At 70.6% G+C, this 57,545-nt stretch carries 46 protein-coding genes, 2 tRNA genes, 3 pseudogenes and 1 riboswitch (1 of these 52 running past the window's edge); of the genes and pseudogenes, 19 read left to right on the forward strand and 32 right to left on the reverse strand.

All coding sequences use genetic code 11. The features are described 5' to 3' along the window. Window positions 1–4: 4 nt before the first annotated feature. Window positions 5–87, reverse strand: a tRNA-Leu gene (locus ABTY98_RS09255). A 423-nt stretch (window positions 88–510) separates the two neighbouring features. Between ABTY98_RS09255 and ABTY98_RS09260 the strand changes: the two genes are divergently transcribed. Both ABTY98_RS09260 and ABTY98_RS09265 read left to right on the forward strand, forming a co-directional pair. Next, the gene (locus ABTY98_RS09260) at window positions 511–1,284 is read left to right on the forward strand and encodes an ABC transporter ATP-binding protein (RefSeq protein ID WP_352220258.1); all 774 of its coding nucleotides are present in this window, start codon (window positions 511–513) and stop codon (window positions 1,282–1,284) included. Continuing rightward, a complete protein-coding gene (locus tag ABTY98_RS09265) occupies window positions 1,284–3,812 on the forward strand; it encodes an ABC transporter permease (RefSeq protein ID WP_352220259.1) in 2,529 nt (842 codons plus the stop codon). Before ABTY98_RS09260 ends, ABTY98_RS09265 begins: the two co-directional genes overlap by 1 nt. A gap of 54 nt (window positions 3,813–3,866) precedes the next feature. Here the strand turns inward: ABTY98_RS09265 and ABTY98_RS09270 are convergent, their stop codons facing one another. The 17 genes and pseudogenes from ABTY98_RS09270 to ABTY98_RS42260 all read right to left on the reverse strand — a co-directional run. After that, complete coding sequence (locus ABTY98_RS09270) at window positions 3,867–5,156, reverse strand: class I SAM-dependent methyltransferase (RefSeq protein WP_352220260.1); 1,290 nt, start codon at window positions 5,154–5,156, stop codon at window positions 3,867–3,869. 293 nt (window positions 5,157–5,449) lie between these two features. After that, window positions 5,450–6,829: an NAD(P)/FAD-dependent oxidoreductase gene (locus ABTY98_RS09275; RefSeq protein ID WP_352220261.1), complete on the reverse strand. Its 1,380-nt coding sequence runs from the start codon at window positions 6,827–6,829 to the stop codon at window positions 5,450–5,452. Window positions 6,830–7,259: 430 nt separating this feature from the next. Next, complete coding sequence (locus ABTY98_RS09280; protein ID WP_352220262.1) at window positions 7,260–8,201, reverse strand: Ppx/GppA phosphatase family protein; 942 nt, start codon at window positions 8,199–8,201, stop codon at window positions 7,260–7,262. Next, window positions 8,198–8,752: a DUF501 domain-containing protein gene (locus ABTY98_RS09285; RefSeq protein WP_352220263.1), complete on the reverse strand. Its 555-nt coding sequence runs from the start codon at window positions 8,750–8,752 to the stop codon at window positions 8,198–8,200. The genes ABTY98_RS09280 and ABTY98_RS09285 overlap by 4 nt, the downstream gene beginning before the upstream one ends. Before the next feature lie 29 nt (window positions 8,753–8,781). After that, a complete protein-coding gene (locus tag ABTY98_RS09290; protein WP_352220264.1) occupies window positions 8,782–9,258 on the reverse strand; it encodes an FtsB family cell division protein in 477 nt (158 codons plus the stop codon). A 124-nt stretch (window positions 9,259–9,382) separates the two neighbouring features. Next, entirely contained in the window at window positions 9,383–10,678 is a 1,296-nt protein-coding gene (eno, locus tag ABTY98_RS09295) for a phosphopyruvate hydratase (protein WP_352220265.1), read from the reverse strand. 366 nt (window positions 10,679–11,044) lie between these two features. Further along, window positions 11,045–11,728 (reverse strand): transglycosylase family protein, encoded by a 684-nt coding sequence (locus ABTY98_RS09300; RefSeq protein WP_352220266.1) that lies wholly within the window; start codon window positions 11,726–11,728, stop codon window positions 11,045–11,047. A gap of 3 nt (window positions 11,729–11,731) precedes the next feature. Beyond that, window positions 11,732–11,903: riboswitch (cyclic di-AMP (ydaO/yuaA leader) on the reverse strand. Between the two features lie 194 nt (window positions 11,904–12,097). Next, window positions 12,098–13,111: a transglycosylase family protein gene (locus ABTY98_RS09305; protein ID WP_352220267.1), complete on the reverse strand. Its 1,014-nt coding sequence runs from the start codon at window positions 13,109–13,111 to the stop codon at window positions 12,098–12,100. 215 nt (window positions 13,112–13,326) lie between these two features. Then, complete coding sequence (locus ABTY98_RS09310; RefSeq protein ID WP_352220268.1) at window positions 13,327–14,616, reverse strand: cytochrome P450 family protein; 1,290 nt, start codon at window positions 14,614–14,616, stop codon at window positions 13,327–13,329. A 33-nt stretch (window positions 14,617–14,649) separates the two neighbouring features. After that, window positions 14,650–15,639, reverse strand: coding sequence for a nucleoside triphosphate pyrophosphohydrolase (locus tag ABTY98_RS09315; protein ID WP_352220269.1), 990 nt, complete (start codon window positions 15,637–15,639; stop codon window positions 14,650–14,652). Between the two features lie 95 nt (window positions 15,640–15,734). Continuing rightward, the gene (locus tag ABTY98_RS09320) at window positions 15,735–16,382 is read right to left on the reverse strand and encodes a SurA N-terminal domain-containing protein (RefSeq protein ID WP_352220270.1); all 648 of its coding nucleotides are present in this window, start codon (window positions 16,380–16,382) and stop codon (window positions 15,735–15,737) included. 158 nt (window positions 16,383–16,540) lie between these two features. Beyond that, window positions 16,541–17,368, reverse strand: coding sequence for a glycoside hydrolase domain-containing protein (locus ABTY98_RS09325; protein WP_352220271.1), 828 nt, complete (start codon window positions 17,366–17,368; stop codon window positions 16,541–16,543). Window positions 17,369–17,478: 110 nt separating this feature from the next. Next, on the reverse strand, window positions 17,479–18,966 hold the full coding sequence (locus tag ABTY98_RS09330) for a protein kinase domain-containing protein (RefSeq protein ID WP_352220488.1): 1,488 nt from the start codon (window positions 18,964–18,966) through the stop codon (window positions 17,479–17,481). Window positions 18,967–19,004: 38 nt separating this feature from the next. Then, a complete protein-coding gene (locus ABTY98_RS09335) occupies window positions 19,005–19,580 on the reverse strand; it encodes a hypothetical protein (protein WP_352220272.1) in 576 nt (191 codons plus the stop codon). Between the two features lie 201 nt (window positions 19,581–19,781). After that, on the reverse strand, window positions 19,782–20,501 hold the full coding sequence (locus ABTY98_RS09340) for an HNH endonuclease family protein (protein ID WP_352220273.1): 720 nt from the start codon (window positions 20,499–20,501) through the stop codon (window positions 19,782–19,784). 519 nt (window positions 20,502–21,020) lie between these two features. Then, window positions 21,021–24,554, reverse strand: coding sequence for a transcription-repair coupling factor (mfd, locus tag ABTY98_RS09345; protein ID WP_352220274.1), 3,534 nt, complete (start codon window positions 24,552–24,554; stop codon window positions 21,021–21,023). 134 nt (window positions 24,555–24,688) lie between these two features. Further along, a pseudogene (locus ABTY98_RS42260) lies at window positions 24,689–24,835 on the reverse strand (winged helix-turn-helix transcriptional regulator); the annotation flags it as partial. Between ABTY98_RS42260 and ABTY98_RS09350 the strand changes: the two are divergent. Beyond that, a pseudogene (locus ABTY98_RS09350) lies at window positions 24,833–25,096 on the forward strand (RidA family protein); the annotation flags it as partial. The pseudogenes ABTY98_RS42260 and ABTY98_RS09350 overlap by 3 nt on opposite strands. A gap of 103 nt (window positions 25,097–25,199) precedes the next feature. Here ABTY98_RS09350 and ABTY98_RS09355 read toward each other — a convergent pair. After that, complete coding sequence (locus tag ABTY98_RS09355) at window positions 25,200–27,779, reverse strand: ABC transporter permease (protein WP_352220275.1); 2,580 nt, start codon at window positions 27,777–27,779, stop codon at window positions 25,200–25,202. Beyond that, a complete protein-coding gene (locus tag ABTY98_RS09360; RefSeq protein ID WP_352220276.1) occupies window positions 27,776–28,564 on the reverse strand; it encodes an ABC transporter ATP-binding protein in 789 nt (262 codons plus the stop codon). Before ABTY98_RS09360 ends, ABTY98_RS09355 begins: the two co-directional genes overlap by 4 nt. A gap of 635 nt (window positions 28,565–29,199) precedes the next feature. Between ABTY98_RS09360 and ABTY98_RS09365 the strand changes: the two genes are divergently transcribed. Together ABTY98_RS09365 and ABTY98_RS09370 are read left to right on the forward strand one after the other, a co-directional pair. After that, window positions 29,200–29,610, forward strand: a complete 411-nt coding sequence (locus tag ABTY98_RS09365; RefSeq protein WP_352220277.1) for a DUF485 domain-containing protein — start codon at window positions 29,200–29,202, stop codon at window positions 29,608–29,610. After that, complete coding sequence (locus ABTY98_RS09370) at window positions 29,607–31,217, forward strand: sodium/solute symporter (protein ID WP_352220278.1); 1,611 nt, start codon at window positions 29,607–29,609, stop codon at window positions 31,215–31,217. Before ABTY98_RS09365 ends, ABTY98_RS09370 begins: the two co-directional genes overlap by 4 nt. Before the next feature lie 46 nt (window positions 31,218–31,263). Here the strand turns inward: ABTY98_RS09370 and ABTY98_RS09375 are convergent, their stop codons facing one another. The 3 genes from ABTY98_RS09375 to ABTY98_RS09385 form a co-directional block, all read right to left on the reverse strand. Next, window positions 31,264–32,136 carry a cellulose-binding protein gene (locus ABTY98_RS09375; RefSeq protein ID WP_352220489.1) on the reverse strand — a complete coding sequence of 291 codons (873 nt, stop codon included), beginning with the start codon at window positions 32,134–32,136 and terminating at the stop codon, window positions 31,264–31,266. Between the two features lie 317 nt (window positions 32,137–32,453). Next, window positions 32,454–35,393 carry an SUKH-4 family immunity protein gene (locus tag ABTY98_RS09380; RefSeq protein ID WP_352220279.1) on the reverse strand — a complete coding sequence of 980 codons (2,940 nt, stop codon included), beginning with the start codon at window positions 35,391–35,393 and terminating at the stop codon, window positions 32,454–32,456. A gap of 8 nt (window positions 35,394–35,401) precedes the next feature. Next, window positions 35,402–36,388 (reverse strand): SMI1/KNR4 family protein, encoded by a 987-nt coding sequence (locus tag ABTY98_RS09385; RefSeq protein WP_352220280.1) that lies wholly within the window; start codon window positions 36,386–36,388, stop codon window positions 35,402–35,404. Between the two features lie 297 nt (window positions 36,389–36,685). Here ABTY98_RS09385 and ABTY98_RS09390 point away from each other — a divergent pair, with 297 nt between their 5' ends. Both ABTY98_RS09390 and ABTY98_RS09395 read left to right on the forward strand, forming a co-directional pair. Beyond that, window positions 36,686–37,213: a YwqJ-related putative deaminase gene (locus ABTY98_RS09390; protein WP_352220281.1), complete on the forward strand. Its 528-nt coding sequence runs from the start codon at window positions 36,686–36,688 to the stop codon at window positions 37,211–37,213. A 119-nt stretch (window positions 37,214–37,332) separates the two neighbouring features. Then, the gene (locus ABTY98_RS09395) at window positions 37,333–37,830 is read left to right on the forward strand and encodes an SUKH-3 domain-containing protein (protein WP_352220282.1); all 498 of its coding nucleotides are present in this window, start codon (window positions 37,333–37,335) and stop codon (window positions 37,828–37,830) included. A gap of 19 nt (window positions 37,831–37,849) precedes the next feature. On the opposite strand, the gene ABTY98_RS09400 is transcribed toward ABTY98_RS09395, so the two are convergent. Beyond that, window positions 37,850–39,169, reverse strand: a complete 1,320-nt coding sequence (locus tag ABTY98_RS09400) for a sensor histidine kinase (RefSeq protein WP_352220283.1) — start codon at window positions 39,167–39,169, stop codon at window positions 37,850–37,852. Window positions 39,170–39,335: 166 nt separating this feature from the next. Between ABTY98_RS09400 and ABTY98_RS09405 the strand changes: the two are divergent. From ABTY98_RS09405 to ABTY98_RS09435, 7 genes and pseudogenes are all read left to right on the forward strand, one after another. Beyond that, window positions 39,336–40,118: pseudogene (locus ABTY98_RS09405) on the forward strand (hypothetical protein). Between the two features lie 23 nt (window positions 40,119–40,141). After that, window positions 40,142–40,216: transfer RNA gene (locus ABTY98_RS09410), tRNA-Gln, on the forward strand. Window positions 40,217–40,333: 117 nt separating this feature from the next. Next, entirely contained in the window at window positions 40,334–41,782 is a 1,449-nt protein-coding gene (glmU, locus tag ABTY98_RS09415) for a bifunctional UDP-N-acetylglucosamine diphosphorylase/glucosamine-1-phosphate N-acetyltransferase GlmU (protein ID WP_352220284.1), read from the forward strand. A 142-nt stretch (window positions 41,783–41,924) separates the two neighbouring features. Next, on the forward strand, window positions 41,925–42,905 hold the full coding sequence (locus ABTY98_RS09420) for a ribose-phosphate diphosphokinase (protein WP_352220285.1): 981 nt from the start codon (window positions 41,925–41,927) through the stop codon (window positions 42,903–42,905). 221 nt (window positions 42,906–43,126) lie between these two features. After that, on the forward strand, window positions 43,127–43,726 hold the full coding sequence (locus tag ABTY98_RS09425) for a 50S ribosomal protein L25/general stress protein Ctc (protein ID WP_352220286.1): 600 nt from the start codon (window positions 43,127–43,129) through the stop codon (window positions 43,724–43,726). Window positions 43,727–43,800: 74 nt separating this feature from the next. Then, a complete protein-coding gene (pth, locus tag ABTY98_RS09430; protein ID WP_352220287.1) occupies window positions 43,801–44,418 on the forward strand; it encodes an aminoacyl-tRNA hydrolase in 618 nt (205 codons plus the stop codon). Window positions 44,419–44,460: 42 nt separating this feature from the next. Next, on the forward strand, window positions 44,461–44,970 hold the full coding sequence (locus ABTY98_RS09435; protein WP_352220288.1) for a hypothetical protein: 510 nt from the start codon (window positions 44,461–44,463) through the stop codon (window positions 44,968–44,970). Window positions 44,971–45,033: 63 nt separating this feature from the next. Here the strand turns inward: ABTY98_RS09435 and ppc are convergent, their stop codons facing one another. After that, a complete protein-coding gene (gene ppc, locus ABTY98_RS09440; RefSeq protein WP_352220289.1) occupies window positions 45,034–47,766 on the reverse strand; it encodes a phosphoenolpyruvate carboxylase in 2,733 nt (910 codons plus the stop codon). Window positions 47,767–48,074: 308 nt separating this feature from the next. Between ppc and ABTY98_RS09445 the strand changes: the two genes are divergently transcribed. Further along, a complete protein-coding gene (locus tag ABTY98_RS09445; RefSeq protein ID WP_352220290.1) occupies window positions 48,075–49,085 on the forward strand; it encodes an acyl-CoA desaturase in 1,011 nt (336 codons plus the stop codon). After that, entirely contained in the window at window positions 49,082–49,756 is a 675-nt protein-coding gene (locus tag ABTY98_RS09450; protein ID WP_352220291.1) for a TetR family transcriptional regulator, read from the forward strand. Before ABTY98_RS09445 ends, ABTY98_RS09450 begins: the two co-directional genes overlap by 4 nt. A gap of 57 nt (window positions 49,757–49,813) precedes the next feature. On the opposite strand, the gene ABTY98_RS09455 is transcribed toward ABTY98_RS09450, so the two are convergent. From ABTY98_RS09455 to ABTY98_RS09465, 3 genes are all read right to left on the reverse strand, one after another. After that, a complete protein-coding gene (locus ABTY98_RS09455; protein WP_352220292.1) occupies window positions 49,814–49,987 on the reverse strand; it encodes a CsbD family protein in 174 nt (57 codons plus the stop codon). A gap of 78 nt (window positions 49,988–50,065) precedes the next feature. Then, window positions 50,066–50,428, reverse strand: a complete 363-nt coding sequence (locus ABTY98_RS09460; protein ID WP_352220293.1) for a VOC family protein — start codon at window positions 50,426–50,428, stop codon at window positions 50,066–50,068. Beyond that, window positions 50,428–51,243, reverse strand: a complete 816-nt coding sequence (locus ABTY98_RS09465) for a trans-aconitate 2-methyltransferase (RefSeq protein WP_352220294.1) — start codon at window positions 51,241–51,243, stop codon at window positions 50,428–50,430. The genes ABTY98_RS09460 and ABTY98_RS09465 overlap by 1 nt, the downstream gene beginning before the upstream one ends. An 89-nt stretch (window positions 51,244–51,332) precedes the next feature. On the opposite strand from ABTY98_RS09465, the gene ABTY98_RS09470 reads away from it, so the two are divergent. Continuing rightward, complete coding sequence (locus tag ABTY98_RS09470; RefSeq protein WP_352220296.1) at window positions 51,333–51,830, forward strand: MarR family winged helix-turn-helix transcriptional regulator; 498 nt, start codon at window positions 51,333–51,335, stop codon at window positions 51,828–51,830. 188 nt (window positions 51,831–52,018) lie between these two features. On the opposite strand, the gene ABTY98_RS09475 is transcribed toward ABTY98_RS09470, so the two are convergent. Beyond that, a complete protein-coding gene (locus tag ABTY98_RS09475) occupies window positions 52,019–52,792 on the reverse strand; it encodes a LuxR C-terminal-related transcriptional regulator (protein WP_352220297.1) in 774 nt (257 codons plus the stop codon). A 260-nt stretch (window positions 52,793–53,052) separates the two neighbouring features. On the opposite strand from ABTY98_RS09475, the gene ABTY98_RS09480 reads away from it, so the two are divergent. Beyond that, entirely contained in the window at window positions 53,053–53,511 is a 459-nt protein-coding gene (locus ABTY98_RS09480) for a GNAT family N-acetyltransferase (RefSeq protein ID WP_352220490.1), read from the forward strand. A gap of 3 nt (window positions 53,512–53,514) precedes the next feature. Here the strand turns inward: ABTY98_RS09480 and galK are convergent, their stop codons facing one another. The 3 genes from galK to galT are packed head-to-tail and all read right to left on the reverse strand — an operon-like array spanning window position 53,515 to window position 56,693. After that, window positions 53,515–54,672 carry a galactokinase gene (gene galK, locus ABTY98_RS09485; RefSeq protein WP_352220298.1) on the reverse strand — a complete coding sequence of 386 codons (1,158 nt, stop codon included), beginning with the start codon at window positions 54,670–54,672 and terminating at the stop codon, window positions 53,515–53,517. Further along, window positions 54,673–55,635 (reverse strand): UDP-glucose 4-epimerase GalE, encoded by a 963-nt coding sequence (galE, locus tag ABTY98_RS09490; protein ID WP_352220299.1) that lies wholly within the window; start codon window positions 55,633–55,635, stop codon window positions 54,673–54,675. Then, window positions 55,635–56,693 carry a galactose-1-phosphate uridylyltransferase gene (gene galT / locus ABTY98_RS09495; protein WP_352220300.1) on the reverse strand — a complete coding sequence of 353 codons (1,059 nt, stop codon included), beginning with the start codon at window positions 56,691–56,693 and terminating at the stop codon, window positions 55,635–55,637. The genes galE and galT overlap by 1 nt, the downstream gene beginning before the upstream one ends. 124 nt (window positions 56,694–56,817) lie before the next feature. On the opposite strand from galT, the gene ABTY98_RS09500 reads away from it, so the two are divergent. Next, on the forward strand, window positions 56,818–57,545 hold the 5' end (the start) of the coding sequence (locus ABTY98_RS09500) for a sodium:solute symporter family protein (protein ID WP_352220491.1). Its footprint extends 985 nt past the window's final position; 728 of the gene's 1,713 nt are visible here — the first part of the coding sequence; the start codon lies at window positions 56,818–56,820; the stop codon falls past the right edge of the window.

Here is a 57,545-nt window from a genome sequence, read left to right on the forward strand (position 1 = left end):
GAAGTGCCCGGAACCGGACTTGAACCGGTACGCCCGCGAGGGGCAGCGAGGTTTAAGCTCGCCGTGTCTGCATTCCACCATCCGGGCAGGCCATGGGCTCCGCTACGAGATTCCGAGCCTATCGGGAGGCGTCCCCCGAACAGCGGACGGCCGACCCGATGTTGTCTTATTTTATTGACGTCTGAGGGTGCATCAGCCTCCGGAACGGCCCATCCGCACTTGCCAATAGCGTTACGCGCGGTGGGTGCACGCGTACGCGGAATGACGGAATTTCACCGTCCGAACAAGGGGGCTCCACCTGTTCTCGACGAGTGGGAACGACCGGTTCCGGGTCACCGGACCGGACCGGGCCCAAGGGTCCGCCGTCATCCCCAGGTATGACACGGCGCGCTCCCGGTCCCCCCTTGGTCGCCCCCGGAACCGGAACTGCGGCTGACTACACGGGCCCGTACGGCCGAGACGATGGTGAGGTCCCCATGAAAGCCGTCGTCCCGACAGGAGCGCCCTTCCGTGTCCACCACACCCATCGCCGACCGGCGGACCACCTCCGTGGCCGCTCGCGCCACGGAGCTCTCCAAGATCTATGGCCAGGGCGAGACCCAGGTGGTCGCCCTGGACCGCGTCACCGTCGAGTTCCGGCAGGCCGAGTTCACCGCGATCATGGGGCCGTCCGGCTCCGGCAAGTCCACGCTGATGCACTGCGTGGCCGGCCTCGACACCTTCTCCTCCGGTTCCGTGCGGATCGGCGACACCGAACTGGGCTCCCTGAAGGACAAGCAGCTCACCAAGTTGCGCCGGGACAAGATCGGGTTCATCTTCCAGGCGTTCAACCTGCTGCCGACGCTGACCGCCCTGGAGAACATCACCCTCCCGATGGACATCGCGGGGCGGAAACCGGACAAGCAGTGGCTCGACAGCGTCATCCAGATGGTGGGTCTGAAGGACCGGCTGAGCCACCGGCCCTCGCAGCTCTCCGGCGGCCAGCAGCAGCGCGTCGCCGTCGCCCGCGCGCTCGCCTCCAGGCCGGACATCATCTTCGGTGACGAGCCGACCGGAAACCTGGACTCCCGCTCCGGCGCCGAGGTGCTGGGCTTCCTGCGCAACTCGGTGCGCGAACTGGGCCAGACGGTGGTCATGGTGACCCACGACCCGGTCGCCGCGGCGTACGCCGACCGGGTGGTGTTCCTCGCCGACGGCCGGATCGTCGACGAGATGTACCGGCCGACGGCCGAGACGGTCCTGGACTTCATGAAGCAGTTCGACGCGAAGGGCCGTACCAGCTGATGTTCCGCACCGCCCTGCGCAACGTCCTCGCGCACAAGGCCCGGCTGCTGATGACCGTGCTCGCCGTGATGCTCGGCGTGGCCTTCGTCTCCGGCACCCTGGTCTTCACCAACACCATCTCGGACGCCTACCAGAACAGCTCCGCCAAGGGCTTCAAGGGCGTCGACGTCGCCGTCACCGCCGAGTACCAGGACTCCAAGGGCGACCAGGTCGGCAGGACGCCCGACCTCACCCAGGCCATGCTCGGCAAGGCCGCGAAGGTCCCCGGGGCGGCCTCCGCCACCGGGGTCGTCTCCGGCTTCACCGCGATCGCGGACAAGCACGGCAAGCTGATCGGCGTCGGCTGGCAGTCCGAGGGCGGCAACTACTGGGGCACCAAGGACGCCCGCTACCCGCTGGTCAGCGGGCACGCGCCGAGCGGCGCGAACGAGGTGCTGATCGACTCGAAGACCGCGGAGCGGGCCAGCTACCAGGTCGGCGACACCGTGCGCGTCTCGGTGAACGGCCCGGTCCTCACACCCACCGTCGCCGGCATCTTCACCACCGACGACGGCAATGTCGCGGCCGGTGGCAGCCTCGCCCTGTTCGACACGGCGACCGCGCAGCAGCTGTTCGGCAAGAAGGGCGCGTACGACGAGATCGACGTGACCGCGAAGTCCGGCACCGGCCAGGCCACCCTCAAGTCCCAGCTGGACCGGGCGCTGCCGAAGAAGCTCGTGAAGACCACGACCGGCCAGAAGCTCGCCGACGACCAGGCGAAGTCCATCGCCGACGGCATGAGCGGCCTGCGCCAGGGCCTGCTGGTCTTCGCCGGTATCGCCCTGTTCGTCGGCACGTTCATCATCGCCAACACCTTCACCATGCTGGTCGCCCAGCGCACCAAGGAGCTGGCACTGCTGCGGGCGGTGGGCGCCTCCCGCCGCCAGGTCACCCGCTCGGTGCTGATCGAGGCGTTCGTGGTCGGCGCGGTGGCCGGGGTGGCCGGTCTGGTCGCCGGTATCGGCATCGGCGCCGGACTGCGCGCGCTGCTGGGCTCGTTCGGCGCGACCGTCCCGGACGGCCCGCTGGTCGTCAGCCCCGGCACGGTGGCCGCCGCCCTCGCCGTCGGCGTCGTCATCACCATGCTGGCCGCCTGGCTGCCCGGCCGCCGGGCCGCGAAGATCCCGCCCGTCGCCGCGATGAGCGCGCTCCACTCGGCCCCGACCACCAAGTCGCTGGTGCTGCGCAACACGATCGGCGCCCTGTTCTCCGCGGCGGGCGTCGCGGTGATCCTGGCGGCGACGACGATGGAGGGCTCCGACGGCCAGGCGCCGATGGGCCTGGGCGCCGTACTCCTCATCATCGGCGTGTTCGTCCTGACCCCGCTGCTGTCCCGTCCGCTGATCGCGGCCGCCGCCCCGCTGCTGCGCGGGTTCGGTGTCGCCGGGAAGCTCGCCCGGCAGAACTCGGTGCGCAACCCGCGCCGTACCGCCGCGACCGCCTCGGCGCTGATGATCGGCCTGACCCTGATCACGGGTATGACGGTGATGGCGGGCAGTCTGCAGAAGTCGATCGACAAGATGGCGAGCTCGGCGATCCGCGCGGACTACGTCGTCTCGATGGCCAACGGCAACGCGCTCTCCCCCGACGTGGCGAAGAAGCTCGCGACCGCCGACGGGGTGAGCGCCAGCAGCCCGCTGCGCAACGCGGCCTCCCGGATCGACGGCGACACCGAGTCGCTCACCGGCGTCAACGGCTCGGCGATCGGCAAGCTGACCGACCTCACGGTCGACAGCGGCTCCTTCAGGGTCGGCGGCTCGGACGTGGTCGTGGACGACGACACGGCCAAGTCACACGGCTGGAAGGCGGGTTCCGGCTTCACCGTCCACTACGAGGACGGCAAGGCGCAGAAGCTGACGGTCGCCGGGGTCTACGAGGGCAACGAGATGATCCGCGGGATCATGGTCGACAACGCCACCCTCACCCCGCACGAGACCGACCCCGCCGACATGCAGGTCATGGTCAAGACGGCGGACGGCGCGTCGGGCGCGGCCAAGGACAAGCTGGAGAAGGTCCTCGGCTCCAACCCGGCGATCAAGGTCCAGGACAAGCAGGACCTGTCCGACTCCATCGCACAGGCGTTCACGCTGATCCTGAACATGGTCTACGGCCTGCTCGCGATGGCGGTGATCGTCGCGGTCCTCGGTGTCATCAACACCCTGGCCATGTCGGTCTTCGAACGCCAGCAGGAGATCGGCATGCTCCGCGCGATCGGCCTGGACCGCAAGGCGGTCAAGCGGATGGTCCGTCTGGAGTCACTGGTCATCTCACTCTTCGGCGGGGTGCTCGGCCTCGGCCTGGGCGTGTTCTTCGGCTGGGCGGCCGGGCAGCTGGTCGGCGCGAAGATGCCGACCTACGAACTGGTCCTGCCCTGGTCCAGGATGGCGCTCTTCCTGCTGCTGGCCGGCGTGGTCGGCGTCCTGGCGGCCCTGTGGCCGGCCCGGCGCGCGGCGAGGCTGAACATGCTGGCGGCGATCAAGTCCGAGTAGCCGTACACACGGCGAAGGGGCCCCACACCGTGCGGGTGGGGCCCCTTCGCCGTCCTACCGGGTCCAGGTACGGGTACGCAGCGGCAGCCCCGACGCACCCGGCTCCGGGGTCTTGACGGCCAGCACCTGGTTGACGCCGATGCGGTTGCGTTCGAAGGCGAGGGCGGAGGCGGCCATGTACAGCCGCCAGACGCGGGCCCGGCCGGGGCTGGTGAGCCGTACCGCCCGCGCCCAGTCGGCCTCCAGGTTGGCCACCCACCGGCGCAGGGTCAGGGCGTAGTGCTCGCGCAGGGACTCCACGTCCCGCACCTCGAACCCGGCCCGCTCCAGCTGGGTGACGGTGGTGCCGATCGGGGCGAGTTCCCCGTCCGGGAAGACATACGCGTCGATGAAGTGGTCGACGTGGTAGGCCGCCTCGTCGCGCTGCGGCCGCCGCGCGATCTGGTGGTTGAGCAGCCGGCCGCCCGGCTTCAGCAGCGCGTACAGATCACTCGCGTACTTCAGGTACTTCTCCGCGCCCACGTGCTCGGCCATCCCGATCGACGAGATCGCGTCGTACGGCCCGTCCCTGACGTCCCGGTAGTCCTGGACCCTGATCTCGACCCGGTCCGTCAGACCCTCGTCGGCGACCCGTTTACGGGCGTACGCGGCCTGCTCCTGGGAGAGGGTGACCCCGACGACGCTCACGCCGTGCTCGCGGGCCGCGTGGATCGCCATCGAGCCCCAGCCGCAGCCGACGTCGAGCAGCCGCTGACCGGGTTTCAGATCGAGCTTGCGGCAGACGAGTTCGAGCTTGTCGCGCTGGGCGGTCTCCAGGGTGCCGTCGTCCTCCCAGTACGCGCACGAGTAGACCATCGACGGCCCGAGGACGATCTCGTAGAAGTCGTTCCCCACGTCGTAGTGATGGCTGATGGCCTGTTTGTCGCTGCGGCGGGTGTGCAGCTGGCGGCGTCTGCGGACCTCCTCGCGGGGCGGGGTGGGCGGGAGGGGCGGTCCGGCGAGCTTCAGCAGCTCCCGGGCGGCTGCCCGCACCTCGGGGTCGCGCAGGGCCTGGCCGAGGGTACGGCCGTCCTCCCCGCGCTCCCAGATCAGTCCGGACATCACCGCCAGGGCGCTGTACAGGTCGCCCTCGATGTCCAGATCTCCGGCGACCCAGGCCCGGGCCAGGCCCAGTTCACCGGGCTTGAACAGCAGGTAACGCAGGGCACGGCGGTTACGGATCACGAGTGCCGGAGCGTCCGGCGGTCCGGCCTGTGATCCGTCCCAGGCCCGCAGCCGTACCGGGAGCGGAACTCCCAGCACCTGCTCGGCAACACTCCTCAGCCGCGACGCGGCGTCGGCCATGGCGCACACCTCCAAGACGACGATCCCGGATGCCGGTTACCACGTAAACACCGTGAGGGCAGCAGCGCAGTCCCGCAAAGGAGTTACGGCTGGGCAAAACAGCTGTAGCGGCCACGCAGTTGCGGCTGCTCCCGGGAACGCCGAAGGACCTCCCGCACCACGGATGGCGGGAGGTCCTTCGGGTGGTTCGTCGACCGTTGGCCGAGGCCCGGCCATGGCCGGCAGGCCCTGGCCCAGGGGGCTTTGGCCTAGGAGGTTTCGACTCAGGAGACCCTGGCCCAGCAGTCCCCGACCTAGGAGGCCTTGGCCTTCTCCTCGGTCTTCGGGGCGGCGACCGGAGCCGGCTTGGCGGCCTCGTAGAACTCCTCGCGGGGGTTCTCCATGGCGCCGAGGGACACGACCTCGCGCTTGAGGAACATGCCCAGCGTCCAGTCGGCGAAGATACGGACCTTGCGGTTCCAGGTCGGCATCGCCAGACCGTGGTAGCCACGGTGCATGTACCAGGCGAGACGGCCCTTGAGCTTGATCTTCGTCTTGCCCAGGACGATCATCGCGACGCCCTTGTGCAGACCCAGACCGGCGACCGCGCCCTTGTTGGCGTGGCTGTACTCCTTCTGCGGGAAGCCCCGCATACCGGAGACCACGTTGTCGCCGAGGACCTTGGCCTGACGCAGCGCGTGCTGCGCGTTCGGCGGGCACCAGGCGTTCTCGACGCCGGCCTTGCGGGCGGCGACGTCCGGCACCTGGGCGTTGTCGCCCGCGGCCCAGATGTAGTCGGTGCCCTGCACCTGGAGGGTGGGGGCGGTGTCCACGTGGCCGCGCGGGCCGAGCGGCAGACCGAAGCGGGAGAGCGCCGGGTTCGGCTTGACGCCCGCGGTCCACACGATCGTGTTGGAGTCGACCTCAAGGCCGTTCTTCAGCACGACGTGGCCGTCGACGCAGGAGTCCATCGAGGTGGAGAGGTAGATCTCCACACCGCGGCTCTCCAGGTGCTCCTTGCCGTACAGGCCGAGCTTCGGGCCGACCTCGGGAAGGATCTTGTCGGCAGCGTCGACGAGAACGAAGCGCATGTCCTCGCGGGACACGTTCTTGTAGTACTTCGCCGCGTCGCGGGCCATGTCCTCGACCTCGCCGATGGTCTCCGCGCCCGCGAAGCCACCGCCGATGAAGACGAAGGTGAGCGCCTTGCGGCGGATCTCCTCGTCGGTCGTGGAGTCGGCCTTGTCCAGCTGCTCCAGGACGTGGTTGCGCAGGCCGATGGACTCCTCGATGCCCTTCATGCCGATGCCCTGCTCGGCGAGGCCGGGGATCGGGAAGGTACGGGAGACCGCGCCGAGCGCGATGACCAGGTAGTCGAACGGCAGCTCGTACGCCTCGCCCACGAGGGGGGCGATCGTGGCGACCTTGCGGTCCTGGTCGATGGTGGTGACCCGGCCGGTGAGGACCTCCGCCTTCGGCAGCACGCGTCGCAGCGGGACGACGACGTGCCGAGGGGAGATGCTGCCGGCGGCGGCTTCGGGGAGGAAGGGCTGGTAGGTCATGTACGACCGGGGGTCGACGACCGTGACGGTCGCCTCGCCGTAGCGCATCTTCTTGAGAATGCGCCGAGCTGCGTACAGGCCTACGTACCCACCGCCTACTACGAGGATCCTGGGACGCTCCGTGGTGCTCATGGCATCGAGTATCCACCCGCCCCCGGGGGGTCGCTCGTGCGCCCCTTCACAAGGTTCGGCGGGGGTCGTGCTACACTCCGCCGCCCACGTGACACAGGTCATGGTCAACAGCGGGAACCCACTTCCGATACGACCCGTTGTCAATGCCGCGTGAGCTGCCTCTCCAGGCTTCCGGGGCACCCTCGGGACACCGGATGTCACCCTCACGAGACCCTCCCGGAACACCTTCCGAACGCTCTCCTGAGCGCGCTCCCGGGCCTGTTGAGACCCCGTACGGCCCAACCGGGGCGGATCGACCCCCCACCTGCACGGAATTCCTTGTGAAGAACTTCACGAACTTTTCCGGCGGTGTGTCGTGGCACGGCGTGTCAGGGGCCGTCCGGGGTGCTCACCCGTCGTTCCGCATGCTCATCGGAGGTGGTCGGGAAGGTCAGGCGATGGACCAGGCGATCCCGTCGAGGATGTCGTGCTCGCTCACCACGACCTCCGCCGCGCCCACCCGATCCATGATCGACAACAGCACGAGGGCACCGGCACCGATGACGTCGACGCGCCCAGGGTGCATGGAGGGGATCGCGGCGCGCTCGGCGTGGGTGGAGTGCAGCAGGCCCTCGGTGATCTCCCGGACCCGGTCGTAGGGGATACGGGAGTGGTGGATGGCGGCGGAGTCGTACTCCGGCAGGTCCTGGTGGATCGCGGAGAGGGTGGTGACCGATCCGGCGAGACCGACCAGGGTGCGCGCCTCGCGCAGCGGCACGGTCTGCTCCGCGAGGTCGAGGGCGCGCTCGATGTCGGCCCGCATGGCGGCGATCTCGGCTTCGGTCGGCGGGTCGCTGACGTGCCCCTCGTGCACCAGGTGCCGCTCGGTCATCCGCACACAGCCGACGTCCACGGACCGGGCGGCCCGCACGTGCTCGTCCCCGACCACGAACTCGGTGGAGCCGCCGCCGATGTCCACGACGAGGAAGGGCCTGGCGAGGTCGTCGCGGCCCGTCAGCTCCTTCGTCGCACCCGTGAAGGAGAACTCGGCCTCCTGGTCGCCGCTGATGACCTCCGGCTCGACACCGAGGATGTCCAGCACCCCGCGCACGAACTCGTCCCGGTTCTCGGCGTCCCTGGAGGCGGAGGTGGCGACGAACCGCAGCCGCTGCGCCCCGTGCTCCTTGATGACCGCCGCGTACTCCCGGCAGGCGGCGAAGGTCCGCTCCAGCGCCTCGGGTGCGAGCCGCCCGGTCCGGTCGACCCCCTGCCCGAGCCGCACGATCACCATCCGCCGGTCCAGATCGACCAGCTCCCCGGTCCCGGGGTCGGCGTCGGCGACGAGCAGCCGGATGGAGTTGGTGCCACAGTCGATGGCGGCGACGCGGGTCATGACTGGTGTTCCTTCTCTGTTCGTGACGTCTCGGCCGGCCCTGTCACCACGCAGGCGCCCTTGAGCCACCACTGGGGCAGCATGGCGATCGCCTCGTCCCCCAGCGGGTTCACGCCGGGCCCCGCCGCCAGCGAGTGCGCGACCAGCACATGGAGGCACTTCACCCGGTCCGGCATCCCGCCGGCGCTCGGGAACCCCGTGAGCTCCTCGATCTCGTCCCGGCGCCGGATGTAGTCCTCGTGCGCGGCCCGGTAGGCCGCCGCCAGCTCCGGATCGCTCTCCAGCCGCGCCGTCATCTCCTTCATCACCCCGTCGGCCTCCAGGGTGCCGATGGCGGACGCGGCCTTGGGGCACGTCAGGTAGTACAGCGTCGGGAACGGCGTGCCGTCCGGCAGCCGCGGCGCGGTCTCCACGACGTCCGGCTGCCCGCAGGGGCACCGGTGCGCGATCGCCCGCAGCCCGCGCGGCGGCCGCCCGAGCTGCTGCTTGAAGGCCTCGACGTCCGCGTCGGTCGGCTCGGTGCGCGGAGTGGAGGGCGGAGGCGTTTGCATGACTGTGTTCTGTGTGGCTTTCTGTCGGTTCACTGGTCGGACGCGTCGGACTTGTCGACGCCGTCCCAGACGTTCGCGTACCAGGGCCGGTCGGCCGCCCCAAGGTTGGCGTGCGCCTGCTTGGCGACGGCGGGGTCGATCACGATGTACCCCGTCTCCCCCGGCATCACATAGTGCAGCCGCTCCCGGATCTGCTGCTCGGCGTACGCGTCGTCCTGCCATCGGGCCTTGACGTCCCGCAGCTGCTCGACCCGCTGCCGGGCCTGCTCCTGCTGCCGTTCCAGGTCGGCGATCTCGGCGCGCTGGGAGACGTACTGCCGCATCGGATAGGCGAGCGCGACGATCATCGTGCAGAGCACGATCGCGAGCAGCGCGGCGCGGCCGGTGAGCCGGGAGCGGCGGGCCTGGCGCCTGGTCTGGGAGCGGTAGACCCGGGCCGCCGTCTGCTCGCCGAGCAACTTCAGCCTGGTCGCGGTGGAGAACCGGTCCCGGTCCTTCGCGGCCATGTCCCCGCCTCCCGTTCACACGCGCGTACGTCCCCGCACACGGTACGGGACCGGTACGGGGACGTACGTACGACTGGCTAAGGCTTGACCCCGTAAGGGTCAGCCCGGTCAGCCCTTGCTGTGCCTACTGGTCCGCAGAGCGGAACCGCGGGAAGGCGCTGCGGCCGGCGTACACCGCGGCGTCGTCGAGGATCTCCTCGATGCGCAGCAGCTGGTTGTACTTGGCGACGCGCTCCGAGCGGGCCGGGGCACCGGTCTTGATCTGGCCGCAGTTGGTGGCGACGGCGAGGTCGGCGATGGTGACGTCCTCGGTCTCGCCGGAGCGGTGGGACATCATGCACTTGAAGCCGTTGCGCTGGGCAAGCTCGACGGCGTCCAGGGTCTCGGTGAGCGAGCCGATCTGGTTCACCTTGACGAGCAGCGCGTTGGCGGCGCCGTCCTCGATGCCGCGGGCCAGGCGCTCCGGGTTGGTGACGAAGAGGTCGTCGCCGACGATCTGGACCTTGTCGCCGAGCTTGTCGGTGAGGACCTTCCAGCCGGCCCAGTCGTCCTCGAACAGCGGGTCCTCGATGGAGACCAGCGGGTACGCGGAGACGAGCTCCTCGTAGTACTCGGTCATCTCGGCGGCCGAGCGGGACTTGCCCTCGAACTCGTACTTGCCGTCCTTGTAGAACTCGGACGCGGCGACGTCGAGCGCCAGCGCGATCTGCTCGCCCGGGACGTATCCGGCCTGCTTGATCGCCTCGAGGATGAGGTCGAGGGCCGCGCGGTTGGACTCCAGGTTCGGGGCGAAGCCGCCCTCGTCGCCGAGGCCGGTGGACAGGCCCTTGTTCTTCAGGACCTTCTTCAGGGTGTGGTAGACCTCGGCACCCCAGCGCAGCGCCTCGGAGAACGACTCCGCGCCGATCGGGGCGATCATGAACTCCTGGATGTCCACGTTGGAGTCCGCGTGCGAGCCGCCGTTGAGGATGTTCATCATCGGCACCGGCAGCAGGTGCGCGTTGGGGCCGCCCAGGTAGCGGAACAGCGGCAGGTCGCTGGCCTCGGAGGCGGCGTGGGCGACGGCGAGGGAGACGCCGAGGATGGCGTTGGCGCCGAGCGAGCCCTTGTTGTCGGTGGCGTCCAGGTCGAACATGGCCTGGTCGATCAGGCGCTGCTCGGTGGCGTCGTAGCCGACCAGCTCCGGGCCGATCTGCTCGATCACGGCGAGGACGGCCTTCTCGACGCCCTTGCCCAGGTAGCGGTTGGGGTCACCGTCGCGGAGCTCGATGGCCTCGAAGGCGCCCGTGGAGGCGCCGGACGGGACGGCGGCACGACCCGTGCTGCCGTCGTCGAGGCCGACCTCGACCTCGACCGTGGGGTTGCCTCGGGAGTCCAGGATTTCCCGGGCTACGACGACGTCGATGGACGGCACGAGCATCTCCTTCTTGGGATGTGACGCTGGTTGTGCGGGCGCACGCGGGCCTTGTCGGCCCTTGCTCAGCCTTGCGACTAGAGCCTAACCGTCCCGGGGCCGTCAGCCGGCCGACCGACCGGCCCGTGGACACACAGACGGTACTCATTGTTCACGCGCGGAACAAAGGGGGGCCCGATGAAGAACGGAAGAAGAGCGGGTCAAGAAGAGGACGGCAAAGAGAAACCCCGCCCCGGTGCGTACGGGGGAAAACGCACCGGAGCGGGGGCTCGTGGGGGGACGGGGGTGGCCCTCACGTGCTCCTCACTGTGAGGAGCACGGCTGTGCGGGCGCTGTGGTTCAGCTGGCGCCCGCCTATTACTTCGCGGGCGCTTACTTCAGGTGCAGCTGCTGACCCGGGTAGATGAAGTCGGCGTCGTCGACGATGTCCTTGTTCAGCTTGAACAGCGCCTGCCAGCCGCCCTTGACCTTGTGCTTCTCGGCGATCGAGCTGAGCGTGTCGCCCTTGACGACCTTGTACTCGCCGTCGCCCTTCTTGACCTTCTTGCCGGTCGGGGTGGTGACGGTCTTCTTGGCGGCCGGACGCTCGGCGGAGCGGGAGGCGGCCTGGGTGTCGGTCGTACGGCTGCTGGCGCCGCTGTTCGACGAGCTGGAGCTGGAGGACGAGCTGCTGCCGGTGTAGGCGGCGCTGGACAGGCCCGTGCCGCAGACCGGCCAGGCGCCCTTGCCCTGCGCGGCGAGGACCTTCTCGGCGATCTCGATCTGCTGCGCCTTGCCGGCCTGGTTGGCCTGCGCGGCGTACTGGGTGCCGCCGTACGCGGCCCAGGTGGAGGCGGAGAACTGCAGACCGCCGTAGTAGCCGTTGCCGGTGTTGATGGCCCAGTTGCCGCCGGACTCGCACTGGGCGACGGCGTCCCACTCGGAGGCGGTGGCGGCGGAGGCGGTGCCGGACGCCATCAGCGGGGCGGCGATGGCGACACCGGTCACGCCGGCGAGCGCGGCGGCGCGGGTGGCCTTGGACGGACGACGGTGCTTGCCCTTGCCGGAAAACAGCATGGTGGATCCCCTCACCGACGCCTGCGAGGTGAGCTGTCGGGTTCGGGCCGGTTGAGTTGCCCTGCCGCGCACCTCGCGGTGCGCGGCTTCACCCCGAGCCGGACACGGCAGCCTCAACTACCGGTCCCGGCACTTACCTTGGGTCCCCCGCTCCTGCCTACGGCGCTTGACGCGACGACTGTTCCCGGGCAGTCGCTGGCAGGACTCGGCGTTGCGACGGCCGGGGCTCGTGGTGACGAGCGGCCTTGACCGTAAACAGGCGATCAGGTGAATTTCAAAGATGATCAGGGCTTCTGAGACTCATCCCACACTTTCACCAAACCGGACATTTGACTTCTAAGTGGGGCGGTTCGAGAGCGCCAACTCCCGCTAGTCTTCGTCCGTTTCAGTGCCGAGCTTCAGGGTCTGACCGGGGGCGATGTGGTTCGGGTCGGTGCCGATGTCGGCCTTGTTGGCGGCATAGAGCGCGCGCCATCCTCCGTCGAGGTCAAGGGAGTCGGCGATGGAGGCGAGGGTGTCGCCGTCCCGGACGGCGTAGGTGCCGGCGTCACGGGAGGCGTGACGGCCGGAAGAAGTCGCACTCTGACCGTTTGTCACGTTTTCGTCCGCCGAGCCGCCGCGATGCTTGCCGCCGCCACTCACGGCTCCCGTGTCGACCAGGCTCCAAGAGCCGCCGGTCTGCCATGAATCGTCCGACTCATCGGCTTCGGACGCGACGACGGGGTTCTCGCTCGCCTTCGAGGTGCCGGAGCCGTTGGATCCCGACTTGTCCGCCTTGGTGGAGTCGGCAGGGGCGCCCGTACCCGAGTCCTCACTCGCGCTCGGGGACGGGGTGGCGGAGCCGGCTCCGGAGTTCGCGGCACCCGAGGAGGAGTTGGACGAGCCGGAATCAGATGAACCGGATGAATCAGATGAAGAGGACGAATCTGACAACCCGGAGGACGAGTCGGAGGAGCCCGACGTGTTGTCCGATCCGTCGAGGCCCGTGTCGACGTTCACCGAGGCGTCGTCCGAGGAGAGCCCGGCGAGCAGGGCACAGGTCCGCCAGGGCTTGGTGCCCTGGTCGGCGAGGATCTTCTCGGCGACGGCGATCTGCTGTGAACGGCTCGCCTGGTCCGGCGTGGTGGCGTACTCCTGGCCGCCGTACTGGTCCCAGTCGTCCTGGGACATCTGCAGGCCGCCGTAGTAGCCGGTGCCGGTGTCCATGCTCCAGGAGCCGCCGCTCTCGCACTCGGCCACCCGGTCCCAGGTGCTGCCGTCGGCCGCGTTGGCGCTCGCCGCCCCGAGGAGCGGGATGGCGATGGCGGAGCCGGTCACGCCGGCCGCGACGAGGATGGCCGGAGCCTGACGGGGGCGACGGTGACGACCGTTCCCGGAGAGCATGCGGAAACCTTTCGAGCGACAGCGGTGACCGGCGACGGGTCCCGCCGGGGCGTCGCACTGATGGGTGAACGTATAGGCAGACGATCACTTGTCACAAGTTAATGCCGCGCAGATCACGTGAAGATCACAGACTTGAACACTGGTCATCTTTGCCGGTGGGAGGCCGGAGGGAGGCGTGCCGGTGGCGGATGCCGTGGTGGGTGCCGGTGGTGGGCTCATCGGCCGTCGGGAGTGAACTCCACGGGGAGCGTGCGCAGTCCGCGCATGATGAGCCCGCCGCGCCAGCGCAACTCGCTCTCCGCCACCGCGAGTCGCAGGTCGGGGAGACGGCCGAGGAGGGTGGCGAGCGCGGTCTGTCCTTCCAGGCGGGCGAGCGGGGCGCCCAGGCAGTAGTGGATGCCGTGGCCGTATCCGAGGTGCTGGTTGTCCCGGCGTGCGAGGTCGAGCGTGTCCGGCTCGGCGAACCGCTCCGGGTCCCGGTCCGCGGCGGCGAGTACGACGAGGACCGGGTCGCCTGGCGCGATGCGCTGCCCGCCGATGCCGAGCGGCTCGGTGGCGAACCGCCAGGTGGCCAGCTCCACCGGCCCGTCGTAGCGCAGCAGTTCCTCGACACCGGTCTCCAGCAGCCCGCGTTCGCCGGCGGCGAGGGAGTCCTGGAGGCGGCGGCGCTGTGCCGGGTGGGTGAGCAGGGCGTACGTCCCGTTGCCGATGAGGTTGACCGTGGTCTCGAAGCCGGCGAACAGGAGGATGAAAGCCATGGCGGCGGCCTCGTTCTCGGTGAGGTGCTCGCCTTCGTCGGAGGCCCGGATGAGCCCGGAGATGAGGTCCTCACCGGGGGCGGGCTCGGCGGACAGCGCCTCCCGCTTCCGGTGGATCAGCTCGGCCAGATATCCCCGCATCTTCTTCACGGACCGCGCGACCCCGCCTCGCGGCCCTCCCCCGTGTCGGATCATCATCCCCGCCCAGTCCCGGAAGTCGTCCTGGTCCTCACGGGGGACGCCCAGCAGGTCGCAGATGGCGTAGATGGGCAGCGGGAAGGCGAACTCATGGATGAGGTCGGCCTCGCCCCGGTCCGCGAACCCGTCGATGAGCCGGTCGGTCAGCTCCTGCACCCGGGGCGCGAACTCGGCGACCCGGCGCGGTGTGAACGCCTTGCTGACCAGCCGGCGCAGCCGGGTGTGGTCCGGCGGGTCGATGTTCAGCAGATGCGTCATCAGCTCGGCCTTGCGCTCCCCGGGGATCCCGGTCTTCCCCTTGGCGTGCGCGGGCTCGTCGTGATGCGCCGGGTTCTTGGACAGCCGGGGGTCGGCGAGGGCCTGCCTGGCGTCGGCGTAGCGGGTGACCAGCCAGGCCTCGACCCCACTGGGAAGCCGGGTGCGATGCACGGGCGCGTGTTCCCGGAGCCAGGCATAGGCGGGGTAGGGGTCGGCGGCGAACTCCCAGGTGAAGAGGTCGGGGGCGGTGGGCTGGGGAACCGCTGGGTGAGGGGCGGGCTGGTCGGTCACTCCTCGACGGTAGCCGCAGGGCACGGGACCGTGTCAGTGGCCCTCCGTCTCCCTGATCGCGTCCCGGTAGGCCCGGGCCGCCGCGCGCAGGGCCGCTTCCGGGTCGACCCCTTCCGCCTCGGCCCGTACCGCCAGCGCGAGCAGTTGGTACCCGATGTCCTCCGCCTTGGGCAGTGGTACCTCCATCCCCGCCGTCCGCACCCGGGAGGCGAGTTTCGCCGCCAGGGCGAGACCCGGCTGGGCGAGGGGTATGCTGTCCGTGACCGACTCGCGCCGCTTCTCGATCGCCTTCGTGCGCAGCCAGTGCTCCTTGACCTCCTCCGGTGTCGAGGCGGTCTCGTCGCCGAAGACATGCGGGTGGCGGTGGATGAGTTTCGCGACGATGCCCCCTGCCACGTCGTCGACCGAGAAGGGGGCGTCCGGGTCCTCCTGGGCGATGCGCGCGTGGAAGACGACCTGGAGGAGCACGTCGCCCAGCTCCTCCCGCAGTTCGTCGCGGTCGCCGGCCTCGATCGCCTCGACGAGTTCGTACGCCTCCTCGATGGCGTACTTCGCCAGGCCCTCATGGGTCTTCTGGGACGACCAGGGGCACTCCGTGCGGATGCGGTCCATGACCTGGACGAGGTCGAGGAGGCGGGCGCCGGGCAGGTCGTAGGAGGCGGGGAGCAGCTCCAGCTGGGGCATCGGGACCCGGCCGGAGCCGGCGAGGCGGGCCAGGCCGTCGGTGAGGGCGGGCTCGCCCTCACCCGTCGCCACGACCACCACCGTCCGCCCGCCGGCGCAGGCGTCGACCAGCTCCTGGGCGGTGGGGGCGGCCTCGTCCACGGTCGTCCCGGCCTCGCGCAGATACGGCAGCTGCGGATGCGCGCCGTCCGCGCACAGCACACGGTCCGCCGAGCGCAGCGCCTGCCAGGCGGGCCAGGACAGCAGGCCGGGGGCGACGCGGTGGCTGGTGGTGAGCAGGACGATCCGGCCGGTGTCGGGGGCGGTGGGAGCAGAGGGTTCCGGGCTGGTGGTGTTCACGATCCGAACGTAACGCACCCGCGCCGCCGACCTCGGGCGTTGTCCACAGGATGGGGATGATCAAGCGATCGTATGACCGCTTCCGTCGGCCCCGCCTACGCCGTCACCTGCGTCCCCGACGACGTGACCTCCCGTACCCACGGCGTCTTGGCGTCCACCCGGCTGCTCTTCTCGACGTCCCAGGCGCCGTAGCGCGGATTGAGGTCGATGTGGAGTTCCTGGGACGCCTTGGACAGTGCCTTCCAGAAGGCGGGCTGGGTGGTGTCGGTGCCGAGGAGCTGGGCGAGTTTCTGGGCCTCCAGCTGGAGGCGGAGGTTGTCGTCCAGGCGCTTGGGGGCGACGCCGTACTTCTGGAGCCAGGCGTTCTGGAGCGCCTTGGAGCCGCCGGCCTGCTGTTCGAGGCCGGTGCGCATCTGCTGGATCTCCTTGCGGGTGACGCTGATGCCCGCGTCCTGGGCGGCCCGGTGCAGCACCTGGTCGAGAACCATGTTGTGCAGGGTGTCCCGGGTGAGGCTGCTGGTGGCGGCGAGTACCTGCTGGTACTGCCGCTCGTCGGGCACCGCCGCGCGCTGCGCCTGGCGGACCTCGTTCACGCGGGTCTGCAGCTGGGCGACGCTGATCCGCTGGCCGCCGACGACGGCCGCCGCGCCCGGGTGCGCGTCGCTTCCGCAGGCGGTGAGGAGGGGGGCCGCGGTGACGATCGCGGCGGAGAGGAGGAGCGCGGTGCGACGGCGGCGGTGCAAGGGAACCTCCCGAGGAGATTGTGCGACGGTGCACAAAGTCTTGCGGTGATCGATGGTAGGCAGTCGGCAAGCTCTGGCCAACCCATTCGACCAACGATTCACTCGCGCATCCGGCACCGCCGCGCCACTCCCCGGAAGGGTTTGCGGTACGGACGGGCTCAGCCCGTGATCGCCACCGGCGCGTCCCACGCGTCACGGTCCACGGTGATCGTGTAACCGCCGCGCGTCTCCTTGCTGTTCACCATGTACTGGTGCGCCCGGCTGTGCCCGGTGAACTGGGTCGCGCCGAACGGCCAGTCCGCCGTGGTGGTGTTGTTCTTGTCCCACAGCGCGTACCAGAGGTTGCCCGGCAGGTCCGTCTTGTCGGTGGCGTTCGCGATCGCCTTGGCGCTGGAGCTGGTGAAGCCGTAGAAGCCCGCGCGGTAGATCTTCGCGCGCAGTTGCTTGTCGAAGGCGCGCACATAGGTGAGGACGGCGTTGTTGCACGACGTGTTCGTCGTGTCGTACGCCTCCATGTCGAGGTAGATCGGGCTGCCCGCCTTCATGCCGAGGGCGGCGGCCTTGGCGACCGCGTCGGTGGCGTCGCTGGTGCCGAGGGAGGCGGCGTTGGCGGTGGTCATCTTCTCCGGGTTGGAGCCGCTCTGGCAGGACGGCTGGGCGCCGACGTAGAGCGGGATGAGCTTCCAGCCGCCCGCGGAGACGGACTTGACCCAGGAGGCGGTGAGGTTGGGCTGGGCGCAGCCGCGGTTCTTGCCGCCTATGTAGACGGCGGCGGCGCCGTAGAGGCCGCCGTGCCAGGCGTTCATCGCGCCGAGCGAGGGCGCGGTGCAGGTGTCGAAGGCGCGGCCGGTGTACGTCTTCTGGGCGGGCCAGGTGGTGGCCGCCATGGACGTCTGCGCCGCTATCCCACCCCCGGCGACGACCGCGGCTCCCGCCACGCCCCAGGTGATGTATCTGCGCTTCTTCGACTGCCGATGGCTGGACATGCCGTAACCCCACCCCTGTGTGTGCACTGTGCAAGGAGGATCATTGTGCAAGAAGAGGCAAGGCACTTGGACCGCGGGGCCCCTGTCGCGCGTGCCGGGTCCGCCAGGACCTAGCCCCGCACCTGTCCCAGCCACTGGAGCGTCCGCCGGATCTCGCCCGCCATGGGGTGGCCGGGTCCGTGCAGCCGTTCCACGTCGAGCAGCAGCCGGGTGAGGGTGTCCTGGGCGGCCGGCCGGTCGCCGAGCGCGAGCAGCAGATGCCCGATCCGGCGGCGCACGTCGTGCGCGAGCTGTGGATCGCCGGCCACGTACTGGTTCTCGTAGTACGGCAGCAGCGCGCGGTACTCGGCGAGCGCCGCCGCCGGTTCGCCCAGCTGTTCCAGGCACTGGGCGGTCTCGTAGCGGAAGCGCAGGGACTGCGGGTCGGCCTGGCCGGCCTCGGCGGCGCGTTCGTCGGCGAGCCGGCGCAGTTCGGGCAGCGCGCGCCGGTACTGGCCGTCGTCCATCAGGGTGGCCGCGTACTGCTTGCGCAGGGTGCGTACGACCGTGGAACGCTCGCCGTGCTGGTCGGCGGCGACCGGCAGGATCGCGCCCAGGATGTCGACGGCCTGGGTGATGCGCCCCTCCCCGAGCAGCCGCTTGACCTCGTCGACGGCGGCGGCGACATCGGGTCTTGCGGGTACGGCGGCCACGGGGGCGGCGGGCTGGGGCGCGGGCGTCCGCGCGCGGTCCGGCCAGGGAGCGTGCGGGCGCAGGAAGGGGCGCGTGGGGTCCAGGGGCGCCCCGGTATGCATGCCTCGCGCGGGCAGGAGCGGGACGAGGTTCTCGTACACCTCCTGGGCGGAGCCGGGCCGGTGCTGGGGGTCCTTGGCGAGCAGCCGCAGCACCAGCGCCTCCAGCGGCTCGGGCACCTCGGGGCGGAGCCGGCGCACCGGCACCGGCTGCTCGTACAGATGCCGGTGCAGCACGCCGAGCGAGGTGGAGCCGGCGAACGGCACCTCCCCGCTGAGCAGTTCGTGCAGCAGCACCCCGAGCGCGTACAGGTCCGTGTACGGACCGACCGCGCCGCCCATCGCCTGCTCGGGCGCCATGTAGGCGGGCGAGCCGATGGGGGTGCCGGTGTGGGTGAGGCGGGTGGTGTCGGTGTCCATCACGGAGGCGACACCGAGGTCCAGGACGGTGATGGTGCCGTCCTGCTTGACCATCAGGTTGCGCGGCTTGAGGTCGCGGTGGACGATCGGCACGGCGTGCACGGCGCTCAGCACCGCGCACAGTTGCGCGGCCACCGCGACCGCCCACGGCCAGGGGTACGGATCGTGCTCCGCGAGGTGCCCGGCGAGGTCGGTGCCGTCCACGTACTGCATGACGAGGAACAGCTCGTCGCCCTCGGTGCCCGCGTCGTGCACGGTGACCAGGCCGGGATGGTCGACCTGCGCGGTCACCCGGCACTCCCGCAGGAAGCGGCGGCGCAGTTCGTCGGCGTCCGCGCCCGCCACCTTGTCGGGGCGCAGCAGCTTCACCGCCACGCGCCGGTCGAGCCGCTGGTCGTACGCCGTCCAGACCTGGCCCATGCCGCCCTGCCCGATGAGCGTGGACAGCTCGTAGCGGTCGGCGACGGTCCGCCCGGTCGCCACGGTCACCTTCCGCCCTCGTTACGGCTGTCGTGCTTGCGCAGATAGTCACTGAGCTCGTCGAGCTCGGCACGCACCTGGTCGATCCGCGCGGGCCCCGGGCGCTGGGGCGGCGCGGGTATCGGGGGCACGGTGTGCGGGGGCGGGGTGTGCGGCGGCTGCGCGCGCAGGGGCGTCGTCGTGGCGTACGGCGAGGCGGGGGGCGCGTAGCCGTACGTCTGCGCCGCGTACGCCTCGCGCTGCCGCTGGAAGTGGCGTACGTCGGCGGCGAGATAGTAGATGGTCGTGACCAGGAGCGTGCCGAACAGCAGCGTGATCCCCAGGTAGCCGCCGGCCGTGTGCACGTCGTCGCCGGGCTCGGTGGCCAGCAGCACGATGCTGAGGAGGTCGGCCGCGGCCACCGCCACCAGCAGGCCGAACTCCGCCGGCCTGCGGGTCACCACGGCCAGCCGCAGCATCATCACCCAGGCCAGGAAGCCGGCGCTGAACACTCCCATCGCCACGAACACCACGCGCACCAGGACCAGTACCGCGTCGTGCGGCGGCCGCTGCACCGGCTGCGCATGGCCCTGGCCTTGCATGATCGCTCCTGTATTGCCTGAAATAGGGCGTACCTGCCCGTCCGGTGCATCCGTTTACGGACAACACCGGTCGCGCGGTGGTCGCTCCGAGCATATGGCCCGATGCCGACGTGCGGTCCGGGTTGTATCGAACCGTTGTGTGCCGGGCGCCGGGCGGCCCCGTCCACGCCCCCGGCGCGGGCCGATGCGCGAGCCGTCGCGTCAGTGTGCCTTGAAGCGCGACGGTGCCTTGGTCGGGTTTCCGCCCGCGGGAAGCTTCTGGCCGGGGCAGGTGGCGAGGACCTTCTTCATCGCGGTCTTCTCGGCGGCGGTGACCCACAGGCCGTACTTCTTCTTCACGGCCACCTGCGCGGCGACATAGGTGCAGCGGTAGGCCTTGTCGGGCGGCAGCCAGGTGGCGGTGTCGCCGTCGCCCTTGCCGCGGTTGGCGCTCGCGTCGACGGCCAGCAGGTTGAGCGGGTCGTTGGCCAGGGCTATGCGCTTGCTGGCGTCCCAGTACTTGGCGCCCGTCTGCCAGGCGTCTGAGAGGGCCACGAGGTGGTCTATGTCGACCAGGCTGCGGCCGCGCTTGTAGGTGACGTCCTTGCCGGAGTAGGGGTCCGGGTCCAGTACGCCGGAGGAGACCTTGCAGTCGCCGTCGGTGAACTTCACCTCCTTGAGGTCCCGCTTGAGTATGTCGTCCCGCGTGTCGCAGGAGTTGGAGTCGGTGTCCGCCCAGGCGGAGCCGAACTTCTCCCGGGAGTAACCGGTCTTCGGCGCCCGGCCCTTGACGGTCAGCGCGTCGGCGGCGGTCAGCGCCGCTCCCCCGCCGCCGCCCGTGCCCGGGGCTCCCGGGCTCCCCTTGTCCTGCAGGTCCTTACAGCCGGTCACGGCGAAGATCATGACGACAGCGATGACCGCCCCGCCCCTCAGACGCGTCACGTGCGCCCCCTCTTCCTTCCCTGTCTCCGCCTCCACGCGGGCGGATCTCTCCCGGCCCACGGTAGCCGCAGCGCGGTTCGCATCGAACAGGACCCAAAGGGGCGGACAGCGACCAACTCCCCCTTATCAGAACCCGCTTTGACGCTCCGGAAGAAGCCCGGGAGGTACCCCTTCGCGCCCGCTCACACCGCGCCACGGTCACACACCGCAGCGCCCGCCGCACCGCACGCCTTGCCGAGCCGCTCAGCGCCGGCAGGGCCCGGGGCAGACACCGTGCCGCGATCAGTGCAGGCCCGGCGGGCCGAAGGTCGCCGTGGCGGTCGCGTCGACAACGAGGTCCGGTGTGCAGGGGTGCCGGGGCGCGGCGAGCGTCAGGGGCGTACCGCCGTCGCCCGAAGTCGTCCAGCGCCCCGGGCCGGGCGGGCGCGGAGGCCGGCCGGTGACGCAGGCGCCGTGCCGGGACGGGGAGGGGACGCGGCCAGTGTCAAGGAAACCGGCACCAGCCGCGCCTCGCCCGTTCTACGACCCGAGAACCGATGCCAGGAACTCGCCGACCCAGCCCAGCAACTCCCGCCCCACCAGCGGCTTTCCACCCACCTTCGCGGTCTTCGGGCGGGGCACCAGCAGCTGGTGGGCGGTCGGCTTGATGACGGTCCCCGGGTACAGCCGCTTGACCCGCAGCTCCTGCGATTCGCGCAACTCGACCGGAGCGAAGCGGATGTTGGTGCCCTGGAGGACGATCTCGCCGACCCCGCACGCGCGGGCGAGCATCCGCAGTCCGGCGACCAGGAGCAGGTTCTCCACCGGCTCGGGCAGCTTGCCGTAGCGGTCGGTGAGTTCCTCGCGGACCGCCTTGATGTCCTCCTCCGAGTTGGCGGAGGCGATGGACCGGTACGCCTGGAGACGCAGCCGCTCGCCGGGCGCGTAGTCGTGCGGGACGTGCGCGTCGACGGGCAGCTCGATCCTGACTTCCAGCGGCGGCTCCTCCTCGATCTCCCCGGTCTCCAGCTGCCGCCGGTAGTCCGCGACCGCCTCGCCGACCATCCGGACGTACAGGTCGAAGCCGACGCCCGCGATGTGCCCGGACTGCTCGCCGCCGAGCAGGTTGCCGGCGCCGCGGATCTCCAGGTCCTTCATCGCCACATACATGCCGGCACCCATCTCGGTGTGCTGGGCGATGGTGGCGAGCCGTTCGTGCGCGGTCTCGGTGAGCGGCTTCTCCGGCGGGTACAGAAAGTATGCGTACCCGCGCTCACGCCCCCGGCCGACCCGGCCGCGCAGCTGGTGCAGCTGGGACAGGCCGAAGGTGTCGCCGCGTTCGACGATGAGGGTGTTGGCGTTGGAGATGTCGATACCGGACTCGACGATCGTCGTGGAGACGAGGACGTCGAACTTCTTCTCCCAGAAGTCGACGACGACCTGTTCCAGCGCCGACTCCGACATCTGGCCATGGGCGGTGGCGATGCGCGCCTCGGGGACGATCTCACGGAGGCGGGAGGCCGCGCGGTCGATGGACTCGACCCGGTTGTGGATGTAGAAGACCTGGCCCTCGCGCAGCAGTTCGCGGCGGATGGCGGCGCCGATCTGCTTCTCCTCGTACGGGCCGACGAAGGTGAGCACCGGGTGCCGCTCCTCCGGCGGGGTGGTGATCGTGGACATCTCGCGGATGCCGGTGACCGCCATCTCCAGGGTGCGGGGGATCGGGGTCGCCGACATGGTCAGCACGTCGACGTTGGCGCGGAGCTTCTTCAGCTGCTCCTTGTGCTCGACGCCGAAGCGCTGCTCCTCGTCGACGACGACCAGACCGAGGTCCTTGAACTTGGTCTCCGAGGAGAACAGCCGGTGGGTGCCGATGACGATGTCGACCGCGCCCTCCCTGAGGCCCTCAAGGGTCGTCTTCGCCTCGGTGTCGGTCTGGAAGCGGGAGAGCGCCTTCACGCTCACCGGGAACTGCGAGTACCGCTCGGAGAACGTGCCGAAGTGCTGCTGCACCAGCAGGGTGGTGGGCACGAGGACGGCGACCTGCTTGCCGTCCTGTACGGCCTTGAAGGCGGCCCGGACCGCGATCTCGGTCTTGCCGTAGCCGACGTCGCCGCAGACCAGGCGGTCCATGGGGATCGACTTCTCCATGTCCTCCTTGACCTCGGCGATGGTGGTCAGCTGGTCGGGGGTCTCCGCGTACGGGAAGGCGTCCTCCAGCTCGCGCTGCCACGGTGTGTCCGTGCCGAACGCGTGCCCGGGGGCGGCCATCCGCGCGCTGTACAGCTTGATCAGATCGGCCGCGATCTCCTTGACGGCCTTCTTGGCGCGCGCCTTGGTCTTCGTCCAGTCCGCGCCGCCGAGCCGGTGCAGGGTGGGCGCCTCGCCGCCGACGTACTTGGTGATCTGCTCCAGCTGGTCGGTGGGGATGTACAGGCGGTCGCCCGGCTGGCCGCGCTTGGCGGGGGCGTACTCGACGACCAGGTACTCGCGGGTGGCGCCCTGGACGGTGCGCTGCACCATCTCGATGTAGCGGCCGACGCCGTGCTGCTCGTGGACGATGTAGTCGCCCGGCTCCAGGGTGAGCGGGTCAATGGTCTTGCGGCGCCGCGCGGGCATGCGGGCGCCGTCCCGGCCGGCCGCCTTCTGCCCGGACAGGTCGGTCTCGGTGAGCACGGCCAGCCTGAGCGCCGGGTCGACGAAGCCGTAGTCGATCGAACCGCAGGACACATGCACGACCGAAGGGCTCAGCTCGCCCAGGTCGACGTCCAGACGGGCCGCGATGCCCTCGCCGCCGAGCACCTCGACAGTGCGGGAGGCGGGACCGTGGCCCTCGGTCACGTACACCGTCCGCCAGCCGTCGGCCAGCCAGCCCTTGGTGTCGGCCAGAGCCTTGGCGGTGTCGCCGCGGTAGGTCTCCGGGGCGTGCATGCCGAGCTTGAGGGTGTCGGCGGACAGCTCCTCGTCGGCGGCGAACGGCGACACCGACCACCACATCATGTCCCGCTCGCGCGCGCGGTCGCGGACGTCCGCGATCGACCACAGGGAGGCCGCGTCGACGTCGATAGGCGCCTCGCCGCCGCCCGCGGTGGCCGCCCAGGAGGCCTGCAGGAACTCCTGGCTCGTGGCAACGAGGTCGGCGGCACGTGTGCGGACCCGCTCCGGGTCGCACACGACGGCCATCGCGTCCTTGGGCAACACGTCGAGCAGCAGTTCCATGTCGTCGACCAGGACCGGGGCGAGCGACTCCATGCCCTCGACCGCGATCCCCTCGGCGATCTTGTTCAGCAGCTCGCCCAGCTCCGGGTGCTGTTCGGCGAGGGCACGCGCGCGTGCGCGGACCTCGTCGGTCAGCAGCAGCTCGCGGCATGGCGGCGCCCACAGGCCGTGCTCGGCGACCTCGAGGGAGCGCTGGTCGGCGACCTTGAAGTAGCGGATCTCCTCGACGTCGTCGCCCCAGAACTCGACGCGCAGGGGGTGTTCCTCGGTGGGCGGGAACACGTCCAGGATGCCGCCGCGCACGGCGAACTCGCCGCGCTTCTCGACGAGCTCCACGCGCGCGTAGGCGGCGGCCGCGAGGGCTTCCACGATCTCGTTCAGATCGGCGCTCTGGCCGGTGCGCAGAGCCACCGGCTCCAGGTCGCCGAGGCCCTTGACCTGCGGCTGCAGCACGGACCGTACGGGCGAGACGACGACGGAGACCGGGCCGGTCTCGGGGTCGTCGGAGCTGGGGTGGGCAAGCCGGCGCAGGACGGCGAGGCGGCGGCCGACGGTGTCGCTGCGGGGGCTGAGCCGCTCGTGCGGGAGCGTCTCCCAGGAGGGGTACTCCACGACGCCCTCGGACGGCAGCAGCGTGCGCAGGGCGGCGGCCAGGTCCTCGGCCTCGCGGCCGGTGGCGGTGACCGCGAGCACGGGGCGGCCGGTCTCGCGGGCCAGGGCGGCGACCGCGAAGGGGCGGGCCGCAGGGGGGCCGACCAGGTCGACGTGCATGCGGTTGCCGTCCGCGGCCGCCTTGATCGCTTCCGCGAGTGCGGCGTCCTTGACGACGGCGTCGAGCAGACCGTGCAGGCTCATTCAGGGCGGCTTTCGTCCGGGGGTGGGCAACGCGAAGTGCCCGGCGCGGGCTGCGACCGGGGGGTCTCCAGCCTACGTCGCCGCGTGGGCGTGCGCCGGGGGCTGTGGACAACCTCCGCCGCGGACACCAGGAGTCACATATGCCACGCGAATCGCCCGGTGCCGTCAGCCGCGGTGCCGTCGGTCGTCGAAGCGCCGCCGGGCCGTCTCGGTGTGGGCGGGACGGTGGGGTGGACGGTCCGTTCGACCAGGCCGTTGCGCTCCAGCATGCGCGGGTTCTCGCCGCACAGGTCGAGCGGTGTCACGTCGACGTCGCCGCCGCCCTGTCCGGGGCCGACGGCACCTTCGGCGATGTGGCGAAGCCGACCGTCCACGCCGTCGACCGGACCCCGGACAAGATGCCGACGCTCCTGGAGGGCATCTCCCGGGCGGCCACGGCACCGGGGGGCACCCTGGCGCCGCCGGCCACGCTGATCGGCGTCGCGGCACTGGACGTACCCGGGCATCTGGTCGCGATCGAGGCCATTGCCGTACTCGACTGATCCGGTTGCCCTCTCCCGGGCATGCGTCCGGCGCCGAGAAGACCCCCGTGGCTCCTCGGCGCCGGACTTTCCCCCGTATGCGGTGGTCTCTCAGTCGCTCCCGTCAGTCCGTCGCGATCGCGTTCAGGACGTTCATGCGGCCCGCCCGGAACGCCGGGACCAGTGCGGCGAACAGGCCCACGAAGGCCGAGCCGACGAAGACCCCGATGATCGTCGGCCAGGGGATGTCCAGGACCTTCAGGCCCTGCAGGGCGAGCAGCTTCTGGGCCGTCGCACCCCAGCCCATGCCCAGCCCCAGGCCCAGCAGGGCGCCGAAGAGGGCGATGACCACGGACTCCATGCGGATCATGCGGCGCAGCTGGCGGCGGGAGAGGCCGATGGCCCGCATCAGGCCGATCTCCCTCGTCCGCTCGACCACCGAGAGCGCCAGGGTGTTCACGACACCGAGGATCGCGACGATGATCGCCAGGGCGAGCAGCCCGTAGATCAGGTTCAGCAACTGGCCGATCTGGTCCTTCAGCGCCTGCTTGTAGTCGGTCTGGTCGCGCACGGTGTACTGCGGGTAGTCGTGCAGCGCGCTCTTGAGCGTCTTGTACGCGCTGTCCTGCTGCCCGTCCTTGGCGGTGGCGAAGACCAAGTCGTCGAGCGGCATCTTGTCGGCCGGCACGTACTTGGCGAGCGTGGCGATCGACGTGTACTTGGCTCCGGCGTCGATGAGGCCGTCGCTGCTGGTGATCGCCCGGACCGTCAGCCGGGCCGTCCGCCCCTCCTTGAACCTGAGGGTGATCCTCGAGCCGAGGTGGATGCCGTGCGCCTTGGCGAACTTCTCGTGCACGGACATCGAGTCCGGCAGGTAGGCGTCCTTGAGGTCACCGGCGACGGTCTTGGTCCGCAGGTCGGTCGCGTACGTCGGGTCGGCCGCCGTGATGTCGGTGTCCCTGAGCGTCTTGCCGTCGGGGGTGGTGTAGTCGGCCTCGGTGACCCGGTACTCGGTGACCCGCGCGAGCCCCGACGTGTCCTTGATCGCCTTGACGGCCTGGGGGGTGATCCGCTGGCCGCTGTCGGACTGGATGATGAAGTCCGTGCCGACGGTCTTGTCGAGCTGGTCGGTGGCGGAGGCGACCATGGAGGAGCCGACCACCGAGAGGCAGGCGACCAGCGCGAGCCCGATCATCAGGGCGGCGCCCGTGGCACCGGTACGGCGCGGGTTGCGCAGCGCGTTGCGTTCGGCCATGCGTCCGACGGGGCCGAACATCCGCAGCAGGACGGCGCCCAGGACCCGTACCACGGCGCCCGCGAGCAGCGGGCCGATGACGACGAACCCGATCAGCGAGAGCACGATGCCGAGGCCCAGCCAGGCGGCGCCCTCCGACGCCTTGTCGGAGCCCGCGGCCAGGTAGAGGCCGTAGCCGCCGCCGGCGGTCAGGAGAAGGCCCAGCAGGGCGCGTACGACGCCTGCCCTGGCGTCGGCGGGGGCGCCCGCGTCGCGCAGCGCGGCCATCGGGGAGACCTTGCCGGCCCGCCGGGCGGGCAGGTAGGCGGCGAGGACGGTGACGACGACGCCGAGGACCAGACCGAGCGCGGGCGTCGTCCAGGCGACCGTCAGATCGCTGGTCGACAGGTGCATGCCCATCGAGCCCATGAGCTTCATCAGCCCGACCGCGATGCCGACGCCCGCGCCGACGCCGAGGACCGAGCCGACCACGCCGAGCAGCAGCGCCTCGACGAGCACGGACCGGTTGACCTGGCGGCGGCCGGCGCCGATGGCCCGCATCAGGCCGATCTCCCGGGTGCGCTGGGCGACCAGCATCGAGAAGGTGTTGATGATCAGGAAGATGCCGACCAGGAAGGCGATCCCGGCGAAGCCGAGCATCGCGTACTTCATGACGTCCATGAAGCTCGCGACGTCCTTCTGGTTGGCGTCGGCGGTCTCCTTGGCGGTCTGCACCTGGTAGCCGGCGCCGAGTTCGCCGATCACGTTCTTCTTCAGCTGCGCGTCGGTGACACCGGAGGCGGCCGTCACGTTGACGTTCGTGAAGACACCGCTTCGCCCGACGAGGGTGCGCTGCGCGGTCCTGGTGTCCAGGTAGAAGATCGCGGCACCGGGGTTGGTGACGGTGAAGTCGGCGATGCCGGAGATCTTCGCGGTGTGCGTGCCGACCGCGCTGATCACGCCGATCTCGTCGCCGAGCTCCAGGTGGTGCTTGTCGGCGGTGTCGGCGTCCACCATGACCTGGCCGGAGTTCTTCGGCGCCGCGCCGGAGGTGATCTTCATGGTGCGGGCGTCGTTGGAGTTCCAGCTGCCGACGATGGTCGGTGCCCCGCTGGACGGCGACAGGCTGTCCTTCTTGGCGTCGACGACGGTCACGGACGTCGAGAAGACCGTTCCCTCGGCCGCCTTGACGCCGTCCGCCGCACGGACCCGGGCGACCACCGAGGCCGGCATGACGGGCGGCCTGCCGTTGTCGGAGGTCGTCGCACCGGTGTCGGAGGCGCCCTTGGCGCTGACCGTCACATCGGACGAGGTCGCCGCGAACAGCTTGCCGAACGTCGTGTTCATCGTGTCGGTGAACACCAGCGTGCCGCACACGAACGCCACCGACAGCAGCACGGCGACGGCCGACAGGGCCATGCGTCCCTTGTGCGCGACGAAGTTGCGCATCGAGGTCTTCAGGACGGTCATGACGTACGCCCCCGCGCGTCGAAGTCCTTCATGCGGTCCAGGACGGTCTCCGCGGTCGGCTTGAACATCTCGTCGACTATCCGGCCGTCGGCGAGGTAGAGCACGCGGTCCGCGTAGGAGGCGGCCACCGGGTCGTGCGTGACCATCACGATGGTCTGCCCCAGTTCGTCGACGGAGCGGCGCAGGAAGCCGAGAACCTCCGCGCCCGCGCGGGAGTCGAGGTTTCCGGTCGGCTCGTCACCGAAGATGATCTCGGGGCGCGCGGCGAGGGCGCGCGCCACGGCCACGCGCTGCTGCTGACCGCCCGAGAGCTGCGTGGGACGGTGCTTGAGCCGCCCCGCGAGCCCCACGGTGTCGACCACGCGCCCCAGCCACTCCCTGTCGGGCTTGCGCCCGGCGATGTCCATGGGCAGCGTGATGTTCTCCAGCGCGTTCAGCGTCGGCAGCAGATTGAACGCCTGGAAGATGAACCCGATCCGGTCCCGGCGCAGCTTCGTGAGCTTCTTGTCCTTCAGGCCGGTGATCTCGGTCTCGTCCAGGTGGATCTGACCGCTCGTCACGGTGTCGAGCCCGGCGAGGCAGTGCATCAGGGTGGACTTACCGGACCCCGAGGGGCCCATGATCGCGGTGAACTGCCCCCGCGCGATGTCCACGTCGACGTGGTCGAGAGCGACGACACGGGTCTCCCCGGACCCGTACGCCTTGACGACCTGCCGCGCCCGCGCGGCAACGGCCGTACGCCCTCCAGTGCCCCCGTGCCTGGGAATGGTCACAGCCGATGTCACGGTATGTCTCCTAAGTCGGTCAGCGAACGGGCGGCGCGATGCCGCGCCTTGCTGTGCAGCGATTGGTACGACGATGAGTCTCGCGGTGCGCGGGGTCCCTCCGCGCTGGTGCGAAGCCCCGTCTTTCCCGGGGGAAAACCCCACCCCCGCCGGTTCGGTCAACCGCCCCCCGGCGGCCTGAAGCCAGGTTAAGGACGGCAGGGGTGCCGTCTCCTCCTCCGGCGGTACGAAGCCTCCCCGAGCCGTAGTACGGAGGACCCCCTAGGGGAAGTCCACCGCCGGGTGGAGCCCTTCTCCGGGTCCGGCTCCACCCTTCGGTGCAGGCAGCCTCCCCCCTCTCCTCGCGTGAGGGTCACGTGGGTGCGCACTCCCGCCAGGTCGGGGTGGCACCACGACGCTTCCCGGTCCTCAAGGACTGACGTCAACCCGGGCCCTCGAGGCCTGACTCCCGCCCCGGAGTTAACGCGGGTAACACCCGAGGTCAGGCGCGCTCTCCCCCAGTAAGCGCATACCGGTCGGCCAGTTGGCGAAAAACGCCGCGAGCCCCGGCTACTTGCGAGTAGCGTGCGTGGCCCCGCTCCCTCCCCTCCCTGCGGTCCGCCGCCACGGACCCGAGCCACGCAAGGAGCACCGGGATGTCCTACGACGCTTCCCCGCGCGAGCCGTCACATCTCACCTATCCCTGGCAGCCGCTGCCGCCGGAGCCGCCCCGGCCCCGCCATGTGCCGCACCGGGAGCCGGTCGGCCACCACAGCGACCTGCGGGTGCTGCGCGGCGCCTACCGCCTCCAGCGGCGCACCGCGACCCTCACCGCGCTCGGCTACTTCACCCTCTTCCTGGTGCTGTCCGCGTTCGCCCCGCGCCTGATGACGAGCACGGTCGCCGACGGCGTACCCGCCGGCCTGCTCCTCGCCCTCCTCCAACTGCCCGTCACCTGGCTGGCGATCGCCCTGTACGAGCACACCGCGCGCCGCCACGTCGACCCGCTCGCCGACCGCATCCGCAGAACGGCGGAACTCGACGAAAAGCGGGGAGCGGTACGGTGACCGGCTTCAGCGACTCCGCGCAGTCCATGTCCCTGGTCGCCTTCACCGCCGTCGCCACGCTCACCCTCCTGCTGTGCGTGCTCACCGGCCCGGACCGCGACGACCTCGACGCGTTCTACACCGGTTACGGCTCCCTCTCCCCACTGCGCAACGGCCTGGCCATCGCCGGCGACTACATCTCCGCCGCCACCGTCCTCGGCACCGGCGGCGTGATCGCCCTGTGCGGCTACGACGGCGTCGTCCTCGCCCTCAGCACGGCTCTGTCGCTGATGCTGCTGATGTTCCTGCTGGCCGAACCGCTGCGCAACGCGGGCCGGTTCACCATGGGCGACGCGCTGGCCCGCCGGATGCCCGGCCGGTGCGTACGGATCACGGCCTGCGCGGTGACCATCGCCGCCCTGCTGCCGCTGATGCTGGTCCAGCTGGCCGGCGCCGGCCAGCTGATGGCCTTCATCCTCGGCTTCTCCGACGAGTCCGTGCAGACCGGCTGTGTCATCGGCCTCGGCGCGCTGATGATCAGCTACGCGGCCATCGGCGGCATGAAGGGCACCGCCCTCATCCAGATCCTGAAGATCGTGATGCTGCTCGGTTCCGGCACGGTGGTCGCCCTGCTGATCCTGCGCCGCTTCGACTGGGACCCCGGCGCCCTGCTCGCCGCGGCGGCCCGGGGCAGCGGCGCCGGCACCGCCTACCTGCACTCCGGCCTCCAGTTCGCCGGAGGGTCCAACCCCCGCCTGGACATGATCAGTTCGGAGCTGACCATCGTCCTCGGCGGCGCCTGCCTGCCGCACGTCACCATGCGCATGTACACCGCCGCCGGCGCCCGCCAGGTCCGCCGCTCGATGTCCTGGGCCGTGTCGGGCGTCGCCCTGTTCGTCCTGATCATCAGCGTCGTCGGCTTCGGCGCCACCGCGCTGGTCGGCCGTACCGCCATCACAGCCGCCGACCCGCAGGGCAACACCGCCTATCTGCTCGGCTCCCGCGCGGCGTTCGGGACCGACGTGTCGACGGCGGGCACCCTGCTCTTCACCACCGTCACCACGGCGATCTTCCTCACCCTGCTCGCCTCCGTCGCCGGCATGATCCTCGCCTGCGCCAACTCCCTCGCCCACGACGTCCTCGCCACGCGCGCCCAGGAGACACCGGTCCGCCGCGAGATGAAACTCGCCCGCGTCAGCGCGCTGGCCATAGGAGTCCCCACGATCCTGCTGGCGACCCTGGTCCAGCACCACAGCCTCCAGCCCCTGGCCACCCTCTCCTTCTGCCTGGGCGCCTCCGCCCTCGCCCCCGCCCTGGTCTACGGCCTCTTCTGGCGCCGCTACACCCGCACCGGCCTGATGTGCACCCTCCTCGGCGGCACCCTCACCGTGCTCCTCCTGATGCCGGGCACGAACCTGGTCTCCGGCTCACCGGGTACCGCCTTCCCGCACGCCGACTTCAACTGGTTCCCCTTCACCACCACCGGCATCGTCTCCATCCCGGCCGGCTTCCTCCTGGGATGGCTGGGGACGGTCGTCTCCGGCCGGCGCGGGGCGGCGGAACAGCGACGGCAGTACGAGGCGGTGGAGGGCTGGATCCTCGCGGGAGCCGGGCGCCGGGGAGCTTGAGCGGAGCGGGTGGTGCGCCGGGGGCGCGGAGGTGGGCGGCGAGGCGCTATTCGGTCGCCACACGCCCCGTCAGGGTCATGAGGCTGTCGCGCATGTGGTCCATGTGCGCCTGTACGTCGTCCCAGGTCTCCCCGTGCTCGCGCAGCACCCGCTCGGTCTCCCGCGCGATGCGCTCCTCCCGGACCCGCGCCTCCGCGAGAATCTCGTCGGCACGCACACGCGCCGCCTCCTGGGAACGGTGCTCCCACTCCTCCGCCTCGCCCAGGGCACGCTTCGCCTCGGACAGGGCGGCCTCCGCGCGGGCGATGCGCTCGGCGTTCTGCGCGTCGACCGCGGCCGCGCGCGCAGCCTCCTCGCGCTCCACCTCGTTCCAGCGCTCGGCGTGCTCCCTGGCCTGCTCGGCGAGCATCCCGGTGGTGCGCTGCCGCACCTCGCGCAACGCCGCGAGGGCCTCGGAGCGCATCTCCTTCACCTCCAGCCGGGCGCCGATGCGGATCTCGTCGGCCTCGGCGCGCGCGGCGAGAAGCAGCTGGCGGGCGCGTTCCTCGGTGTCCGCGCGGAGCGCGTCCGCTTCTTCGCGCGCCACACAGAGCGCGTTCTCGGCGCCCGTCTCGGCCTGCACAACCCCGTCGGTCAACGCGCGCCGGGCGTTGTTGCGTACGGCCGACGCCTCCTCCAGCACGAGCCGGAACACACGGTGCGCACGGTCCCCGAGCGTCTCGTAGGTCTGGGGCGGGAGCTCGGCGACGACGGCACGCATCCGCACGGCCTCCGCCTCCATGTCCTTGGCGAGCACGGTGAGCCGCGCGGCACGCTCCCACGCGGCGTCCCTGTCCTGCGAGAGCGCCACCAGGAACGCGTCGACCTGCTCGGGGCGGTAACCACGCCCCCGGACGGTCACGAAGCCGTACGGCGACATCGATGCGCTGCTCACCCTGGAACCCCTCTCCGCCGGACCCGCACGAAATGATGATTTCGCGCACATCTTGATGGATCGGGCGTAAGTGTTCATAACGCGACACTCCGCAGAGATGTCACGGCCGAAGCACCGCGTGTCACACCCGGGCCCACGAGAGCACCAGGGGGCGCGAACGCACAGGCCGTGCGCCCCGCGGTACCAGCTCAGCACCGCGGCCCCGCCACGGCCCCGGGAACAAAGGCGTGCACGCGCGCGTGGGGGCCGGTCCGGTCACCCGACCGGACCGGCCCCCACCGGCCGTTCTTCCTACCGCCGCGCTACAACAGGCCGTCCCACATCTGCTCCAGCAGCACCGACCACCAGCTCTCCGGCGAACCGAGCGCCGCCGGGTCCAGGGAGGCCAACTGGGCCTGGAAGTCGACGGTCCAGCGGCCCGCCTGCTCCTGGTTAAGGCCGAACCTGAGCCGCCACATCCGGCCCAGCAGCGCCAGGCAGCGCGCGAACTCCGGCAGCCCGGTGCTGACGAACTGCGGCGGCACGGACGCCCCGCCCGGCCCCGCCTCCACGGGCACGGCCACGATGTTCGCGGTGCCGTACTGCACACAGATCGCCTTGCCGAAGTCGGTGCCCATCACGAGGTACGACCCCGCGTCCGGCGCCGGCTGCACCCCGCGCTCCTGCGCCAGCTCCGCCAGCGTCGGCACCGGACGGCCCGGCTGGGCCTGCGCCCAGAAGAACGGCCCCATGTCCAGCGGCAGTCCCGCCGCGACCAGGGTGTGCGCCACGATCGGCGGCACGCCCTGCCGCGACACCGCCGCCTGCTCGAACCGGAACACGCCAGGACCGAACGCCGCCCCCAGCTCCTGCGCGATCGCCTCCGGCGGGATCGGCGGCGCCGCCTGCACCTGCGGCAACGGCGCCCGCACCGGCGCGGGCCGCGCGGGACCCGCCGCCACCTGGTGCAGCTCGCCCTGGTGCGCCAGCAACTGCCGCATCCCCTGCTGCCGGCTGGCGTGATCCGTCCCGTACGGCGCGATGCTCGCGAGCCGCGCCTGCGGCCACTGCTCCCGGATCATCCGCGCGCAGTAGGCACCCGGCAGCTCGCACGGCTCCAGCTCCGTGTGCAGCTCCAGCACCTGGTCCGGCGGCACGTTCATCGCCCGCAGTTCGTGGTAGATCTGCCACTCCGGGTGAGGCGTACCCGGCGCCGAACGCCGGATCAGCTGCTGCTCCGAACCGTCCTGCGCACGGTAGCGCAGCACCGCCTGGTAGCCGGGGCCCACTGTCGGCTGACCCTGCTGCGGGTAGCCGTACGCCTGCGGCTGCTGCCCCGGCACAGGCTGCCCGGGCGGCGGCGGCATCGCACCGGCCGGCATCGGCGGCGGCATCTGCGGGGCACCCGGCGGCATACCGGGGACGCCAGGGGCGGGCGGGGGCAACGGCGCGCTCGGGGCACCCGGCGGCATACCGGGGACGCCCGGTGCCGCGGGTGCGCCAGGGGCGGGCGGGGGCAACGGCGCGCCCGGGGCACCCACCGGAGGCGCGGCCAGCACGGTCTCCGCGTGGTGAACCGCCCCACGCGCACCACCAGCAGAGCCCTGCGCGCCAGGCGCGGGAGGCATGCCGGGGGCGCCAGGGGGCTGCGGGGCACCAGGGGCACTCGGGGCTTGCGGCGCGCCGGGCGCAAAGGGTGCGCCTGGGGCATGCGGCGGCGGTGCGCCGGGCGCAGGAGGTACGCCCGGGGCAGCCGGGGCACCTGGGGCTCCCGGAGGCTGAGGCGCGCCCCGTCCCATCACGCTCGGGTCGGCGAGCATCGTGGCCGAACGATGGACATCGCCGGGGGGCGTCCCACCCGGAGTGCCCGGCGCCCCGGGCAAGTCGGGGGCGCCCGACGGAGTCGGCACGCCCGGCGCCTGCGGCGCACCCGCGGGACCCCCAGGTCCCTCGGGACCCAACGCCGACACCATCTGCGTCGGCACATACCCGCCCGCCGGCGCACCCGGCGCGGACGGCTGAGGCGCACCCCCGGGGCGTGCACCCGGAGTTCCCGGGGCGCCCGGCGGCGGAGGCGGCGCACCGGCCGCACCGCGCGCCCTGCGCGGAGGAGGTGCGGCCCTGCTTGTCGCGGCGTCCGCTATGTCACCGGCGTTCGGCGCCAACGGGCGGCCCGGAGCGGCCGGACCCACCGGCGGCCGAGGCACGCCCGGAGCACCGGCCGACGCCTGCGGGTAGCCGTAGCTCGGGGCGGCGGGGGCCTGCGGATAGCCGTAAGAAGACGCGGGCGGAGCCGCGGGCGCCGGCGGATCGGCGGGCGCGCCTGGCGGGGGCGTCCCCGGGGCCGCCGGCCCCTGCGGGTAGCCGTATGCCGGGGCGCCCGGCGGAGGCAGCGGGGACGTGCTGTCCTGCGGCGCTCCGGGCGCCCCACCCCGCACGCCCTGCGCGCTCGCCTCGTCGAGAGCCGGAGACACCGCCGTGCGCGGCAGTTGGCTGCCCCCCGACATCAGCGCCGTCTCGGCGTCCCCCAGCCCGCGGTCGCCGGAGTCGCTCAGCGGCGGCGCGAACACCGTCGCGGGCAACGGCACGGAACGGTCCTCACCGGCATCGGCGTTCGTGTCGGTACCCGACCAAGGGGTCGCGCCGACAGGCACGTTGGGCACGCCCGGCGCACTCGGCGCACCCTGCGCCCCGACGGACGCCCCCTCGCCCGCACCCACTCCGGCGCCATCCGCACCACTCGCACCACCCGCGGCCGCCGGCCAAGAAGCCCCACCGGCACCCGCCGGCACCCCAGCCTGCGTCTCCGCGAGCCCACCGGCCCCCGTACCGGCCCCGCCCGCCGCCCCCTCCGCCGACGCCCCGTCGGCCCCCGACCGCCGATCCGGAATACCCAGCTTGTCCGCCGCCTCCTGGAGCCACTCCGGGGGGCTCAACAGGAACGAGGTCTGGTTCAGGTCGACCCGCGCCGCGGGCGCCGGCACCGCGTCGGCGATCTCCGCCTCACGGCCGTACTCCTCCTCGTACCGGCGGATCACCTCGCCCACCGGCAGCGCCGGCCACAGCGTCGCGTCGCCACTGTCCCGGGCGATCACCAGCCGCTGCCCGCCCGCGTCGGAACGCGGACCCTCCGCACGGTCCTCGCCCCACACCACGAACCCGAGGCCGAACTCCCGTACCCGCACCTCACGGTGCTGATACGCCGGCACGTCCCCGTTGATCCACTCCTCCGCGCGCTCCTGCGCCTGCGCGAACGTCACCATGCCGAAACTCACTCCCCCGGGCCAGCAGAGACGACACGTGCGAAACCGCCGTCCACCATCAGGTTCGCCACCGTCTCCAGCTCCGGCGGGGAACCCGCCAGCCGCGACAGGAACACGTCGAAGTCCTCACCGCAGGGCAGCAGCAGCCGCTCCACCCGCTCCGCCGGCGACCACGACGGATCCACGTCGCGCACATCGTCGTACGCGCAGAACCACACCGAGCCGAGCCGGTCGCCCTTCACCTTCACCGCCAGCAGACCGCCCTGCACGAAACACACGCCCAGGTAGTCCTTGGTCAGATGGTCCCGCAGGCACTTGTTGACGTACACGAGGTCGTTGACCGCGGCCTCGTCGCGGACCGTGAAGAACGGCTGGTCCAGCAGCAGACCGAGTCCGGCGTCCAGCGCCGTACCCACCAGCGCGCACCCGCCCGCCGCCTTCAGAAAGGAGCGGTACGCACCCGGCAGCCGGTACCCCAGGTCCTCCTCGACCCCCTGCACCTGCGACTCCGACACCGCCACACCCGACTTCGGCAGCCCGACATGCGCCGGACGCGTCTCCTGCAACGGCCGCGTGCCCCGCTTGCCCTGGTCCACCCGTGCCGTCGCCACCCCGCCGTGATGCCGCAGCAACGCCTTCACCTCGACCGGGACCAGCTCCAGCCGCCGCGACCCGGCCACGTGATGCCACGTCCAGCCGTGCGGTGTCGCCACCGCCGGCACCATGTCCCACAGCTCATGACCCGAAGCGGACAGCACCGCGTTCGCCGACACGTAGTCCGTCAGCCGCAACTCGTCGACCCCGAAGCCCTCCGGCGGGTCCGCGATCTCCGCCGCCGCACGCGCGTAGGGCGAGAAGTCGGGGTAGCCATGCTCGTCGACACGTACTCCTCTCGGGTGACGTGCCGCCCGGACCGGATCCGGGAAATGCACGACCTGCCCGGCATAGGCCGCGTTCGGCGGCGCGGCCTGTTGCCCGAGCCGACCTGTCGTCATGACGGTTGCCCCCTGCGGCACTCTGTACGAACCGAGACCGCACCCCAAAGCACGCCACGGCCCGTATCCGGCTGTCTCTCCCACGTCCCAGACGCGTCGACCGCGCCCATCGCGGTGCCGACAGCCTATGCGGTACGCGAACCCCGGTCACCGGGCCTCCGCTTCCGTGACCAGCCGTCACCCCGCCGTGACAGCCTGCCCAAACCCGGGCGTGTCGCACCGCCCCAGCTTCCCCACCCGCCACGGGATTTGGCAGTCTGTGACTTTCGGGGGGATGCCCGGGAGGGGAAGACGATCATGAACGCCACACAGACGGGACCGCACACCGCCATGCCCGGCGCCACCACCGGCGACCCCCGCATCGGCTGGAGCAGCACCGAAATACCGCCCGCTCCCACCCTCCGGCACCGCCGCGACGGCATTCTGCCCACCGTCGCCGCCGCCCTCTCCGTCCGCGGCGCCACCCTCACCGGCACCGCTGCCCGCGGCGACCAGCCGCCCCCGCTGCACCCGCTGGTCCAGGAGTTCCTCGACACCCTGCCCAGCGGACAACGCGACCGGTTCACCGGCCGCTGCGCCGAGGCCATCCTCATCTCACGGCACATCGCCACCGCCGACAGCGCCCGCAGCAAACGCGCCGCCCGCAAACCCATGACCAACGGCGAAGCCCGCAAAGCCCTCAAGCAGGCCAAGCTCACCGCCCGCCGCATACGCGAGGACGGCGACCCCCTGCACGGCAGCTTCGCCGCCCTCTGCCGGGCCTGCGCCGCCCTCACGGCCCACTTCGGCGTCCGCATCGTCGACCCCACCGCCACCGACGACTGACGCACACCCCCATCCACGCAACACCCGCCGCAGCAGGCGGCACCCAACGCCCGGCACCCGCACCCGCACCCGCACCCGCACCCGCACCCGCACCCGCACCAAACACGAACGAAGGGCAGATGCACCCCGACCGCACCTCCACCACCCGCTTCTCCGTGCCCGTCGACGCGGCTCTGCGCGCCGCCGGCTGGCAACCCGGACGCTGGGACATAAAACAGGCCGAGGTCTGGGCCGACGCCCTCCGCGAACACACCTCACCCGCCGGACACCGGCACGCCGTCTTCCCCGCCGCCGTAGAAGCCTGGGCCGAATTCGGCGGCCTGCACATCAACCCCACCGGCCCCGGCCGCCAGATCGCCCCCGCAACCCTCCACCTCGACCCCCTGCACGGCCTCCACCTCGCCCGCACCCTCGGCGACCTCGGCCGCGCCCTCGACACCGAGGTCTGCCCCCTGGGCGAGGAGACCGACACCCGCTCCCTCCTCGCCATCGACGCCGAAGGCCGCATCTACACCCTCGACCACACCGGCGACTGGTACGTGGGCCACGACATCGACCACGCCCTCACCACCCTCATCGCGGGCGTAGAACCCCAACGCCTCACCACGCAGGCATAACCCCGAAGCACGCCACCGCTCACGCCGCCGGAATCACCGCGGACACCCGGAACCCCCCCGCATCCGTCGGCCCCGACACAAACACCCCGCCCAACCCCAGCACCCGCTCACGCATCCCCACCAGACCGTTCCCACCCGACGGCAGACCCGCCGACGCCGCCGACGCCGGCTCCGGCGGCGGCTCGTTCTCCACCTGCATCGCGATCTCCGCCACCCGATGCGCCAGCCGCACATGGGTCTTGGCACCCGCCGCATGCTTGTGGACGTTCGTCAACGCCTCCTGCACCACCCGGTACGCCGTCTGCTCCACCTCGACCGCGTACGACCGCACGTCCCCCTCCACCGACAGGTCGACCACCATCCCGGCCGCCGCGGACTGCCCGATCAGCTCCTCCAGCTCCGAGAGGTACGGCCCCTCCTCCTCCGCCACCCGCGAAGCCGCCGCCGCGGCCGCCACCCCCACCGCGACCAACGGCAAAGCCGCCGAGGCCGGCGCCGACGCCGTACGACGCCGATCACCGTCCCCGGAACGCAGCACCCCGAGCATCTCCCGCAACTCCGTCAACGCCTGACGCCCCATGTCCCCCACCAGCGCCGCGTTCTTCACCGCCTTCTCCGGGTCCTTCCGCGCCACCGCCTGCAACGCCGCCGCATGCACCACCATCAGACTCACCCGATGCGCGACCACGTCATGCATCTCCCGCGCGATCCGCGTCCGCTCCTCACCCCGCGCCCACTCCGCACGCTCCTCCGCCCGCTCCGCGAGCAACTGAAGCTCCCGCTCCAGGCTGTCCGCCCGCTCCCGCAGGCTCTCCATCAACCGCCGCCGCGCACCCACGTACAGGCCCAGCAGCACCGGAGGCGCGGTCAACCCCAGCGAGGTCGCCAGCGCCGCGAACGGGACGAACCAGTCCCCCATCGTCAGATCCCCGCGCGCCATGCTCTGCCGCACCCGCACGAACGTCACGATCAACGTCCCCAGAAACGTCATCCCCGACAACGCCACGATGATCCGACGCGGCAGCTCCGCCGCGGCCAGCGTGTACAGGCCGACGATGCCCATCAGGAAGCCCATCTGGGCCGGCGTGATCGCGATCGACACCAGCACCACGGCGATCGGCCACTTCCGCCGCAGCAACAGCACCGAACCGGCCAGCAAACCGAACACGATCCCGGCCGACACCGGAACCCCCGCGTCCCGCGCGAACGGGATCCCCTCGGCGCCACACTCCAGCGCCGACACCAGGGCGAGCGCCCCGTCCAGAACCGCACTACGCCACCGCGACCACCACCACGGCCCTGCCAAGGCCGTCGTGTGGTCTGCCCCCGTCGTGGTCATGCGTCCAGCCTACGGGCGCGGAGGTGGGCTTTTCCGGTGAGTTTCGTCTACTGCCCTACACCACCCTCCGTAACCGAACAACACCAAAACCCACCGGTATCCCTCGAACTGCTGCACCAGGCCCGTTCGGCCCCGGAATCGATCATTCCGCCCGGGCGGTATGCCCATGGCACATCCACACAGCAAACACCAGGACTTCGAGAGGCTCCGGGAACAGGCGGTGGCGCTGCGGCGGGCCGGACTCAGCCGACGCCAGATCCGCGACCGGCTGCACGTCGACAACAACGACATCCTCAACCGCCTCCTGGAGGGCGAGCCGCCCCCGGAATGGACAAAGCGCCCGAACGCGAAGGACGACCTGCGGGACAGGGCGCGAGACCTGGGATCTGCCGAAGCCGGAGCGCCGGCGGACCCCAGAGGATGCCTCGGCTATCGCCAGGCGCGGCTGGGAAGCGAGGCTGCAACGACGCGAGGAGGAGCGCCAACGCGCGAAGGCGGCCGCCGGACAGGCCGTCGGAGAACTCTCCGACCGGGAGGTGCTCCTGGCGGGCGTGGCTCTCTACTGGGCAGAGGGCGCCAAGGACAAGCCGTACAGTCGCCGCGAACGACTGCACTTCATCAATAGCGACCCGAACGTCATCAGGTTCCTCCTGCGGTGGCTCGACGTCCTCGGCGTGGGCGCGAGCGCCTGCGCTTCACGGTAAGCATCCACGAGTCGACCAACTCGACCGAAGCCGAGGAGTTCTGGGCCGATTCGGTGGGCGTCGAGCCCTCCGCATTCCAGAAGGCCACCCTCAAGAGGCACAACCCGAAGACGAGCCGAAAGAACACCTCGGAGACCTACCGCGGCTGCCTGGTCATCTACGTGCTCAAGAGCGCCGACTTGTACCGTCGCATGGAAGGCGCCTGGTACGGCATAGTAGGAGGCGCCACTCGACGGCCTGGCTAAATGTCCGGTTTAGTCGATAATGTTCCCCCGTGGTGTAATTGGCAGCACTGTGGCTTTTGGTGCCATCTGTCCGGGTTCGAGTCCTGGCGGGGGAGCCATGCTCCGGTTCGGGTCCTGACAGCACCGTCAGGGCCCGCTCTCATGTCCCCCACGAAACGCCCCGGTATCCTGCGGAGGTCACCCCCACCCATCCCAAAAAGCCGAAGGGCAACCCCGTGAGCGCCATTCGCCCGGCAGCCGTCGTCGTTCTCGCAGCGGGTGAGGGCACCCGTATGAAGTCGGCCACACCCAAGGTCCTGCACGAGATCTGTGGCCGTTCCCTGGTGGGCCATGTGCTCGCCGCCTCCCGCGAGTTGGACCCCGAGAACCTGGTCGTCGTCGTCGGGCACGCCCGTGAGCAGGTCGGCGCGCATCTCGGTGCGGTCGACCCCGCTGTCCGGACGGCGGTGCAGGAGCGGCAGAACGGCACCGGGCACGCCGTGCGGATGGCGTTGGAGGAGCTGGGTGGCGCGGTCGACGGGACCGTGGTGGTCGTCTGCGGGGACACCCCGCTGCTGACCGGTGCGACCCTCACCCGGCTCGCCGAGACCCATCACGCCGACGGCAACGCCGTGACCGTGCTGACCGCGGAGGTCCCGGACGCGACGGGTTACGGCCGGATCGTGCGCGACGGCGCGTCCGGTGCGGTGACGGGCATCGTCGAGCACAAGGACGCCTCCGAGTCGCAGCGGGCGATCCGGGAGATCAACTCGGGGGTGTTCGCGTTCGACGGGCAGTTGCTCGCGGCTGCGCTGGGGAAGGTGCGGACGGACAACAGTCAGGGCGAGGAGTACCTGACGGACGTGTTGGGGATCCTGCGTGAGGCCGGGCACCGGGTCGGTGCGTCGGTGGCCGGCGATCACCGGGAGATCGCGGGGATCAACAACCGGGTGCAGTTGGCGGAGGCTCGTCGGATTCTCAACGACCGGTTGCTGGAGCGGGCGATGCTGGCCGGTGTGACGGTGGTGGACCCGGCGACCACGTGGGTCGATGTGACGGTCACCTTCGAGCGGGATGCCGTGGTCCATCCGGGGACGCAGCTGCAGGGCTCCACGCATCTCGGTGAGGGTGCCGAGGTCGGGCCGAACAGCCGGCTGAAGGACACCCGGGTCGGCGCGGGGGCGCGGGTGGACAACACGGTGGCGGATTCCGCTCATGTCGGTCCGAACGCGACTGTGGGACCGTATGCCTATCTGCGGGCGGGGACACGGTTGGGGGCGAAGGGCAAGATCGGCACGTATGTGGAGACCAAGAACGCCTCCATCGGGGAGGGGACCAAGGTTCCGCATCTCTCCTATGTCGGTGACGCGACGATCGGTGAGTACACGAACATCGGTGCGGCGAGTGTGTTCGTGAACTACGACGGTGAGAACAAGCACCACACCACGGTCGGGTCGCACTGCAAGACGGGTTCGGACAACATGTTTGTGGCGCCTGTCACGGTGGGGGACGGTGCGTACACCGCTGCAGGGTCTGTGATCACGAAGGATGTGCCGCCCGGTTCGCTGGCCGTGGCCCGCGGTCAGCAGCGGAATATCGAGGGTTGGGTGGCCCGGAAGCGTCCGGGGAGTGCGGCGGCGAAGGCTGCCGAGGCGGCGTCCCGGCGGGGCGTGAGCGAGGACTGACCGGAAACAGGTGCGCCGAAGACGTCGTACCGTGATAAGTGCACACCCGCACCTAACCAGCTGTTTCGGCCTCCCGCGTCACGGCGCGGAGGTCGCTGGACTTCCAGCTGTACGGCTGAGACACCTCTGAGGAGACAGTGCTGTGACCGGGATCAAGACGACCGGCGAGAAGAAGCTGATGTTCTTCTCCGGCCGCGCCCACCCCGAGCTTGCCGAGGAGGTCGCCCACGAGCTGGGTGTCGGGGTCGTCCCGACGAAGGCCTTCGACTTCGCGAACGGTGAGATCTACGTCCGTTATCAGGAGTCGGCGCGTGGTGCCGACTGCTTCGTGATCCAGAGCCACACGGCTCCGATCAATCAGTGGATCATGGAGCAGTTGATCATGATCGACGCGCTGAAGCGCGCGTCGGCGCGTTCCGTCACGGTGATTGTGCCGTTCTACGGTTACGCGCGGCAGGACAAGAAGCACCGGGGTCGTGAACCGATTTCGGCGCGGCTGATCGCCGATCTGATGAAGACGGCGGGTGCGGACCGGATTCTGACCATGGATCTGCACACGGACCAGATCCAGGGGTTCTTCGACGGTCCGGTGGATCATCTGTTCGCTCTTCCGATGCTCGCGGACTACGTGGGGCGGAAGGTGGACCGGAACAAGCTGACGGTGGTGTCTCCGGACGCCGGCCGGGTGCGGGTCGCGGACCGCTGGTGCGACCGGCTCGGTGCGCCGCTGGCCATCGTGCACAAGCGCCGTGACAAGGATGTGGCGAACCAGGTGACCGTCCATGAGGTCGTGGGCGAGGTCAGGGGCCGGGTGTGTGTCCTGGTCGATGACATGATCGACACGGGTGGCACGATCTGCGCGGCGGCGGACGCGCTGTTCGCGCACGGTGCCGAGGATGTGATCGTGACGGCGACGCACGGTGTGCTGTCGGGTCCGGCTGCGGACCGGTTGAAGAACTCGCGGGTGAGTGAGTTCGTGCTGACGAACACGCTGCCGACGCCGGGTGAGCTGAGCCGGGATCTGGACAAGATCACGGTGCTGTCGGTCGCGCCGACGATCGCGAGTGCGGTGCGTGAGGTGTTCGAGGACGGTTCGGTGACGAGCCTCTTCGACGAGCAGTGAGCGGCGCGGTATAAGGACCCTGCAGTGAGGTTTCTGCACAGCAACTGAAGATCCTTTTGGTACGGCCTCCCCCTCCGAGTAGACTGCTTGAGTTGCTCGGCGAGGGAGGCCGTACCTGTTCCGTACAGGTGTCGGCGCTCCGTTATCGACGCGCTCTTCGTAGCAGGCCGTTCGTGGCCGGGTGACCACGTCCGTATCTACCTCTACGAGGAGTGATCACCATGTCCGAGGTGAAGATCGCCGCGCAGTCGCGCACCGAGTTCGGCAAGGGTGCCGCGCGCCGTATCCGTCGCGACAGCAAGGTCCCCGGTGTCCTGTACGGCCACGGTTCGGACCCGATCCACCTGACCCTCCCGGGCCACGAGCTGCTGCTCGCGCTGCGTACGCCGAACGTCCTGATCTCCCTGGACATCGACGGCAAGTCCAACGAGCTGGCGATCCCGAAGTCCGTGCAGCGCGACCCGATCAAGGGCTTCCTGGAGCACGTCGACCTGCAGCTGGTCAAGCGCGGCGAGAAGGTCACGGTCGAGATCCCGGTGCACACCGAGGGCGAGCTGGCCCCGGGCGGCAACCTGCTGGAGCACGTGCTGAACGCGCTTCCGGTCGAGGCCGAGGCCACCCACATCCCGGAGTCCGTCACGGTCTCCGTCGAGGGTCTGGAGGCCGGCGCCTCCGTCCTCGCCAAGGACATCCCCCTGCCGTCCGGCACGACCCTGGCCGTCGAGGACGACACGGTCGTCCTGCAGGTCCTGGCCGCGCAGGCCGAGGAGGCCGCGGAGGGTGAAGAGGGCGAGGCGGCCGGGGAAGTCGCCGAGGCCTGATCCTCACCTTCGTTTCATCGTCCGTCAGCCGCTGCTTCCTTCCGGGAGCGGCGGCTGGCGCGTATCAAGGAGACATGGACGTGACCACCCCCGCAGGCGCCTCCCCTGCCAACGCTCCCTGGCTGATCGTCGGCCTCGGTAACCCCGCACCGGAGTACGCGATGAACCGGCACAACGTCGGTTTCATGGTCGCGGACCTGCTCGCCGGGCGGATCGGGGGGAAGTTCAAGCGGGCCGGCAAGGCGCAGGCGCAGGTCGTGGAGGGTCGGATCGGGGCGCCGGGGCCGGCGAGCCGGCGGGTGATCCTGGCGAAGCCGATGTCGTTCATGAACCTGTCCGGCGGCCCGGTGAACGCGCTGCGCGACTTCTACAAGGTGCCGGTGGCGAACATCGTCGCGATCCACGACGAACTGGACATCGACTACGGCGTCCTCCGTCTCAAGCTCGGCGGTGGCGACAACGGCCACAACGGCCTGAAGTCGATGACGAAGGCCATGGGCGCCGACTACCACCGGGTGCGGTTCGGGATCGGGCGTCCTCCGGGTCGTATGCAGGTCGCGGACTTCGTGCTGAAGGACTTCTCCTCGGCCGAACGCAAGGAGCTGGACTACTTCGTGGACCGGGCGGCCGACGCGGCGGAGGCGCTCGTCATCGAGGGCCTGGAGCGGGCGCAAAGCACGTACAACTCCTGACTTGTCCCCTACCGCAGTTGACCGGCCGTAGGGACATGGCCAATGATCCCGGCCATGCCTGCTGCCTCGGTTCCCTCCTCCCGTACGCCTCCGGTCGCCGCCCTGCGGTTCGGCCGGGTCGTGTCGATGGGGGCGGTCGCCGTGCTGATCCTGGTCGGCGGGGTGTGGGGCTCCTGGGGCACGGCCCAGGACGTGATGCTGACGAAGGGCAAGGAGCGGGGCACGATCGAGGTGACCGCGTGCGGTGCGGACACCTGCACGGGCCCGTTCACCCCGGTGTCGTCCGGCGCGTCGGCGCGCTCCCGTGTGGTCGTCGGCAAGTCGGTCGCGGTGCGCAGGGGGCAGACGTACGACGTGATCGTGAAGCCCGGTACCGACGGCGTGGTCCGGTCGGGCCCTGCCGGGGTCCTGCTGGCCTGGGTGCCGCTGGGCGGCGCGCTGCTGCTGGCGTCGGTGGTGGTGGCCGGGGGGCTGCGGCTGACCCGGGTGGCGTGGGTGCTGGGCGGTTCGGGGATCGCGCTGCTGACGGCGGCCTTCTTCGCGTCGCAGTGAGCATGTATGGCTGTGCCCCCGGGTGTACGACCCCGGGGGCACAGCCCTGTGCGGTGGTGGTGGTCAGCCGGTGTTGCGCAGGCCGGCCGCCACGCCGTTGACCGTGAGGAGCAGGGCGCGGGCGAGGAGCGGGTCGGGTTCGGCGCCTGCGGCGGCCGCGTCGCGCTGGCGCTTGAGGAGGGCGACCTGGAGGTAGGAGATCGGGTCCAGGTAGGCGTCGCGGATGCCGAAGGTCTGCCTGAGCACCGGGGTGGCGTCCAGCAGTTCGCTCTCGCCGGTGATCTTCAGGACCTCGGCGACGGTCAGCTCGTGTTCGGCGCGGATGGTGTCGAAGACGTGCTTGAGTTCGTCGGGGACGAGGGTGTCGACGTAGTGCTGGGCGATCCGCAGATCGGTCTTGGCGAGGGTCATCTCGACGTTGGAGATGAAGTTGCGGAAGAAGTGCCACTGCTGGTGCATCTCGTCCAGCACGGTGTCCAGACCGGCCTCGCGCAGCGCCTTCAGTCCGGAGCCGACGCCGAACCAGCCGGGGACGATCTGCCGGGACTGGGTCCAGCCGAACACCCAGGGGATGGCCCGCAGGCCGTCCAGACCGGCGCCGGAGTCGGGGCGCCGGGAGGGCCGGGAGCCCAGGTGCAGGTCCGCGAGCTGGTCCACGGGTGTCGAGGCGAAGAAGTAGGCGGGCAGGTCCGGGTCCTCCACCAGGCGCCGGTAGGCCAGGTGGGCGGCGTCCGAGACCACGTCCATCGCCGCGTCCCAGCGGGCCAGGGCCTCCCCCGACTGGCGGGGGGCGGTGTGCAGGGCGGAGGCCTGGAGGGTCGCCGCGACCGTCAGCTCCAGGTTCTCCCGGGCCAGGGACGGGATGAGGTACTTGTCGGAGATGACCTCGCCCTGTTCGGTGACCTTGATCTCGCCCTCAAGGGTGCCCCAGGGCTGGGCGAGGATCGCGTCGTGGGAGGGGCCGCCGCCGCGTCCGACGGTGCCGCCGCGGCCGTGGAAGAGGCGAAGGCGTACGCCGTAGCGGTGGGCGACGTCGCGCAGCCGGCGCTGGGCGCGGTGGATCTCCCACTGGCTGGTGGTGATGCCGCCGAACTTGGAGGAGTCGGAGTAGCCGAGCATGACCTCCTGGACGTCTCCGCGCAGCGCGACCAGGCGCCGGTAGGAGGGGTCGGAGAGCATGTCCTCCAGGATGGTGTCGGCGGCCTTGAGCTCGTCGGTGGTTTCAAGGAGCGGCACGATGCCGATCTTGGCCCAGCCGGCGTGCAGGTCCATCAGGCCGGCCTCGCGGGCGAGGACGGCGGCGGCGAAGACGTCGTCGGCGCCCTGGCACATGGAGATGATGTACGACTCGACGACCTCGGGCCCGAAGACCTCCAGGGCCTTCTTCACGGTCTGGAAGACACCGAGGGTCTTCTCCCCGGCCGCGTCCACCGGCGCCGGGGTGGGCGCCAGCGGCCTGCGGGAGCGGAGTTCCTTGGCGAGGAGCTTGGCGCGGTACGCGCGGGGCATGTCGGCGTAGCGCCAGGACTCCTCGCCGAGGCGGTCGAAGAGCTGGCCGAGGGCGTGGTGGTGGGCGTCGGCGTGTTCGCGGACGTCCATGGTGGCGAGCTGGAGGCCGAACGCGGCGAGGGTGCGGATCGTGCGGGCCAGCCGGCCGTCGGCGAACAGGCCGCCGCGGTGCTCGCGCAGGGAGGCCTGGACCAGCCGGAGGTCGCCGAGGAGTTCGGCGGTGCCGAGGTAGTCACGGCCGGGCTGGTGCGGGGTGTCGGTGGCGAGACGGTGCTTGGTGTTGACCAGCTTCTGCCGGATGCAGGTGGCCTTGAGCCGGTAGGGCTCCTCGGCGTTGAGGCGCTTGTAGCGGGGGCTGATCTCCGGGAGCAGCTCCAGATCGGCGCGGAGTGACTCCAGCAGCTCTTCCGTCGCACCCGTGTAGCGGATGGAGTTGGAGAGGAAGCCGCGGAGTTCGTCGATCATCTCCAGGGCGTCGTTGATGCCGTGTTCGTGCTGGAGGATGAGGACGTCCCAGGTCACCTGGGGGGTGACGTTGGGGTTGCCGTCGCGGTCGCCGCCGATCCAGGTGCCGAAGGTCAGCGGGCGGGTGTCGTCGGGGAGCTTCACCCCGACCCGCTCCAGCTCCGCGGTCAGGTCCTCCAGGACGTCGCCGACCGCGCCGGCGTGCAGTTCGTCCAGGTAGTAGATGGCGTTGCGGGCCTCGTCGGCGGGCTCGGGGCGTACGACGCGCAGCTCGTCGGTCTGCCAGACCAGGTCGATGTTCTCGGCGAGGCGGACGTCGGTGCGGCGGCGGTCCGACTCGATGACCGGGGTGTCCAGGAGCGCCGCGATGCGCCGGAGCTTGTTCAGGACCGAGCGGCGTGCGGCCTCGGTGGGGTGGGCCGTGAACACCGGGCGGACGTTGAGGTTCTGGACGGTCTGGCGCAGGTGGTCGGGGTCGGCGTCCTTGAGCCGGTCGGCGGTGCGGGCGAGGAGGCCGCCCTCGGCGGCGCGGCGGGCGCGCAGTTCGCGGCCGCGGTGGACCTGCTCGGTGACGTTGGCGAGGTGGAAGTAGGTGGAGAAGGCGCGGACCAGCTTGGCGGCGGTCTCCAGCTCCGTACCGCGCAGCAGTTCGGCGGCGGCCTCACCGTCCTCGCGGGTGAGACGGCGGACCCTCTCGACGAGTTCCAGCAGCTCGGGGCCCTCCTGCCGGACGAGGGTCTCGCCGAGAAGGTCACCCAGCCGGCGGATGTCGGCGCGCAGCTCACTGCTGGTCGTGGTGGTCTGGTCGTCGGCACTGCTCACAGGTGCGGCTCCTTGCAGTGTTGAAGCTCGTCTGGAGGGGACCCGTCTGTCGGCCGGGCGGCAGGCGGGGCCTGTCCGCATACGGGCCGGACGTCCGGGAAGGAAACAGAGCGGACCGCGCTGTCCGACCGACTCCAAGGATAGGTGTCCATGAGGACGCGCAGGCTTTCGGGCTCTTGCTGTGAGACGCCTCGCTGCCATACTTACGTCGCCGTAGGTTACGGAACCGTAGGGAAGAATCGTTCTCGTCCCGTGCGGTCGCCGCGGATCGGCACCTGTCTCAACCCTCGACCCCCCAGGGGACGCGCATGACCTCGTCTAGTTCCGATGTGATCGAAGAGGCCCACAAGCCGGCCGACGCTCCGATTCCGTCCGCCACGCTGGGCGGCGAGAAGAAGGGTTCGATCGAGCAGATCGCCCTCCTGCTGTTCATCGTGGTGCCGTTCCTCGCGCTGCTGGCGGCGGTGCCGCTGGCCTGGGGATGGGGCGTGAGCTGGCTCGATCTGGGCCTGATGGTGTTCTTCTACTACCTGGGCTGTCACGGCGTGACGATCGGTTTCCACCGTTACTTCACCCACGGCTCGTTCAAGGCGAAGCGGCCGCTCAGGATCGCGCTGGCGGTCGCGGGGTCGATGGCGGTGGAGGGGCCCCTGGTGCGCTGGGTCGCTGACCATCGCAAGCACCACAAGTTCTCCGACGCGGAGGGCGACCCGCACTCGCCGTGGCGGTTCGGCGAGACCATGCCGGCGCTGATGAAGGGCCTGTGGTGGGCGCACATCGGCTGGCTGTTCGACGAGGAGCAGACCCCGCAGGAGAAGTACGCGCCCGACCTGATCAAGGACCCGGCGATCCGGGCGGTCTCCCGCCATTTCGTCTACTGGACGGTGTTGTCGCTGGCGCTGCCGCCGCTGATCGGTGGTCTGGTGACCATGTCCTGGTGGGGCGCGTTCACCGCGTTCTTCTGGGGTTCACTCGTGCGGGTGGCGCTGCTGCACCATGTGACCTGGTCGATCAACTCGATCTGCCACGCGGTGGGCAAGCGGCCGTTCAAGTCGCGGGACAAGTCGGGCAACGTGTGGTGGCTGGCGATCCTGTCCTGCGGCGAGTCCTGGCACAACCTGCACCACGCCGACCCCACCTCGGCGCGGCACGGTGTGGAGCGCGGCCAGCTGGACTCGTCGGCGCGGATCATCCGCTGGTGCGAGCAGCTGGGCTGGGCGTACGACGTGCGGTGGCCGTCACGCTCGCGTATCGATTCGCGCCGTAACACCGGGGAAGGCGGCTCCCGGCGAGGGACGGAGCCCGTCGAGACGGCATGATTGACGCCGTGGCGACAGACTCCAGCACCCCCAGTCCCGAAAAGCCGCGGCGGGCCCGTCGCACCCGGATGACCGGTGCGGAGCGCCGCCAGCAGCTGTTGGAGATCGGTCGCACCCTCTTCGCGGCGAAGGGGTTCGAGGGCACGTCGGTCGAGGAGATCGCGGCGAAGGCCGGGGTCTCCAAGCCGATGGTGTACGAGCACTTCGGCGGCAAGGAGGGGCTGTACGCGGTGGTGGTCGACCGTGAGATGCGCCGGTTGCTGGACATGGTGACCAGCTCCCTCACGGCCGGCCATCCGCGTGAGCTGTGCGAGCAGGCCGCGTTCGCCCTGCTCGACTACATCGAGGAGAACACGGACGGGTTCCGGATCCTGGTCCGGGACTCACCCATCCCGCAGTCGACGGGTTCGTTCGCGTCCCTCATCTCGGACATCGCCACCCAGGTGGAGGACATCCTGGGCCGCGAGTTCAAGTCGCGCGGCTTCGACCCCAAGCTGGCGCCTTTGTACGCGCAGGCGCTGGTGGGCATGGTCGCGCTGACCGGCCAGTGGTGGCTCGACGTGCGCCGCCCGAAGAAGGCGGAGGTCGCCGCCCACCTGGTCAATCTGGCCTGGCACGGCCTGGACGGCCTGGAGCAGAAGCCGCGGCTGATAGGGCACCGGAAGGCGTGAGACCGCCGTTCCGTGCTTGGAGGTGTTCGCCGTACTTGATGACGTCCAGTGTTTTCCTCAGTGCTTGAAGATGTCCTTGACCTTCTCCTTGGCCTGGCGGGCGTCGCCCTTCGACTGTTCGAGGCGTCCTTCAGCCTCCATCGGCACATCGCGCACCGCGCGCCCGCCGACCTCCTTGGTCTTGCCCTTGAGCTGTTCCTTCTTCGCCTTGGCCTTCTGCTCTCGTGCCACCGTCGATCACTCCTGACGGGTCGGTAGTCGGCTGTCACCCCACCGGGTAACCGTGACCGGGCCGGGGCAAACGGCGGCTCAGCGCACCGGTTCCAGGAACTCCAGGCGGTTGCCGACGGGATCCTCGCAGTAGAAGCGGCGGTGGCCGGGGAGGTCCTCGTCCCAGACGACGGGCGTGCCGTGCGCGGTGAGCCGGGCCGCGTACGCGTCGATGCCGGTCACCCGCAGGCCGGGGTGGGCCTGCCTGGCCGGCCGGAAGGCCTGCTCGATCCCCACGTGCAGATGGATCTCGCCGGCCCGGAACCAGCAGCCGCCGCGCGCCGCGAGCACGGGCGGTTTGGGGACTTCCGTCATGCCGAGGGTGTCCACGTAGAACGTCCGCAGCCGGTCCTCGGAGCCGGGCGGGGCGGCGAGCTGGACGTGGTCGAGGGCGGTGAGCATCAGGCTTCCTCCTTGTGGGCGACGGCGAAGAGGCGCCGGAACGGGAACGGGGTGCCGTGCGGTCCTGCCGGGTAGGCCTCGCGCAGTGCGGCCCGGTACTCGGTGAGGAAGGCGTCGCGGGCCTGAGGGTCGTCGGCGAGGGCGGTGAGGACGGGGCGCAGCCCGGTGCCCTTCACCCAGTCGAGGACCGGGTCCTCGCCGGTCAGCAGGTGGATGTACGTCGTCTCCCAGACGTCGGCGGAGCAGCCGAGCGCGGTCAGCCTCTCCAGGTAGGCCTCGGGGGTGAGGACGGCGTCGTCGTGGCGGAGGGTCCCGGCGAGGCGGTCCTGCCAGCGGGGGGACTCGGCGAGGGTGCGCATCAGCCGGTGGCTGGGGGCGGTGAAGTTGCCGGGGACCTGGAAGGCGAGGGTGCCGCCGGGGGCGAGGGCGGCGATCCAGTCGGCGAACCGCTCGGCGTGCCCGGGGACCCACTGGAGCGTGGCATTGCTGACGATCAGGTCGTACGGCCGCTCGGGCGCCCAGGTGCGGACATCGGCGTGGGAGAAGTCCAGGCGGCCGCCGCCGGCCGTGGGGCCCTCGTACTCCACGAGTGCCTTGTCGAGCATCTCGGGCGAGTTGTCGTAGCCGGTGATGTGGGCGGTGGGCCAGCGTTCGGCGAGCAGGGCGGTCATGTTGCCGGGGCCGCAGCCGAGGTCGGCGACGGCCGGGGGGTCGCCGGGGAGGGCGGGGATCCGGGCGAGGAGGTCGGTGAAGGGGCGGGCGCGGTAGCCGGCGTGACGGAGGTACTGGGCGGGGTCCCAGGCGGGAGTCGTCATGTACTCCACCTTCCCCGCTCCAATCTCTCGATGTCAAGAAGCTCGATATCAAGAGACTTCATGTCGACACAACCACTACACTGATCGTCATGGAGGACGAGGTCGATCGGCTGGTGGCTGCGTGGCGCCGGGAGCGCCCGGACCTCGACGTGGAGCCGCTCGAGGTGCTCAGCCGGGTGAGCCGGCTGGCCCGGCACCTGGACCGGGCACGTCGGCTGGCCTTCGCGGAGCACAGTCTGGAGCCCTGGGAGTTCGACGTGCTGACCGCGCTGCGGCGCGCGGGGACGCCGTACCAGCTCTCCCCCGGGCAGTTGCTGACCCAGACCCTGGTCACCTCGGGGACGATGACCAACCGGATCGACCGGCTGGCCAAGAAGGGCCTGGTGGAGCGGTTGCCGGACCCGAGCGACCGGCGGGGCGTGCTGGTGCGGCTGACCGACGTGGGCCAGGACCGCGCGGACCAGGCCCTTGCCGGACTCCTCGACCAGGAACGGGCGATCCTCGCCGAACTCTCCCGCACCCAGCGCGCCGAACTGGCCGGTCTGCTACGCCAGTTGACCGCCCCGTTCGACAACATCCCCGGCTGAGGGGCCTGCCGGGCGGATCCTGCCGGAGACGCGGGGCTTGGCGCGCCCTCCCCCAGAGGGGGTGCCCCCAGCGGCGTTGTCGTCGGTTGTCGACGTCCCCCAGCCTTCGGGCGGGAGGTGCCCCCACCGCGTCGACGCCCTCCTCCACCTTGCAGCCAGACGCACCAAGCCCCGCTCACCGGTGTTGATCAGGCACTGCTGCTTTCCTCCGACATGATCCGCCCGGCAGGCCCCAGGTCCGCCGGCCCGACCCCGGCCCGGCGGGCGAGCGCGACGGCGGCCAGGGTGGAGTGGACGCCCAGTTTGCCGAGCACGTTCTGCATATGGGTGCGGACGGTGTGCGGGGACAGGAACAGGCGCTCGGCGACCGCCTTGCGCCCCAGGCCCGCCACCATGCACCGGAGCACTTCCCGTTCCCTCGGCGTGAGGGACTCCACGAGCTGTTCGCTCTCGGTGCGGTGCTTGCGCGCGGCCGTCAGCTCCCGCAGGACCCCGGTGAGCAGGGCGGGCGGCAGATGTGTCTCGTCGCGCAGCACCCCCCGGATGACGTTCAGCAGCCGGGACAGCGAGCAGTCCTTGGCGACCCAGCCGCAGGCGCCGGCCTGCAGGGCCAGGGCGGCACGCCGCGGGTCGTCCTTCTCGGCGAGGACGACGACACGGACGGCCGGCTGGGCCGAGCGGACCCCGGCGACCAGGGATATCCCGTCGACCAGACCCTCCTCGTTGCCCTCCTGCACCGGTACGGCCGGGCGGCCGCCGTGCAGTCGGCCTCCCAGGTCGGCGTCGACGAGCAGCACGTCGTAGCGGCGGCCCTCGGCGGCCGCGCGCTCCAGGCAGCGCAGCGCCGCCGGGCCGCTGCCGGCCGCGGACACGTCGACGTCGGGCTCGGCGGCCAGTGCCGCGGCGAGCGACTCGGCGAAGATACGGTGGTCGTCGACGACCAGAACTCGGGTGCGAACCACAAAACCCCCTTCCCCTTGCTCTTCATGAGCAGGGGATACCCCAAGGTGCTCAGAACGACGGATCACGCGGGCACGACACCCGTGGGAGGACGGAACCGCACGGCCGCCGCCGTGCCTGAACTGCTACCCCCACCGCGGGTGTCGTACCCGACTTGTCTCGCCCCCTGATCAGCACCGGCCCCCACCGGCACTGCTCCTCAGAGTACGGAAGGGGGGCGGGAGCGGAAGGCAATTTGCAGAACTGGCCGTCCGACGCGTTTATGGTGTGCCGCATGTTTCGTATTGAGGCGGAAGTCGACAAAGAACGGCGGGAACTGCTCCACGCGAGGCTGCGGGACACCAACACCGCGGCCTCCCCGTTCCTCGCGGCCCTGCGCGGCACCCCCGGCGAACGCCAAGTGCCGCTGCACGTCTGGGCGATGGACGACGGTTCGGGCGAACTGGCGGGCGGCCTGGTGGGGCACACGTGGACGACCTGGCTGCACGTCACCTATCTGTGGGTGGACGCCCGCCATCGCGGCGTGGGCCTGGGCGGCCGGCTGCTGGCCATGGCGGAGCGCATCGCCGGGAAGGACCGCGCCTGCACCGGCGCGCGTGTGGAGACCTGGGACTTCCAGGCGCCCGGCTTCTACCGGAAGCGGGGTTACGAAGTGGTCTCCGTGATCCCCGACTATCCGCCGGGAATCACGGAGTACACCCTGACGAAGCGGCTGGGCTGAGCCTCAGCTCTCCTGGCGGGCGCCCGCCGACGGCACCGCCTCGAACGTCCGGGGCGCCTTGAAACCGGCCGCCGCGAAGGCCTCTTCGACCGCCTTGGTGATCGTGTCGACGTCGGACGCCTCCGCGAGGACGATCGCCGAGCCGCCGAAGCCGCCGCCGGTCATCCGGGCGCCCAGGGCGCCGGTGGCGAGGGCGGTGTCGACGACCAGGTCCAGCTCCGGGCAGGAGATCCGGAAGTCGTCGCGCAGCGAGGCGTGGCCCTCGGTGAGGACCGGGCCGATGGCGCGGGTGTCACCGGCCTTCAGAAGGGCAACGACACGTTCGACGCGGTGGTCCTCGGTGACGACGTGGCGGACCAGGCGTCGTACCTCCTCCTCGTCGCCCAGCTGGTCGAGCGCGGCGTCGAGGTCGTCGTAGGCGATGTCCCGCAGCGCGTCCACGCCCAGCAGGGCCGCGCCCTTCTCGCAGCCGGCGCGGCGCTTGCCGTACTCGCCGCCGCTGTGGGCGTGCTTGACCTGGGTGTCGACGACCAGCAGCCGCATGCCCTCGGCCGCGAGGTCGAAGGGGATCTGCCGCTGTGAGAGGTCGCGGGTGTCCAGGAACAGGGCGTGCCCGGCCTCGCAGCAGGCGGACGCCGTCTGGTCCATGATGCCGGTCGGCGCCCCGACGTAGACGTTCTCCGCGCGCTGGCACAGGCGGCCCAGCTGCCAGCGTGCGAGGCCGAGTCCGTGCAGGTCGTTGAGGGCGAGGGCGATCACCACCTCCAGGGCCGCGGAGGAGGACAGTCCGGCGCCGGTCGGAACCGTGGAGGACAGGTGGACGTCGGCGCCGGTGACCGGGTGGCCGGCCTCGCGCAGCGCCCAGACCACGCCCGCTGGGTAAGCCGTCCAGTCGTGGTCGGTGCCGGGTTCCAGGGCGTTGAGGGAGAGCTCGACGACCCCGCCCTCGATGTCCGAGGAGTGCAGGCGCAGCACGCCGTCGGTGCGGCGGGAGACCGCGGCCGTCGTCATGTGCGGCAGTGCGAACGGCATCACGAAGCCGTCGTTGTAGTCGGTGTGCTCACCGATCAGGTTGACCCGGCCCGGCGCCGACCAGACGCCGTCGGGAGCCGTGCCGTACAGCTCCTCGAAGGCGTCTCTGACCTGCTGTACTGCCCCCACTTACTGCTCCCTTGCGATGTGCTGTGCGAACTCCCAGGCGTCCGCGACGATCCCCGCGAGGTCCGCGCGGGTCGGGTTCCAGCCCAGCTTCTCGCGGGCGGTGGCCGCCGAGGCGACCAGGACGGCCGGGTCGCCGCCCCGGCGCGGGGCCACGACCTCGGGGATCGGGTGGCCGGTGACCTGGCGGACCGTCTCGATGACCTCGCGGACCGAGAAGCCCTCGCCGTTGCCGAGGTTGCAGATCAGGTGCTCGCCGGAGCGTGCGGCGGTCAGGGCCAGCAGGTGGGCGTCGGCCAGGTCGGCGACATGGATGTAGTCGCGGACGCAGGTGCCGTCGGGCGTCGGGTAGTCGTCGCCGAAGACCGAGATGGCCTCGCGGCGGCCCTGGGCGACCTGGAGGACCAGCGGGATCAGGTGCGACTCGGGGTCGTGGCGCTCGCCCTGCGCGCCGTAGGCACCGGCCACGTTGAAGTAGCGCAGGGAGACCGCGCCCAGGCCGTGGGCGGCCGCCTCACCGGTGATCATGTGGTCGACGGCGAGCTTGGTGGCGCCGTACGGGCTGGTGGGCTTCGTCGGGGCGGTCTCGACGATCGGGACCTGCTCCGGCTCGCCGTAGGTGGCCGCCGTGGAGGAGAAGACGAGCTTGCGTACGCCTGCCTCGCGCATCGCGGCGAGCAGCACCATGGTGCCGCCGACGTTGTTGTCCCAGTACTTCTCGGGCTTCGCCACCGACTCGCCGACCTGGGAGAACGCGGCGAAGTGCAGTACCGCCCCGTAGGAGGCGTCGAGCCACTTCGCGGCGTCGCGGATGTCGCCCTCGACGAACACCGCGCCCGCCGGGACGGCCTCACGGAAGCCCGTGGAGAGGTTGTCGAGGACGGTGACCTCGTGGCCCGCCTCCAGCAGGTGCTGGGCCACCACACTGCCGACGTAACCCGCCCCGCCCGTCACCAGGTACTTCATCAACTCGCTACCTCTCGCAGTCGCTCGGCCGCGCGCTCCGGCGGCACGTCGTTGATGAACACGCTCATGCCGGACTCGGAACCCGCGAGAAACTTCAGCTTGCCGGACGTTCGGCGGATGGTGAAAAGCTCGAGGTGGAGCGCGAAGTCGTCGCGCGTGACACCGTCGAACTCCTCCAGCGTCCCGAACGGCGCCTGGTGCCAGGCGGCGATGTAGGGCGTGGGAGGTTCACCCTCACCGAAGATACGGTCGAAGCGCCTCAAGAGTTCCAGATAAACCTTGGGGAACTCTGAGCGTGCCGCCTCGTCGAGACCCAGCAGGTCGGGGACCCGGCGCTTCGGGTACAGGTGGACCTCGTAGGGCCAGTGTGCCGCGTACGGCACGAAGGCGACCCAGTGTTCACCCTCAAGGACGATCCGCTCGTCGGCGAGTTCACGCTCCAGGACGGCGTCGAAGAGGTTCTCTCCGCCGGTCGCTTCCTTATGTGTCGCAAGTGAACGCAGCATCAGGGCGGTGCGCGGGGTGGTGAAGGGGTAGGCGTAGATCTGGCCGTGCGGGTGACCGAGCGTCACGCCGATCTCCTCGCCGCGGTTCTCGAAGCAGAACACCTGCTGGACGGAGGGGAGATGCGACAGTTCCGAGGTCCGGTCGGTCCACGCGTCGAGGACGAGGCGCGCCTGCTCCTCGGTGAGACCGGCGAAGGACGCGTCGTGGTCCGAGGTGAAGCAGACCACCTCACAGCGCCCGGAGTCGTCGGCCAGCGAGGGAAAACGATTCTCGAAGACCACCACGTCGTACGACGAGTCCGGGATCTCGCTCAGCCGGTCGCCCTTGGTCGGGCACAGGGGGCACTGGTCGGCCGGCGGATGGTAGGTGCGGCCCTGCCGGTGCGAGGCGATGGCGACCTGGTCGCCGAGCAGCGCGTCACGGCGGATCTCGGAGGAGGTGTGCGTCCGCTCCAGCGGCCGGCGGTCCACCGCGTCGCGCACGGTGTCGTCGCGCAGGTCGTAGTAGGTGAGCTCGCGACCGTCGGCCAGCCGGGTCGAGGTCTTCTTCACTGCGGACTCCCGAATATCGAGCGTTGTTCGAGTCAGCCAACCTTCAAACAGAACCGAACACACCAAAACACAACTCACCAGGTCAGTCAACATCGCAAACAATCAAGGTGAGACAACAAAAGTGTTGAATTACTGGACGCAAAACCCCACAAATGCCCCAGCATCCCCCACATACCTCGCGGCGGAGCTACGGCTCCCCACCAACGGCCTCGACTACGCGATCCTCGCGATCTACTTCGTGGTCGTCCTGGGCATCGGCTTCGCGGCCCGCCGCTCGGTGAAGACGAGCCTCGACTTCTTCCTCTCCGGACGCTCACTGCCCGCCTGGATCACCGGGCTCGCGTTCGTCTCGGCGAACCTGGCCGCCACCGAGATCCTCGGCATGGCCGCCAACAGCGCCCAGTACGGCGCGTACACCGTGCACTGGTACTGGATCGGCGCCATCCCGGCCATGGTCTTCCTCGGCCTGGTGATGATGCCCTTCTACTACGGCAGCAAGGTCCGCTCGGTCCCCGAGTTCCTGCTGCTGCGCTTCGACAGAGGCGCACACCTGCTGAGTTCGATCCTGTTCGCCTTCGCCGCCATCCTCATCGCGGGTGTCAACCTGTACGCCCTCGCGATCGTCGTGCAGGCGCTGCTGGGCTGGCCGCAGTGGGTGGCGATCGTGGTGGCGGGCGCGTTCGTGCTGGCGTACATCACCCTCGGCGGCCTCTCCTCGGCCATCTACAACGAGGTGCTCCAGTTCTTCGTGATCCTGGCCGCCCTCATCCCGCTGTCCGTGCTGGGCCTGAAGAAGGTCGGCGGCTGGGACGGTCTGGTCGACAAGCTCACCGCCACCCACGGCCACAACTT

Source organism: Streptomyces sp. NPDC096040, assembly GCF_040303265.1.
Classification (GTDB): domain Bacteria; phylum Actinomycetota; class Actinomycetes; order Streptomycetales; family Streptomycetaceae; genus Streptomyces.

Bases quoted from the DNA above. Each gene is read 5' to 3' on its own strand.
- ABTY98_RS09400 (WP_352220283.1), bottom strand. From the start codon at position 39,169: ATGACCACGACGGGGGCAGACCACACGACGGCCTTGGCAGGGCCGTGG.
- ABTY98_RS09390 (WP_352220281.1), top strand. From the start codon at position 36,686: ATGAACGCCACACAGACGGGACCGCACACCGCCATGCCCGGCGCCACC.
- ABTY98_RS09465 (WP_352220294.1), bottom strand. From the start codon at position 51,243: ATGACGACTCCCGCCTGGGACCCCGCCCAGTACCTCCGTCACGCCGGC.
- ABTY98_RS09365 (WP_352220277.1), top strand. From the start codon at position 29,200: ATGTCCTACGACGCTTCCCCGCGCGAGCCGTCACATCTCACCTATCCC.
- ABTY98_RS09425 (WP_352220286.1), top strand. From the start codon at position 43,127: ATGTCCGAGGTGAAGATCGCCGCGCAGTCGCGCACCGAGTTCGGCAAG.
- eno (WP_352220265.1), bottom strand. From the start codon at position 10,678: ATGCTCGTGCCGTCCATCGACGTCGTCGTAGCCCGGGAAATCCTGGAC.
- ABTY98_RS09355 (WP_352220275.1), bottom strand. From the start codon at position 27,779: ATGACCGTCCTGAAGACCTCGATGCGCAACTTCGTCGCGCACAAGGGA.
- ABTY98_RS09470 (WP_352220296.1), top strand. From the start codon at position 51,333: ATGGAGGACGAGGTCGATCGGCTGGTGGCTGCGTGGCGCCGGGAGCGC.
- ABTY98_RS09305 (WP_352220267.1), bottom strand. From the start codon at position 13,111: ATGCTCTCCGGGAACGGTCGTCACCGTCGCCCCCGTCAGGCTCCGGCC.
- ABTY98_RS09460 (WP_352220293.1), bottom strand. From the start codon at position 50,428: ATGCTCACCGCCCTCGACCACGTCCAGCTCGCCGCCCCGCCCGGCTCC.
- ABTY98_RS09380 (WP_352220279.1), bottom strand. From the start codon at position 35,393: ATGGTGACGTTCGCGCAGGCGCAGGAGCGCGCGGAGGAGTGGATCAAC.
- ABTY98_RS09290 (WP_352220264.1), bottom strand. From the start codon at position 9,258: ATGGCCGCGAAGGACCGGGACCGGTTCTCCACCGCGACCAGGCTGAAG.
- ABTY98_RS09335 (WP_352220272.1), bottom strand. From the start codon at position 19,580: ATGCAAGGCCAGGGCCATGCGCAGCCGGTGCAGCGGCCGCCGCACGAC.
- ABTY98_RS09445 (WP_352220290.1), top strand. From the start codon at position 48,075: ATGACCTCGTCTAGTTCCGATGTGATCGAAGAGGCCCACAAGCCGGCC.
- ABTY98_RS09385 (WP_352220280.1), bottom strand. From the start codon at position 36,388: ATGACGACAGGTCGGCTCGGGCAACAGGCCGCGCCGCCGAACGCGGCC.
- ABTY98_RS09325 (WP_352220271.1), bottom strand. From the start codon at position 17,368: ATGTCCAGCCATCGGCAGTCGAAGAAGCGCAGATACATCACCTGGGGC.
- mfd (WP_352220274.1), bottom strand. From the start codon at position 24,554: ATGAGCCTGCACGGTCTGCTCGACGCCGTCGTCAAGGACGCCGCACTC.
- ABTY98_RS09285 (WP_352220263.1), bottom strand. From the start codon at position 8,752: ATGCAAACGCCTCCGCCCTCCACTCCGCGCACCGAGCCGACCGACGCG.
- ABTY98_RS09375 (WP_352220489.1), bottom strand. From the start codon at position 32,136: ATGTCGCCGTACGGCTTCGTGACCGTCCGGGGGCGTGGTTACCGCCCC.
- ABTY98_RS09395 (WP_352220282.1), top strand. From the start codon at position 37,333: ATGCACCCCGACCGCACCTCCACCACCCGCTTCTCCGTGCCCGTCGAC.
- ABTY98_RS09450 (WP_352220291.1), top strand. From the start codon at position 49,082: ATGATTGACGCCGTGGCGACAGACTCCAGCACCCCCAGTCCCGAAAAG.
- ABTY98_RS09300 (WP_352220266.1), bottom strand. From the start codon at position 11,728: ATGCTGTTTTCCGGCAAGGGCAAGCACCGTCGTCCGTCCAAGGCCACC.
- ABTY98_RS09275 (WP_352220261.1), bottom strand. From the start codon at position 6,829: ATGAGCACCACGGAGCGTCCCAGGATCCTCGTAGTAGGCGGTGGGTAC.
- galE (WP_352220299.1), bottom strand. From the start codon at position 55,635: ATGAAGTACCTGGTGACGGGCGGGGCGGGTTACGTCGGCAGTGTGGTG.
- ABTY98_RS09270 (WP_352220260.1), bottom strand. From the start codon at position 5,156: ATGGCCGACGCCGCGTCGCGGCTGAGGAGTGTTGCCGAGCAGGTGCTG.
- pth (WP_352220287.1), top strand. From the start codon at position 43,801: ATGGACGTGACCACCCCCGCAGGCGCCTCCCCTGCCAACGCTCCCTGG.
- ABTY98_RS09435 (WP_352220288.1), top strand. From the start codon at position 44,461: ATGATCCCGGCCATGCCTGCTGCCTCGGTTCCCTCCTCCCGTACGCCT.
- ABTY98_RS09480 (WP_352220490.1), top strand. From the start codon at position 53,053: ATGGTGTGCCGCATGTTTCGTATTGAGGCGGAAGTCGACAAAGAACGG.
- ABTY98_RS09280 (WP_352220262.1), bottom strand. From the start codon at position 8,201: ATGACCCGCGTCGCCGCCATCGACTGTGGCACCAACTCCATCCGGCTG.
- ABTY98_RS09265 (WP_352220259.1), top strand. From the start codon at position 1,284: ATGTTCCGCACCGCCCTGCGCAACGTCCTCGCGCACAAGGCCCGGCTG.